This is a genomic window from Mesorhizobium sp. B283B1A (genome assembly GCF_020165735.1).
Taxonomy (GTDB): Bacteria; Pseudomonadota; Alphaproteobacteria; order Rhizobiales; family Rhizobiaceae; genus Mesorhizobium; species Mesorhizobium opportunistum.
Genome location: NZ_JAIUIQ010000001.1, coordinates 1 through 55,354, shown reverse-complemented (window position 1 = coordinate 55,354; position 55,354 = coordinate 1). Strand labels below are relative to the sequence as shown.

Genomic DNA, 55,354 nt, shown 5'->3' with positions numbered 1-55,354 from the left:
ACTTCCTGGAAGTACGAATATTCCAAATTTAATGAGTGCTAATTTAGCAAGGCGGCGCCACGAAGAAGAAGGCCGGCGCCGCTTGGGAGGTAGTCTGATAGCGCCGGCCAGGCGGATATCAGGTCCGCCGCGAAGGGAAGGCTAGCTGAGTCTTGCCGCTTCGTCATGCAGGATCGAGGATTTTGGCCTTTTCTGGGGGTTTTCCCCGACAAAGCGCGCCGAGGCGCCTTCTTTCAAACCCCAAGCCGTCGCCTGGCGATGGCGACATGGAAGTTGGCACCGAATAGCAACCCCTCATCATTGAAGTCATAGCTGGAATTATGAAGTGGCGCCGAGGCCTCGCCATTGCCGAGGAAGACGAAACAGCCCGGCACGTGGTCGAGGAAGCGGGCAAAATCCTCCGAGGCTGTCATCGGCTCACCCGCCACCGCGATGTTGCCGGGTTCGAAGACGTCCCTGGCGGCGGCGAAAGCCGCGTCGACCAGTTCGGCATCGTTGCACAGCGGCACGAATTCGCGGCTGTAGTTCACTTCGGCGGTGACGTTGTAAGCGGCGGCGGTGCCTTCGGCGATTATACGCATCTGGCGTTCGATCCCGGCGCTGACCTCGGGGCGGAAGCTGCGTGCGTCGCCAAGGATGCGGGCCAGGCCGGGCAGCGCATTGCGGGTGCCGTCGGTGATCAGTTCGGTCACCGAAACCACCGATATGTCGGCCGGGCTCAGCCTGCGCGAGACGATGGTCTGCAGATTGGTGACCAGCGCGCAGGCGGCGACCAGCGTTTCGTTGCCCGAATGCGGCCGCGCCGCGTGGCCGCCGAGCCCCTTGAGCACGATCTCGAAGATGTCTTCGGCCGACATGATCGGGCCGGCGCGGGTCTCGAAATGCCCGATGGGCAGGCCGGGCATGTTGTGCAGCCCAAATATCTCGTCGAAGGGGAAACGCCGCATCAGGCCATCGTCGAGCATGGCCAGCGCGCCCCTGCCCCATTCCTCCGCCGGCTGGAAGATGAAGCGCACGGTGCCGTCGAAACCGCCCTCCGCAGCCAGCCGCTTTGCCGCGCCGAGCAGCATTGCCGTGTGGCCATCATGGCCGCAGGCATGCATGAGTCCGGGATTGCCGGACCGGTACGAGGCGGTCGACTGCTCGGCGATGCGCAGCGCGTCCATGTCGGCCCTTAGCGCAATGGCACGGTTGCCGCTGCCGCGCTTCAGCGTGCCGACGACACCAGTCCCGCCGACGCCCTCGGTGACATCGTCCAAGCCGAATTCGCGCAGCTTGGCGGCGACGAAGGCCGCGGTGCGCTTCTCCTCAAAGCCGAATTCGGGATGCGCGTGCAGGTCACGCCGCCACCCGGTCATTTCCAGCTGCAGCGTTTCGGAATCGAGTTCAGCCATTCCCGCGCTCCCCCATCCCCGCAAGGTCGGCGACCACATCAAGCAGGATGTTGGCGCCGGCGACAAGCTCGGCATCTTCGGTGTGCTCGCGGGGACTGTGGCTGATGCCTCCGGCGCTCGGCACGAAAATCATCGCCGCCGGCGCGATGCGCGCGATCATCTGCGCGTCATGGCCGGCGCCCGAGGTCATGCGCCTCGAGACGAGCTCGCGCTTGCTGGCGGCGGCCTCGATCAGTTCGACGACCCGGCCGTCGAAAATGACGGGCTCGAAGCGCGCCAGCCTCTCGACCGTCACGGTGATGCCCTCGTTGGCGAGCCGTTCCAGAAAGGCGGCCAGCGCCGCCTCCTCCGCCTGCAAATGCTGTTCGTCGGGATCGCGCAGGTCTACTGTGAAAACGGCGCGCGATGGAATGACATTGATGGCGTTCGGCTCGAAGCGCATCGTGCCGACAGTGGCAACGGTTGGCGAATTGGAAGCCGCTGCCCGGTCATGCAGGAAGGTGACCACGCGCGCCGCCGCATATCCGGCGTCGCTGCGCATCGACATCGGCGTGGTGCCGGCGTGGTTGGCGACGCCGTCGATGGTGATGCGCTGCCAGGAGATGCCTTGCAGGCTCTCCACCGCACCGATCGGAATGCCCTCGCGCTCCAGGACCGGCCCTTGTTCGATATGCAGCTCGACATAGATGTGCGGCTTGAGAAAGCCGGATTCACGGTCACCAGCATAACCGATGCGGGCGAGTTCCTGGCCGAGCGTGCCGCCATCGGTCCCGACAGCGGCGAGCGCCGCCTCGACATCGACGCCGCCGGCATAGACCAGCGATCCCATCATGTCGGGAGAGAAGCGCACACCTTCCTCGTTGGTGAAGGCAGCGACGGCGAGCGGGCGCGATGGCGAAAGGCCCGACGTTTTCAACGTCTCGATCACCTCCAGCCCGGCAAGCACGCCGTAGCAGCCGTCATAAATGCCGGCGTCGATGACCGTATCAATATGCGAGCCGATGAGCACAGGCGCCTGCCCGTTATTGTCCGCGCCTTGCCAGATGCCGAAGATGTTGCCGATGCGGTCGACGGCGACATCGAGCCCGGCTTGCCGCAGCCAGCCGACGAAGAGGTCGCGGCCGAGCTTGTCGGTGTCGGAAGCGGCCAGCCGGGTCAGCCTGCCCTCGGCGTCGCGGCCAACAGCGCCGAGTTCACGGATGCGGCCCAGCAGGCGCTGTGCGTCGATCGCGATCATGGCATTGCCTCGACAGCAAGCTTGGCCTCGACAGCAAGCTTGCCGGCCAGCACCTCGGCGGGGCTCATGCCGACGAGCGCGGCATAACGGCTTGGATCGGTGGCGCCTTCGGTGTTGATCACCAGCACGCGGGATTTGCCGTCAAGCCCGAGTTCGGCCTTTGTTTCGGCGACTGCCCGGATCAGCCCGGCAAGGCCGACGCCGCCGCTTTCACCGGCCACGATCACAGGGTCGCCGCCGGCTGGTCGCGCCAGCCGCCGCATCACCGCGACGGCGTCATCCTCGTCCACGGTCATGAAGGCGTCGGCAACGCGCGCCAGCACGCGCCAGGCGACTGACGAGGCCTCGTAGCATTCAAGCATGGCCATCACCGTCGGCTCGTCATGCGGCACCTTGACCACGCGCCCTGCCCGGGCAGCTGCGACAACGCAGGCGGCACGGGCCGGCTCGACGACAATGAAGGTTGGCCTGGCATCGCCGAGCACAATAGCCAGATGGCCGGCCACCGCGGCGGCAACGCCGCCGACGCCTGCCTGGACGAAGACGTGGGTCGGCGGTTCGCGGAGCTGGCGCAACGCCTCGCGCACGATCGCGGTATAGCCTTGCATCACCAGGCCGGGAATACGCTCATAGCCCGGCCACGACGTATCCGACACCACGGTCCAGCCCTTCCCGGCGGCGACCTCTGCGGCTTGCCTGACCGAATCGTCATAATTGCCCTCGACACGAACCATCCGGGCACCATAGCGGGCTATTGCGGCGATCCGCTCATCGCTGACGCCGGCATGGACAAAGATCACGGCCTTGGCCCCGGCAAGCTCGGCACCTTGCGCAACGGAGCGGCCGTGATTGCCGTCGGTGGCGCAAGCGACCGTCATCGTCGCGGCAACCGAGCGGACATCGGGCCGGTCGAGATCACAGACATCGACAGGGCGGCCAAGCCGCTTTCCTGCCTCCTCCAGCACAAGGCGGAAGACCGCATAGGCGCCGCCCAGCGCCTTGAAGCTGCCGAGGCCGAGACGAAAGCCCTCGTCCTTGACATGAAGCGCAGCGAGGCCGAGTTCGCCCGCCAGCGCCGGCAGCGCGTGCAGCGGCGTCATCCTGTGATTGTCGCGATGGGCAAGAAAGCGCTCGACCGTGTCCGCCCCGGCAATCCCGAGGGTCTCGGCATCGGCCGCATCAAGCGGCTGGCGATGCAGGTCATTGCGGTTGGGCAGGAACACTGGCGGCCTCCTTGGCGATCGGCGAGAATATATTGCAACATTGGCGCAAAAAGCGCTGTATTTGGGCCCTTGAAATGCAAGTTTGTTTCGCTGGACATCGCCATTGCCTCAGTCGCCGCTCGACAGTTTCGATCTCGCCATCCTTGCCATCCTGCAGCGGGACAACACCACGCCGCAGCGGCTGATCGGCGAAGCGGTGAACCTGTCGGCGCCGGCGGTGCAGCGGCGCATCAAGCGCATGGAGCAGGCCGGCGTCATCGCGGGCAATGTCGCCGTGGTCGAACCCGCGGCCGTCGGCCAGCCCATCACCATCTTCGTCGAGGTGGAGCTGGAGAGCGAGCGCACGGAACTGATCGACGCGGCCAAGCGGCAATTCTCGGCGGCGCCCGAAGTGCAACAATGCTACTATGTCACCGGCGAGGCCGACTTCATTCTCGTCATCACCGTGGCCGACATGGGCGCCTATGAGGCGCTGACGCGAAAACTGTTTTTCGGCAGCAACAATGTCAGAAAATTCCGCACCTTCGTCGCCATGGACCGCGTCAAGGTCGGGCTGACGGTGCTGCTGCCGGATTGAACTTGCCGACAGGCAGGTTCGGTCGGGCCGCGCCATGCTTTTGACATTCTCCCGGGCCCGAATTGAGTGATGGAGGCACGCTTGGACGATACCACCCCAGTTACGATCATCGGCGCCGGGCCTGCGGGCCTGGCTGTTGCCGCTTGTCTGAGGCAGGCCGGCGTCGACTTCACCATCATCGAAAAAGAGCAGCAGGCCGCACCCGCCTGGCGGCGCCATTACGAACGGGTCCACCTGCACACCACCAAGCGCTATTCGTCCCTGCCCTTCCTGCCGTTTCCGAAGCACTATCCACGCTACGTGCCGCGCGCTCTCTTCGTCGACTATCTCGATGCCTATGCGCAACGCTTCGACCTGCGGCCTCGGTTCGGAGAAACGGTGAAAGCGGTCACTCGGGACGGTCGCGGCTGGCGTGTCGACGCGACATCCAGCCCGTTGCACGCCAAGCATGTGGTGATCGCGTCAGGCTACAATGCCGAGCCCTTGCGGCCCGGATTTGCGGGCATCGACACCTTCATGGGCAAGACGCTGCACAGCGCCGACTATCGCAATGCCACGCCTTTTGCCGGCCAGTCGGTGCTGGTCGTCGGCATGGGCAACACCGGCGCCGAGATCGCGCTCGATCTGGCCGAAAACAGCGCAAAACCGACGATTTCCGTGCGCGGCGGTGTTCATATCGTGCCGCGCGAACTGTTCGGCGTGCCGATCCAGATTGTCGGCATGGCGGCGCGGCTGGGGCCGCAACGCTTCAACGATGTTCTCTTCCCCATCATCCTCGACCTGGTGCTGGGCAGGCTAGAAAAATACGGGCTCAAACGGCCGGGACAGGGACTGCTGGAACAGATCGCGATTGCATCGCGCATTCCGGTGATCGACGTCGGCACCATCGGCAAGATCCGCGAAGGCGCGATCAAGGTTGCGCCCGATATCGCCGAGATCTCGGAACGCGGCGCCCGTTTTGCCGATGGCAAACACAGCGAATTCGACGCGATCATCTTCGCGACAGGTTACCGGCCGGGCTATGCCAAATTCCTGGAGCCCGGCATCCAGCCGGACCGCAGCGGCGTTACCGCGCAAGCTTCGGATCTCGGCCTCTACCTTGTTGGTTTCCACAACGCCGTGACCGGCTTGCTGCGCGAAATCGGGATCGAAGCCCAGGCGATCGCCGACGACATCCGGCACCGGCTGAACAGGAAGAAGGCGGCCGAAATCCTGCCGGTGTGATTGGGCGCGAGTGGAGCGAAGCTCCGTTCGGCCTCAACTTGCCTTGCGCAGCCACACCTTGTTGTCGTGGAAGGCAGCGCCGCCATAGGGCGCCGGCGCATCGGCGCCGGTCAGCACGTTGATGCCCTCGCCGCGCTCATGCGCGCTGTTCGGCCAGATGCCTTCGGCGATGACCACGCCGCGCTTGATGCCGTCGAACAGCTTGGCGTGCAGCACCACCTCGCCACGCTGGTTGCCGATCTCGACACGGTCGCCATCGGCCAGACCATGCGCGGCGGCATCGTCGGGATGGAGAAGCAGCTCCGGGCGGCCCTCCTTGGCCTTCGACACCGGCGTTTCGGAGAATGTCGAGTTGAGGAAATTGCGGGCCGGCGAGGTCGCCAGCCGGAACGGATGCGCCTCGTCGACCACCTCGATCAGGTCGACATGGTCGGGAAATTCCGGCAACCGGTCCACCGGGCCGAAGAGGCCCATGCTCTTCGGCGGCCGGTTGGGGGCCGCCTGCCCGGTCCAGTCGGCGCGGAAGCGGAATTTTCCATCCGCATGGCCAAACCCCTTGATGAAATGCGCGGTCTCGAAATCCGGCTGCAGATCGACCCATTTTTGCTCCTTCAGGCTGTCGAAGCTGCCCAGCTCGCGCTTGCCCAAGATGATGTCGATATGCTGCTGTTCGGTCAGGCCAAAGCCCGGGCGATCGGCGACCCCCAGGCGCACGGCCAATTGTTCGATGACGAAATGGTTGGTGAGCGGCCCTTCCGGCGGCTCGATCAGCTTCGGGCCGAGCGTGATGTGCTGGTTGCCGCCGCCCTTGTAGAGATCGTCGTGCTCGAGGAACATCGTTGCCGGCAGCACGACATCGGCGAGTTTTGCCGTGTCGGTCATGAACTGCTCGTGCACGCAAGTGAACAGGTCGTCGCGCAGAAAACCCTGCTTCACCAGCCGCTGCTCGGGCGCGACATTCACCGGATTGGTGTTCTGGATCAGCATCGCCGTCACCGGCGGTCCGCCATAGAGCGCATCCGCCGCGCCGGTCAGCACCGGGCCGATACGCGAATGGTCGAGATGGCGGATCGAGGGATCGCGCATCCTGGTGCCCTCCAGCACCTCCTGGTTGAGCTTGAAGATGCCGGAATTCGAATGGAAGGCGCCGCCGCCCTCATATTGCCAGCTGCCGGCGACCGCGGCGATGCAGGACGCGGCATGCATGTTGACGGCGCCATTGCGCTGGCGGGCAAAGCCATAGCCGAGGCGGAAATAGGTTTTCCTGGTCGTGCCGACGAGGCGGGCGAAGGCCTCGATCTCGCCAATGGTCAAGCCCGTGACGCCAGCCGCCCATTCCGGCGTGCGTGTCTTGAGATGCGCTTCGAGCCCGTTGGGGTCGTCGGTGTATTTTTCGAGATAGGCGCGGTCGGCCATGCCTTCCCTGAACAGCACATGCATGACCGCGCAAGCCAGCGCGCCGTCGGTGCCGGGCTTGAGCACAAGACCCATGTCGGCCTGCTTCATCGTAGCGTTTTCATAGACGTCTACGACGACGATCTTCGCCCCACGTTCCTTGCGCGCCTTGATGGCATGGGTCATCACATTGACCTGCGTGACCACGGCATTGGTGCCCCAGATCACCACGCAATCGGACTTCGCCATCTCGCGCGGGTCCGGCCCACGCAAGGCGCCCGCGCCCATCATCCAGCCGGTCCAGGCGAGATTGGTGCAGATCGATCCGAAGAAGCCGGAATACTTCTTCGCGTGCCGCAGCCGGTCGATGCCGTCGCGCTGCACCAGTCCCATCGTGCCGGCATAGAAATAGGGCCAGACCGTCTCCGAGCCGTATCTTGCCTCGGCCGCGATGAATTTTTCGGCGACGAGGTCGAGGGCTGCCTCCCAGCTCGCTTTCTTCCAGACGCCGTCGCCCTTGGCGCCGGCGCGGATCAGTGGCTTCAGCAAACGGTCCGGATGATGCACGCGGTCCGCATAGCGCGCGACCTTGGCGCAGACGACGCCGGCAGTATAGGTGTTGGACTTGGCGCCGTGGACGCGGCCGATGCGGTTGCCATCGAGCAGTTCGACCTCGAGCGCGCAGGTCGACGGGCAATCATGCGGACAGGCCGAATGGCCGATGCGGAGCTTCGCGTGCTGGTTCATGGGGTTTGTCTAGCGGGTTTTGGGGGCTGCGTGTAGGGCCAGATGACTAGCCAATCTCACCCATCGTGGGGAGATGTCCGGCAGGACAGAGGGGGGCGCGAAGGATCGCGACCCATCTATTCGTCCTCGGTTGCAAAAAGGCCGACAGGTTGGCGGGACAGCGCCCCCCCTCTGCCCTGCCGGGCATCTCCCCCACAAGGGGGGAGATTACGCACTCACTCCGCCGTGCCTTCCTCGTACTCCGCCGACATGGTCAGCCATCTTTCCTCATGACCGGCCAGCGTCTGGGCGAGTTGCGAGCGTTCCTTGGCCAGCCGCGTCGCGGTAGACGGGTCCTTTTCATAGATCGCCGGGTTGGCCAGTTCGTCCTCGATGCCGTCGATGCGCTTGCGGATGCGGTCCATCAGCGCCTCGGTGGCGCGGATTTCCTTGGCCAGCGGTTCGAAGGCGGCGCGACGCGCGGCCGCGTCGCGGCGGCGGTCGGCTTTCGACGCCTTGTCGGCCTCGCGCTTGCCGCGCCGGTCGCCGGACACGCCGGTGACCAGCGTCTTGTAGTCCTCCAAATCGCCATCATACGGGTTGACCGCGCCGTCCTTGACCAGCCACAGCCGGTCGGCGGTCGCTTCCAGCAGATGGCGGTCGTGCGAGATCAGGATGACGGCGCCAGGAAACTCGTTGAGCGCATGGATCAGCGATTCACGGCTGTCGATGTCGAGGTGGTTGGTCGGCTCGTCGAGGATGAACAGGTTCGGGCCCTCGAAGGCCGACAGGCCCATCAACAGCCGCGCCTTCTCGCCGCCGGATAGGTCCTTGGCGGGGGTGTTCATCTTCTCGGTGGTGAGGCCGAACTGGGCAACGCGGCCGCGCACCTTGGATTCCGGCGCTTCCGGCATTAGCCGGCGAACATGCTCATAGGCGTTTTCCTCCGGGCGCAGATCGTCGAGCTGGTGCTGGGCAAAGATCGCCACTTTCAGCCCAGGCGCCACCGTCATCGTGCCGCTCTCCTGCTTGAGCCGGCCGGAGAGCAATTTGGCGAAGGTCGACTTGCCGTTGCCGTTGGCGCCGAGCAGCGCGATGCGGTCGTCGGCGTCGATGCGCAGCGTCATCTTCTTCAGGATCGGCTGGCCCTCGGTGTAGCCGACATTGACGTTGTTCAAGGCAACGATCGGCGAGGCCACAGTCTTCACCGGTTCGGGAAAAGAGAACGGCCGCACCGAATCGTTTACGATGGCCGCGATCGGCTTCATCTTCTCCAGCGCCTTGATGCGCGACTGCGCCTGCCTGGCCTTCGAAGCCTTGGCGCGGAAGCGTTCGACGAAGGATTCCATATGCTTGCGGGCGGCTTCCTGCTTGACGCGGCCCTTCTCCTGCAATTCCTTCTGCTCGGTATACTGGCGCTCGAACTGGTCGTAGCCGCCGCGCCAGAAGGTCAGCTTCTTCTGGTCGAGATGGACGATCGAATTGACGGCGCGGTTTAGCAGGTCGCGATCGTGCGAGATCAGAAGCACGGTGTGCGGGTATTTCGAGACGTAGTTTTCCAGCCACAACGTGCCTTCGAGGTCGAGATAGTTCGTCGGCTCGTCGAGCAGCAGCAGATCCGGTTCCGAAAACAGCACGGCGGCAAGCGCCACGCGCATGCGCCAGCCGCCAGAGAAGGACGAGGCCGGCCGGCGCTGCGCTACATCGTCGAAGCCGAGGCCGGCCAGGATGGTGGCGGCGCGGGACTCGGCCGAATGCGCGTCGATGTCGGCCAGCCGCATGTGGATGTCGGCGATGCGGTGCGGATCGGTGGCGGTCTTTTCTTCTTCGAGCAGCGCCGTGCGTTCGAGGTCGGCCTTGAGCACGATCTCGATCAGCGGTTCCTCGGTGCCAGGCGCTTCCTGCGCCACCTGGCCGATGCGCGTGTTCTTCGGCAGGCTGATCGAGCCGGTCTCGGAGGGAAAATCGCCGGTGATGGTCTTGAACAGCGTCGTCTTGCCGGTGCCGTTGCGGCCGACAAGGCCGGCTTTGGTACCGGCCGGCAGGGTCAGGGAGGCATGGTCGAGAAGCAGGCGCCCCGCCATGCGCAGCGAGAGGTCATTGATGATAAGCATGGCCGCGCTTTTGCACGGGAGATCAATGCTTCGCAAGGCCTTGCGGACCAGTTGGTCGCGCAAGGCCTCAAAACGGGCACCCGCAAGTGCCCGTCAGTATCGCAGATCGGCGGCTTTGGTGCCGGTCGAGCCACCGCCCTCAGGCAGTGGCCTTGCCGCGCTTTGCCGTCTTGGCCACCGCGGCCGGCGCCACGGCCGGCTTACGGCCAAGTCCCGTCGACTTCGCCAGCGCCGACCGGGTCGCCGAGTAATTCGGAGCGACCATTGGATAGTCCGGCGGCAGGCTCCACTTGGCTCGATAGTCGTCCGGGCTCAAGCCATAGTCTGTCCTGAGGTGTCGCTTGAGCGACTTGAATTTCTTTCCATCCTCCAGGCAGACGATGTAGTCGGGAAATACCGACTTTTTCGGATTTACGGCAGGAACCAGGCTCGGGCTTTCAACGACAGCCGCACCGGCCAGCTTTCGAACCGAGGCGCTGACGCTGGCAATCAGGTCAGGCAGGCCGGAAGCTGGAAGTGGATTGTTGCCAACATAGGCCGAGACAATATCGGCCGTGAGCTCGATAACGGTCTTATCCTCGATATTTGACAATGCTTTCACCTTATTTGCGACAAAACCATCTACCCCAGTGAAGACTTTTGTCTATGTATCCTTCTAACCGCGCCCCCAACGGACTACCAAGCCCCAAAACGAATCAAGACTTGCCACCAACTATCTTTATGGAAAATGGGCGCCGCGCAAATTAGAAAATCTAATACTTGGTAGCGACAGACTTGGCTGTCCGGCTGTCGGCCAATATCTCAAGAATACGCTTCCAACGGGCACAACGCCCAAAATCCTTCTGTTCAATCGCCTTTTCGGCCTTCATCGCCGCGTATAAGGGCGCCTCGGCGCCGAATTCCTTAAGCAGCCAATGCGCTTCCCGCCTGGCGAGGCGCTCATTTTCATCAAACATAGTTTTCCGCCTCCGAGCGTTCCAGGCCGACCGCGACACAACTGCCGATGACAAGGACAGCTCCGGCAACGGCCGTCATCGTCAGTCGTTCGCCGGACAGGGTCAGCAGCAGCGTCGAAGCAATCGGCGTAAGATAGGCGACGACAGCAACCTTGCCGCTGCCTTCGAGTTTCAGGGCGCGCGACCAGAAATAGTAGCCCAGCCCCATCGGACCAGCGCCGAGATAGAGCCCGAGAGCAAGGTCCGTGCCGGTGGGCAAGGCAACGCCATCGCGCGCGCACCACGCAAGCGTCAGGGCGACGCCGATCAGCGACGACGGCAGCAAAAGGCGATCCGGCGAGGTGGCGACCCGTCCCACCATCACCGAATAGAATGCCATGCACAGCGCGGACCCGAATGCCGCGCAATAGCCGACGAGATCGCCCTGGAACCAGGTTCTGTCGCGCCCGCCTGAAATCACCAGCGCGACACCTATGAAGCCAAGGGTCGCGGCGAGGCCCAACAGGGCAGGACGACGCGGGTTTTCAAAGAGGATCACCACCGCGGCAACCATCAAAGGCCAGGTGTAGGCCACAAGGTTGGCCTCGATCACCGGCATCGAAGCGAAGGCGATGTATTGCAGCACCATGGTGCCGACCAGGCCGATGAAACCGACCGCGAGCGGAAGCAGCGCGGCCCTCGCGCCGACCGGCGAAGCGCTCTCCCGGCTCGTGAACCGGATCAGGGCAAAGACCAGTGCGGCCCCCGCGAATTGCAGGAACTGCACCTGCGACACCGAGTGGTTCGCCAGCAGGGATTTGCCGACAAGGGCATTGGTGGACCACAAAGCCACCGCGCCGGCGGCAAAGACCAGCGCGGATATCGAACCTGATGGAGCTCTATCTCTGTGCTCGACCATGATCTCGTCCGAGAACCGGTTCCCACTTTTCGGGATCAAGGTTCCCTACCATGATTCCCTGTTTCCACCCGGTACCGATGCTTCGGCGGGAGCCGGTGCCGGATGTTCCGCCTCGAACCGGCGATAGGCCGGCAGCTGGTTCGTCCAGACATCCTCGGCCAGTTCGTTGACCCATTCGCGGTCTTGGTCGTTGTCGGCGGCGAGATAGAACATGCGGTTGTCGTCGACATAGGGCTTGGCCACCGAGCGCTGGTTGAGCACCAGCGTCACGCGCTCGCCGAACCTGATCGGCGCCGTGCGATGCAGGACGCCCAGAAACTGCCCGAGCGTGGCGTAGTTCATCTTGTGATCGATACGCATGATGCGGTTGCGCGGGATCTCGTGGCCGGATTCGAGGATGGCACGGCCGGTTTCCGAGTCGTCGCAGTAGATTTCGAGGTGGCCGCCGACCAACGGATTGCTGATCGACAGCGGGATGAGCTCGGTGACCGGGACGCCGTCGCAATGCCAGTCCACGGCGCCATCCCTGGGATTCATGAAGGTAACGGTCGAGCCGACGATCGACAGCGGATAGGGCTCAAGCTTGGTGCCCATCATGTCGGACAGCCGCTCCAGCCGCAGCTTGTCGTGCAAAAGCTCCTTGATCTCCGGAATATAACGATCGGCGCCGGTGATGAAGGTCAGATCGAGGTGCTTGTGCACGGCATGGCTGGCCTTGAGTTTGAGCGCCGCCTCCTCGACCGCCGCAAGCAGTGCCGGGTCATAGCCGTGCAGATATTGCGCGACACCGAAGCTCGACACTTTCCAGGCGGTTTCGTGGCCGATGATGGCTTCTCGACTCATCGCATAACGCAGTTCGGGTATCGTATGGGCGTTCATTCTACTTCTCCAGGATGGGGGCAACACTTGGTAAATAGTCGATTAATTCACCCACCCCTGTAAAATTAGGAATGCTGGTGCTAGTGTAAGCCCAGCTTAAGGTCGAAACCGTGCGTCTGCTCAGTCAGGTCAACCTAAATTCGCTCAAGATTGTGGAGAGTGCTGCGAGGCACGGGAACTTCACGCGCGCTGGCGAAGAACAGTTTATCACCGCCTCGGCGGTCAGCCAGCGCGTCAAAAGCCTGGAGGATCAACTCCGCTTCAAGATTTTCCAGCGCGGCGGCAATGCGGTGTCACTGACGCCCGAAGGCGAGACCTATGTCTCGCGCGTTCGCGAAGCGCTGGAGCGTATCGTCGCCGCCAGCATGGAAGCGACCGGGCAGTCACAGGAGCATGTGCTGAAGATATCGGTGCTGCCGACCTTTGCCGCACGCTGGCTGTTTCCGCGCCTGCCGCTGTTCCAGCATCAACATCCCGATATCGTGATGCGGGTTTCGACCTCCTACGCGACACATGAGTTCACGACGTCCGATTTCGATCTCGAAATCCGCTATGGCGACGGCCACTTTCACGGGTTGCAGTCCGATCTGCTGTTCCGGGAGGACCTGACGCCCGTCTGCAGCCGCAAGCTGTTCCACGAGGTTCTCGGCAACAGGCCGCGGTCGACGGTGACGCCGGATGACCTCAAGCACTTCACGCTTCTGCATTCCGACACCTGCACCCAGAACTGGCAATCCTGGCTTGGTTTCGCGGGCGCCAGCTTCGTGCTCAGCGAGACCAAGGGCATCTATTTCGATTCCTGCATGATGTCCTACGAGGCGGCCAATGCCGGAATGGGTTTTGCCGTCGCCAACCGCGCCTATATGGCCAGCGATATCCGAGCCGCGAGGCTGATCGCTCCCTTTGCCGTGCATCATCCGAACACGGCCGGCTGGTATTTTGTTTCCCCCCACAAGAGCCTCGCCACACGCAAGGTGCTGCTGTTCAAACAATGGGTGATGGCGGAAGCAGCTCTGACGCAGAGCCAGTTGGACAGTGAAATCAGCGACTTGGCTTTTGAGACCGCCTGAAATTCAGATCAGCTTGTACTATTCCCGATGACCGCCGGCCAGAAATTCGGGACCATCGGTTAGTGGACGCCCAATCCAGGCAACCCGCGCTGGTCGGTGAAATTGTCGAGATCGAGCCCCTGAGCCGGAGCATTCCGAGTGGCCTGAAGTGAAGGCCATGCTGCAGCAAAAAATGCGTCGATAGCCGGCGCTTGCCGCTCGCCTTCGAATCCGGAACGATGTGGAAATCAGGCGAAGGCCCTGCCCTCCTCGGTGCGCTGGAAATGCGTCAGATCGAGCGATACGGAAGGGCGGCCCAGAACCGTCAGGATCATATGCGCCTGGCCGCGGTGATGGGTCTGGTGGTTGAAGACATGATCCAGCGCCGGCGCCAGACGCTGCGAGACGGTGCGCATGTCCGATACGGTCATGTAGGTGAAGCGGCCCGACAGCGCCTTGTCGCTCAAGCCGCCAACCCAGTCGACGATCCGCCGGTCTTCCGCCTCGCGCGCCGCCCGAAGGCCGGGCAAGGCCCGGTGAAGGATGACGTCGAGCGCCGTCGGAGCGTCGCCTTCGCCGGTGAAGCGCTTCATCCAGATGCGATCGGCGGCGAGCAAGTGGTTGAGCGTGCCCATCAGCGAGCGGAAGAAGGCGCCGACATCGCGATTGAATTCTTCCTCGTCGAGATCGGCGGCGGCATCATAGATGCGGCCATTGGCCCATTGATTGTATGCCGCAAACATCATGAAGTGTTGTTTCATCTCTTTTCCCGCCGGGCCTGTTTCGGGTATCGGGAGCGATACCTAGACCGCGAGGGAGCCGACGCCAATGACCATTCTGCTTTATGATCTCGTCGGGCATGATGAGAAGCGTCCGTTCAGCCCGCATTGCTGGAAGGCTACGATGGCGCTGGCCCACAAGGGGCTCGATATCTCGACCGCGCCGACGCGCTTTCTCGAGGTGCCCGCCGTCGAAGGCGGTGTTTCAAAGACCGTCCCGGTGATCCGTGACGGCGACAAGATCGTCGTCGATTCCTTCGCCATCGCGCTCTATCTCGATGAAGCCTACCCGGATCGGCCGACGCTGTTTGGTGGCGAAGGCGGCAAGGCGATGGCTCGCTTCATCGAGCGCTGGTCACAACTGACCATCCACCCCTATGTCACCACCGCGGCGATTGTCGACCTCCATGGCATGCAGGACGAGGAGAACGCCGCGTATTTCCGCCGGAGCCGAGAACAACGCTTCGGCAAGCGGCTGGAGGATGTGGTCGCCGCACGCGACGCCGGGCTGACGGCCTTCCGGGTCGCCCTGGAGCCGCTGCGCTCGATGTTGAGCTACCAGCCGTTCATCGGCGGGGTCTCGCCGCTGTTTGCCGACTATATCGTCTTTGGCGCGCTGCAATGGGCGCGCGTGGCCTCGCCCTATCGATTGCTCGAAAGCAGCGACGTGGTGGCGCATTGGTTCGACCGCTGCCTCGACCTGCATGGCGGTCTGGGACGAAAGGTTGAAGCCGCGGCGTGACGCCCTGTTGCCGGCGATGAATCATCACCCGCCCGCGATGACACGGCAGGCGATGAACAGCGGCCTACTTGGCCGTCAGCTTTTTGGCTTGCTGGGTTTCTTGGCCGCCTTCGCCTCCTTGGGCGCGGCTTTTGCCTTGTCGGCGCCAGCAGCCTTCTTGGCCGGCTTCTTGGCGACCGATGACGTGCCCGTGGCATGCTCGGCATCCACGTCGGCTGCCGCCTGGTGCCAATGGCGTTCGTGCTGACCGGCCGGTTGCCCTTCCTGCTGCCAGATCTGATGAGCCCGGTTGCGAATGCGTTCCTGACGATCGTCTGCCATGGTCATATTGTCTCCATGCGGGCCGACTTCAGCGCGGCGCCGACACGCGACTATAGCAAGCAAAGCGTTGCTGTGCAGCCATCCGATGTCATCCAGCGCCGCACGTTCGCGGTACCGGCCTGACGTAGAAACGCCCACTGGACCTTTCAATCCGCTCGAAGGCGGACCGGGCTTTCACCGTTCGTCACACGGAAAGCCAAGCAATTGGCTTTCCGTCCGCTTCGCGGACCGGGCCAGCCCTTCGCTGGCGATAAAACCGGACAACTCACGTGCTACCTAATCCGGACAACTCATGTGCTTACGACACACCGTTCCTCACCCCTTGGCAATGGGCCGGGCGGCTTGTATAGAGCCCGCCACTCTCAATTCCATTCTCAGACAAGGACGACCCATGGCGCTCGAACGCACCTTTTCCATGATCAAGCCGGACGCAACCCGGCGCAACCTCACCGGCGCCATCACCAAGATGCTCGAAGATGCCGGCCTTCGCGTCATTGCCTCGCGCCGTGTGTGGATGAGCCGCCGCGAGGCGGAAGGCTTCTATGCCGTCCACAAGGATCGCCCGTTCTTCGGCGAACTGGTCGAGTTCATGTCGTCGGCACCGACGATCGTCCAGGTGCTGGAAGGCGAGAACGCCATTGCCAAGAACCGCGAAGTGATGGGCGCCACCAACCCGGCCAATGCAGCCGAAGGCACCATCCGCAAGGTGCATGCGCTGTCGATCGGCGAAAATTCGGTGCACGGCTCGGACGCGCCCGAAACCGCCGCGCAGGAGATCAAGTACTGGTTCTCGGACACCGAGATCGTCGGCTGATCCGACACCCATCACCTTTCATGCGAAAAGGCCGGCGTTTTGCCGGCCTTTTTCATTGGGGAGCGGTCAGGTCTCGCGCGCGAAACGCAGCATATGCGTCCGTGCGGAACAATGACCGTCCAGGGCGCGCCTCGCGGACCGAAAACCGAATTGAGGCTGTCGCCGGAACAGACCTTAGCAGCCGCCGAAGCGGGTGGCCTCAGGTTTGCCGAATTGGTCGAGGTGCCGCCTTATCACTACGGCGCCTGTTCGAACGGACCAAGCCATGAGACGCCCGCCGCCCCCCGCGGCGGGTTCTGGTCACTTCGGCTGGCGATCTTTCACGTTCGCATGAGCGTTCGCTGCTGCCGTGTCGGTGGCCGGTGTCTGGGTATCGGCACCCGCAAACGGACTACCCTGTCCAGGCGCGAGGTCGCCGCTGTGGCCGGCCTTGTTGGTCTGGAACGGGTGGCCATCAGCGCTGAGGCCATGCTGAAGGGCATTGACCAGATGGTCGTCCGCCTTGGCAATGCCGGTGAGAGCAAAAAGCGATGCGCCTGTGGCAGCAAGGATAAGCGCGTGCGTTTTCATATCTGGACTCCTTGGAGTTAGGCCAGAACGAGCCGCAGCAGGTCTGGCGGCTTCAACCAAGGGATATTCGAGAATATCCCTTTTGCCTTACCCGCCACGTCTGGGAGAGAAACGCTTCCCCTGCCCGAATTATTCCCGCCGAAAAGCATTATTCCCGCTAAAAGCGTGGCGATCGAAATATGGGCTAGCTCGCGGCGCTGAAGCGCAGGATTTCGCGGCCGATCTTGTCTGATATGGTGAGTTTGCCGGCTTCGACATTGTATGACGCCGCCCTGGCCAGGGCGTCGAACAGTGCCTTTTCCTCTGCCATCACCTCCGGCGCACAGGCCTTGTAGGTCGAGCCGATGCCGCTGATCGCGATCGCCTCGCCCTCTATCTTGGCGGTGGCGAAATAGCTGTTGCAGGGGCCGCTGCCGCCTGCCTTGCCGGCCTCGCTGACCTGGAAGGTCGCTTGCGGCGCGGCGACGGCGCCGATGCCATCGACATAATCGACGACCCACAGCTGGCCAAAGACGGAAGCTTTCGGCTCGGCGCGCTGCGTGACCATCTTGAGCAGGATGGTTTGCGGCGCGTCGGTCAGCGGATCGAGTTGATGGCGCACATCGGAGATGAACATCAGCCTGTCGTCGACGGTAATCCGGGCCTGCAGCGCATAGGTCATCCGCGGCTGGATGACGGAGGGGTCGAATTTGATCTCGAAACTGATCGGCACCTGGCCGGCCGGCTTGATCTTCTGCTCGCCGACGATCCTGGCGGGCGCGTCGGCCAACGAGACATCGGCAAGCTGGACGGAGAGCACGGCATTGGGCGGTAAGGCGATGCGCTCGCGATAGATCACCTCGCCCCTCACCGCCTTCTCGGCGGCCACGCACAGCTCCGGCACCGCCAGGATGCCGACCACCAGAGGCACGAAACCGAAGACGAAGAATTCCGCGAGCCTGTCCAGCATGACCATCTCCCTTGCCCATGACTTCCGCCAATTGGCCGAAGGAATGCGGTCAATGCATGACTGCTGCGGGGCATGACTGCTGCGGGATTTATTCCGGCGACTTCCAGCGTCCCGCCGCCCGGGCGTCGGTTTCCTTGGCCTCGACCCAGCCGCCCTCGGAACCATCGGCGCGGTGCTCCTTCTTCCAGAAGGGTGCGCGCGACTTGAGATAGTCCATGAGGAAGTCCGCCGCCTCGAACGCGGCCTGGCGATGCGCCGACGCGGCCACCACCAGCACGATGTTCTCTCCCGGCGCGATCTTGCCATGGCGGTGGATGACGGTGAGGCCTTGCAGCGGCCAGCGTTCGGCAGCCTTGGCCGCGATACGTCCGATTTCGGCTTCCGCCATGCCGGGATAGTGCTCGAGCTCAAGCGCCGAGAGTGCACCTTGCTCGTCGCGGCAGAGACCAGAGAAGGTGACCACGGCGCCAATGTCGGCGCGGCCTTGTGTCAATGCGGCGATCTCGGCGGCAACGTCGAAATCCTGGCGCTGAATGCGCACCGTCGGCAACACGGCGGCAGACATGTGTCAGCCCCCGGTCATCGGCGGGAACAGCGCGATCTCACGCGCGCCGGATATCTTCTCGCGGTGATCCACATGCTCCTGGTTGATGGCAACGCGGATCACGTCGGGAAACTGCAGCGCCTGCTCGTAGCCCTCGCCGCGCGACTGCAGCCAGCGCAGGAGGTCGGCGACGGTGTCGATGCCGTCGGGCAATTCGACGTCTTCCTCCGATGTGCCGATCCGCTCGCGGACCCAGGCGAAATAGATGAGCCGCATCTCACTCGTCCATGATGTGTTTGAGGCCGGCACGGAAATAGTCATAGCCGGTGTAGAGCGTCACGAGTGCGGCGATCCACAACAGCACCAGGCCGGTCTGCGTGGTCAGCGGGAAGATCTTGTCGCCGGCCGGCCCCGCCAGCAGGAAGGCGATGGCGACCATCTGGATGGTGGTCTTCCACTTGGCAAGCTGCGTCACCGGCACCGAGACCTTGAGTGCCGCCAGATATTCGCGCAGGCCCGAAACCAGGATCTCGCGGCACAGGATGATGATCGCCGCCCACAGCGACCATCCGGCGATACCGGCATGGCGGTCGGTGTCGGCCGCCAAGAGCAGGAGACAGGTGGCGACCAGCAGTTTGTCGGCGATCGGATCTAGCATCTTGCCGATGTTGGAGGTCTGCTGCCAGGCGCGTGCGAAATAGCCGTCGAAATAATCGGTGATGGAGGCCAGCAGGAATATGACCAGAGCCGACCAGCGGGCGAAGTCGCTCGACTTCAGATGCCCCTCGAGAAAAAAGCACAGCACGACCAGCGGCACCGCGATGATGCGGGCGTAGGTGAGCATGTTGGGCAGGTTGAACGCGCGCTGGGCCATGTCTGGGAGACTCTTTCTGCCTGCGTACTCAAATCAGAAGCGAATGTAGGGGGTCAACAGGCCAGATTCGACTGGCCAGATGAAAGTGCCGAATTTTCAACTTTCATGGAAGTGATTGTAGACCAGTTTCGCCACCTGTTCGGAAATACCGTCGACCTTCCTCAGATCCTCGATGGCGGCACGGCTGACCGCCTTGGCGGTGCCGAAATGCAAAAGCAAGGCGCGCTTGCGGCCCGGGCCGATGCCGCTGATCTCGTCGAGCGGGCTCTTGACCATTTCCTTCTTGCGGCGGGCCCGGTGCGAACCGATGGCGAAGCGGTGGACCTCGTCGCGCAGGCGCTGGACGAAATAGAGCACGGGGTCGCGCACGGGCAGCGAAAACGAGTCCCTGCCCTTGACGAAGAAGCGCTCGCGCCCGGCATCGCGGTCCTGGCCCTTGGCGATGCCGATGGCCACGACGCGGTCCTCGATGCCGAGATCCGAGAGGATCTTGCGCACCGCCGTCATCTGGCCCTGACCGCCATCGATCAGGATGACGTCGGGCCATGCCGGGAAGCTGCCGGAGATATCGTCTTCGATATCGTCACCTGCTGTCGTAACGTCATCCGGTTTGACATCGCCATGTTCCTTGAGCAGCCGCGAAAAGCGCCGCTCCATCACTTCGCGCATCATGCCGAAATCGTCACCCGGCGTGATCTCGGTCGAGCGGATGTTGAATTTCCGGTACTGGTTTTTCACAAAGCCTTCCGGCCCTGCTACAACCATGGCGCCGACCGCATTCGTGCCCATGATATGCGAGTTGTCGTAGACCTCGATGCGCACGGGTGGTTTGACCAGGCCGAATGTCTCGGCGAAACCGGCAAGCAACCGGCCTTGCGTCGAGGTTTCGGCCAGCCGGCGGCCAAGCGCCTCGCGCGCATTCTGCAAGGCATTGTCGGTCAGATCCTTCTTCTCGCCGCGCTGCGGCACCGAGATCGCCACCTTGCGGCCGGCGCGGGTGGAGAGCGCCTCCGCCAACAATTCCTGGTCCTCGACAGTCTGCGACAGAAGAATGGCGCGTGGCGTCGGCTTGTCGTCATAGAACTGCGCCAGAAACGAGCCCAGCACTTCCGATCCTTCCAGCGCCGGATCGGCCTTCGGGAAATAGGCGCGGTTGCCCCAGTTCTGGCCGGTGCGGAAGAAGAACACCTGGATGCAGACCTGGCCGCCCTCCTGGTGGATGGCGAAGACGTCGGCCTCGTCGACCGTCGCCGGGTTGATGCCCTGATGGCTCTGCACGTGCGACAGCGCGGCCAGCCGGTCGCGATAGATGGCGGCGCGCTCGAAATCGAGATCTTCCGAAGCCTGCTGCATGGCGGCCGAAATCTCGGTCTTCACCTTCTGGCTGCGGCCCGAGAGAAAATCCTTCGCCTCCTCGACCAGTTCGGCATAGCCCTCATGCGAGATTTCTCCCGTACACGGACCGGCGCAGCGCTTGATCTGGTAGAGCAGGCAGGGCCGCGTTCGGTTCTCGTAGAAGGAGTTGGTGCAACTGCGCAGCAGGAAGGCGCGCTGCAGCGAATTGATGGTGCGGCCGACAGCGCCCGCCGAGGCAAAGGGCCCGAAATAGTCGCCCTTGCGCGAGCGCGCGCCGCGATGCTTGTAGATGCCCGGCGAGACATGGTCGCCAGTCAAAAGGATATAGGGAAACGACTTGTCGTCCCGCATCAGAACGTTGAATCGCGGCCGCAAGCGCTTGATAAGATTGGCTTCGAGCAGCAGCGCCTCGATCTCGGTGCGGGTGACGACGAACTCCATCGTCGACGTTTCGCGCACCATGCGGCCGATGCGGTTGGTGTGGAACCTGCCTTGCGCGTAGTTGGTGACGCGCTTCTTCAGGCTGCGCGCCTTGCCGACATAGAGCACGTCGCCGGCGGCGTTCATCATGCGATAAACGCCTGGCGCATTGGGCAACCGCTTGACCAGCGTCTGGATCACCTCGGCGCCGACCATACCTTCGGCGTCGCCGGCATGTGGCGTCCAGTCTATCGCCGTGAAGGCGACATCCGGGCCGGCGGGTTCGACGATCTCCTCGAGCGCTTCGTCCTCCATGTCGATTTCGGAAGGAATATCTTCGGCGCCGCCGCGCGCCTTGTTCTTGTGATCCAAAGGACTCATTCCGTCATGCCTGTCACATCGGGCGTCTGCCACGCAAGGTGCTGGCCGCCATCGAGCGCGATCATCTGGCCGGTGACCGAGCGCGCCTCCCAGAGATAGCGTATTGTGGCGCCAAATTCCGGCAATTCCGGGCCGCGCTTCAGGATCAGGCCGGCGACCTGCGCATCGAAATCGGAATCGTCCTGGCGCAGGTTCTTCAGCGTCGGGCCCGGACCGATCGCGTTGACACGGATGCGGGGGCCGAGCGCCTGTGCCAGCATCTGGGTCTGGGTCCATAGCGCCGCCTTCGACAGCGCATAGGAAAAATAGCGCGGGGTCGGCCGCCAGACACGCTGATCGATGATGTTGACGATCAGCCCCTCGCGCCCTTCCGGCAAGGCGCGGGCGAAATTCCGCGCCAGCAGCGCCGGGGTTTTCACGTGAATGGCGAAGTGGCCGTCCCAGGCCTGCCAGTCGAAATCCTCAACCGAATCGTCGACGAAGAGCGACGCGTTGTTGACCAGCAGCGAGATGGGGCCAAGCGCTGCTTCCGCCTGGCCGACGAGGTCGCTGACGGCGTCCATGTCGGTCAAGTCCGCCGCGACCACGGCGGCGCGGCCGCCAGACCGGTTAATCCCCGCGGCCAACGCGTCCGCCTCGTCGTGCGAGCGGTTGGAGTGGATGGCGACTGCAAAACCATGGCCGGCGAGATCCTCGACGATCGCCTTGCCGATCCGTTTCGCCCCGCCGGTCACCAGCGCCGCGGTGGCTTTGCTCATCTTCTGTCAATCCTCAATTTCGGCACGAAAAACGGTACTCGGCAAAATATGGCCTGCCATCCGTTAAACAGCATTTGGACCTGGGGCAGCATTGTGGCGAAACCGCCCGGCGGGTATTCCGACTCGCCGTGTCCCGAGGCCGGCAGCACCCCAATATAGGGCGCTGGACTCCTTGCACCAAGCGGTGTGCAGCGCAACATGACCGGGCTGCTGACATTTCGCTGTTGCGAAGATGCAACGTCAAGGTTCTGCCTCATTCGTGCCGGGGAATGACCCAAGTTCAGGTTCGGTTCAGCCGCATTTTGACACGACATTTGGAACCGACGAACGCCAGATCCGTTTCACCCCCCGGACGGGTTGATGGCGATCGTGTGAAACAAGCCTGTGTCCTGTGGCTTAAGGAGTAAAGAACAATGCAAGCCAATCTCAAATTCGCACGGCCGCTGGCCGTCGCGCTCGGGCTCTTCGCCCTCGGCGGAACTGCCTATGCCGCAGACGTCGTCCAGGAAGAGCCGCCGGCACCCGCCCCAGTTGCCGAACTGCCCGTCGCCTCCTGGGCCGGCCCCTATGCCGGTATCAATCTTGGTTATGGCTTCAGCGGCCGTACCAAGGAAAAGGATTTCGGCGTTTCGACCGACACCAAGGGCTTCGTCGGCAGCGTCTTCGGCGGCTATCAGTGGCAGCAGGAGAACTTCGTGTACGGCGGTGAAGCCGAACTCGGCTATAACGGCGTCAAGGGTGACGACAACGGCATCCACTCCAAGGGCGGCTTCGAAGGCTCGCTGCGTGCCCGTCTCGGCTACGCCGTGACCCCGGAAATCCTGCTCTATGGCACCGGCGGTCTCGCCGGCAGAAGCCTGAAGGTTGAGGACAGCGTCCTCGCCACCAGCGATACCGCCACCATGCTCGGCTGGACCGCCGGCGTCGGTACCGACATCAAGCTGACCGACAACGTGTTCGGCCGCGTCGAGTACCGTTACACCGACTTCGGCAGCAAGAGCTTCGACGGCGGTATTGGCAAGGTCAAGGCCACCGACAACCGCGTGACCTTCGGCCTCGGTATGAAGTTCTAAGTCGTTCAAGCCACGACACGAAAAAGCCGGGCCTCGTGCCCGGCTTTTTTATTGTCCACGCTGCGCCGCGCCAGCACCCCTCTGCCCTGCCGGGCATCTTCCCCGCAAGGGGGGAGATTGGTTCGTCGCCTCGGCTTCGCTAATCTCCATTGTCGACGACAAGCCCGCCCCGTCAGCCCGGAACCGCGGGTTTCAGTTCCGGGAATTTTTCGTCGAAGCGAGCGGCCCAGCGGGTGAGCCGGCCACGGCCCTTTTCCCACTTCCCGGCAAAGCGCAAGGAGAGATAGCCAAGGCAGGCCCGCAAGGCCATCTGCCCGGCGGTGATCTTCTTCGGCAGTTTGGGCGGGTTGGCATTGAGCTGATCGAGAGCAGCCGTGATCTTCGCCCACTGGCGGTCGAGCCAGGGCTGATAGACCATCTCCTCAGGCCGGGTGCGGCGCTCATAGACCATCGACAGCGCGCAGTCGCAAATGCCGTCGGCCAGCGCCTCCAGCACCTCGGCCTCCAACCGCTTGTCGGGATTGCGCGGGAACAGCACGTTCTTCGAAATCCGGTTGAGATGCTGGGTGATGGCGCGGCTATCGTGAATGGAACGGCCGTCGTCGAGCACCAGCACCGGAATCTTGCCAAGCGGATTGGCGCCGATCAGGTCGGCCGGCCGGTCCTCGGTCTTGACCGGAACCTGCTCGATCGCGATCCCGGCATAGGCCGCGGCCATCCTTACCTTGGAGCTGTAAGGAGAGGTGGATGCGTAGAGCAGTTTCGGCATGATCGGTTTCCTGTTTGCAGACGTCCACTGTCGACTGACAGGTTCTTGCGATCAACCGCCAGAACGCGAAAAGATAGCAGCCAGGAACCGATTGCGATTCCTGCCCCAAGCATCTCGACAAGCTACGGATTGGTACGTTGGAAAACACGGACGGACGTCGACGGCAGGCTGATGGGACTCATACCTGCGTTCGCGTTTCATAGGTCCCGAGCATTGCATCGGGACCCTCCGCCAAGCGCGGCAAGGAGACAATCAGGCAGGCGAGCGAGGCAGCCAACCGGCGCCTCGCTTTGCTTGCCCTCTGCCCTTCCCCGACGTTCAGCCACCGGGGCCGAAGCCGTTGCCGAGATAGTTCGATCCAGAGCGTCAGAGCGTCCTTGCCGAGTCCCGAAGGACGCGCGACGCCCCAACGGCCGGTCTACTTCTTGGCCGGAGCCTTCGCCTTCGCAGGCGCTGCCTTGGCCTTCGGCGCGGCTTTCTTCACCGCGGGCTTGGTCGAGGCTGCCGCGGCTTTCATAGCAGGCTTTGCCGCGGCCTTGGCCACAGGCTTCTTCGCCGGTGCCGGCTTCTTGGCCGCGGGTTTTGCCGCTGCCTTGGCCGCGGGTTTCGCCGCCGCCTTGGCCGCAGGCTTCTTCGCCGGTGCTGCCTTGGCTGCCGGCTTTGCCGCTGCCTTGGCCGGCGCTGCCTTCTTCACTGCCGGTTTCGCCGCAGCCTTGGCCACGGGCTTCTTCGCCGGTGCCTTCGCTGCGGGCTTTGCCGCCGCCTTCGCAGGCGCTGCTTTCTTCACTGCCGTTGCGGCCTTCGCCGCGACTGCTTTTGCGGGTGCTTTCTTTGCCGGTGCCTTGGATGCCGGCGCTTTAGATGACTGCTTAGCCATGTCATGCCCCTTCACGTTATGCCGATGGCCGTGAATGACCCCGGCGCGCAATGCATATCTGACTCGCGGCTCGCTAGCCAGCGAAGCAATGGTATGATTTTGTCAGCTTAAATTTTGGTTGAGATCGACACACGATCTCACTCGTCATCGCAAAAATTCGCCGCTGATCTTCAGACATCGCCAGCAATTTGATATCGGCATTCTTCGCATGCAGCGAGACCAGTCGTGGCGTGAAGCTTCGAAGATCAACAACCAGCCTCGCGCATCGATCGTCAGCCGCGAACATCAAGAGCCGCTGCTTCGTCGATACAATCATCCTTGGTGGCTGCACGATCTACGCGGACCGTGAGAGCAATGCGACGACCGATCTGTCCATCACCTTGTCAAGCTTGATTCCATCGCCCCACCTTTCGACTGATTGACAGATAACTCTGCATGACAGAGTATTCTGCGAAGAACAGAAGGCTGTTTCGATGCCGATCGCAGAAGAGGAAACGACGCCGTCGCTGCGGGGAAACGCGGGGGTGACGCTCCATGGCGACGGCATCGCCGTCGATGACCTGCGGCCTTGTCATGCCGGAGCCAATTCATGAACGCCGACGAGGTCATCCATCAAAGCACGCGGCTCAGGATCATGGCCATCCTGCACACGCTGGACAGGCGCGAAGCGCTTGAATTCACCCGGTTAAAGGACCTGGTCGAAGCCACGCACGGCAATCTCGGCGCGCACATCGAGACGCTTGCAAGGGCCGGCTACGTCGATGTCGAAAAGCTGTTCGTCGAGCGGCGGCCGCAAACGCGGGTCTGGGCAACGACGATGGGGCGGCGCGCCTTTCGCAGTCATGCCGCCTGGCTTCGGGCCGTCCTCGACGAGGCGGAGCCGGCGGCGGATCGCCCTCAGCGCAGAACGCGGCGGCGCTCGTCGTAGATCATTGGCGATCGGTCGCGGCCGGCGCTTTCAGCGTGTGGCGACCACGGCGACGCCGGCGCCAATCATCACGACGCCAGCCGCGCGGTTGACGCGAAGCACGATGCCTGGCGTGCGCAACAGTTTGCGGACGCGACCGGCAAGCATGACGTGTCCGCCAATCACCACGGCCTCGACGGTACTGCCAACCGAGTCACGACGGGAGCACCGGCACCGCGCCGGCCGACAGGGCGAACTGGTGCGCTAGGAGACCGAGCATCGCGACGGCGAGTATGGCATGCAATCCATTGTCGATCGTGACGCTGCTGCCGCCCGGTTCGACCGGCACGTCCCTTGTCGTCATGGTTGGTAGCCGGGGCAGACGGCGCCGAGCGCAACGATGGCGAGATGGATCGTATTGCCTGTCAACACAGTACGCAAAAGCGCCCGTAGCCGATCAGGCTGCGGGCGCGAAAAGGGATCGCGAAAGGAAGGCTGCGTTCAGCGCAGGACGCGGCAGCGGCCGTTGTAGACCATCCAGCGGTCGAAGCCCGAAACGCAGAATTCGACATTGTCGCCGATCGAAGCGAAGCCCTGGCCTTCCTCGATCAGGTACCAGATGGTCCGGTCGCGGCCGTCGGAGAGACTGACGGTGGCGCCGCAATAGCGGCGGCCGATCGGCCAGGTGTCGTTGGCGGGCAGATAACGGTGCTGGTGGATGCGCCGGAAATCGGTGATCTGCACATCCGGCAGGTGCGGCACGTGACGCACCTGGTAGGAGAAGCGGTGGGTAATCTTGTTCAGCACCCAGGGCTCCCCGCAGACACCGCCATCGTCATCGGGATAGACGCCGACAAGGTCGGCCGCCTGCACAGCCTGGGTAACACCGAGGGGCGCGGCGAGCGAAGTGCAGAGCGAAATCAGGGCAGCAAGTGCGGATTTGGCGAAGCGAGTCATGACAGCCTCTCAAGGTCGATTGCGCGCACTGTGCGGATTCGCTTGGCGTCGGTCAAGCGGTTGCCGAAACAATGGTTTCCCGGTTCGAAACCTCGACCTATTCCGCGGCCAGCCACTCCAGCGTCCAGTGCGCCGGCTTTGCCACGGCGAGCAATTTGTGCAGTGCCGGCAGCACGGCTCGCAATTCGGCTTCCAGCGTGAAGGGCGGGTTGACCACCACCATGCCGCTGCCGTCGAGACTGGGTTCCGATGAGGCCGGCCTGATCTCGAATTCTATGTCGAGGATTTTCGGGATGCCGGATTGCTTCAGCGCTTTCCTGAAGGCGATGATCGCCTTGCGGTCCTTGATCGGGTACCACAGCGCGTAGATGCCGCCAGGCCAGCGCTTGTGCGCCCTTACGAGCCCATCGACGAGGCGGGCGAACTCGCCCTCTTCCTCGAATGGCGGATCGATGAGCACGAGGCCGCGCTTTTCCTTCGGCGGTACATGCGCCCCGAGCGCCAGCCAGCCGTCGAGTTCCATCACCCTCACCTGGAAATCGCCGGCGAATTCCGCCTTCAGCCTCGCGGCGTCCTTGGGGTGGAGTTCGATCGCCGACAACCGGTCCTGCTTGCGCAGGAGATTGCGTGCGAGCAGCGGTGAGCCTGGATATTTCTTCACACCGCCCTCGGGATTGAGCGACCGCACCGTCTCCAGGTAGGGCGCCAGCAGCGCCGCCGCCCCGGCGTCGAACGAGGCGTCGATCAGCCGGCCGATGCCGCCCAGCCATTCGCCGGTCTTCTGGGCTTCGACTGACGACAGATCGTAGCGGCCAATCCCGGCATGGGTATCGACGACGCGAAACGCCTTGTCCTTCTGCTTCAGGTATTCGAGCAGGCGCGTCAGCACGACGTGCTTGACGACGTCGGCAAAATTTCCGGCGTGGTAGGCGTGACGGTAGTTCACGTGGCCCCCCTGCCCCAGCGCGGCGGTGGCGGCTGCGAGTTCGGATTGTCCGGCCGGCCGCCGCCGAAGCGCAGGGACAGCACGAGGCCGATCAAGCCGACCGCCATCAGGGAGAAGCCGACCGGCCGCGCACGGCTGTCGGTTTCGCCGACACCGGAGCGCAAGATCAGGTCGACCGCCCGCATCGGTATGTCCTCGGCATCGCCCGGGCCGACGGTGAAGAGGTAGGAACCGGTGCTGACCGCCGGAATCAGTCCGGCCTCGTCGCGAAAGATCTTGTCGGGCAGTTGCGGACTGGCCTGGCGCGGGTTGTCCACGTGGTTGAACTGCAGCGTCGAGGCGAGCACGGTGCGGCCATCGGTGGCCGCGGTCAGCGTCAGCACCGTACGCTGCTGCGAAACGATGCGTTCGGCCCTAACGGTCAGGTCGACAAGCACCCGCACCGGTGCATCGCGGCTCTTCAGTGGCACGGTCAGCGGTCTGAAGCGGCCCTGCTCATAGACCCGCCAGGTGCCGATCTCCCGGCCGGAAAAATTGGTCATCGCCCAGGGATAGATGACGCCGACGCCGGCGCCGGCCAGCAGGATCAGGACAAACAGAAAGCGCATTCGGACAGTCACCTTGTAATCGCACCTTGCCGGACAACTAGCTTGCGTTGGCGCCGTCGCGCAGGCGCTCGCCGCTTCGGCCCGCATCTTCTCGCTCGCCACGGCGCCAGTGTACGCCGACGACTATGATGTGACGATCAAGGATATCCAGTCGACCATGGGCGGCGTGCCCAGCTTCGTGAAGCAGTTTCCAAAAGCCGGTCTGCCCGGTGCCTGGGCCGAGGTCAAGGCCATCGAGCTCAGCGACAAGACGGCGCTGCCGCCAAAGATCAAGTCGCTGATCTCACTGGCGGTGGCGGCGCAGATTCCGTGCAACTACTGCAACTACTGCATATGGTCGGACACGCAGGACGCCAAGCGAGCCGGCGCCACCGAAGAAGAGATCCAGGAAGCGGTGGCGATGTCCGCGCTGACCCGCCACTGGAGCACCATCTTCAATGGCATGCAGGTCGATTTCGAGACATTCAAGAAGGAAATGGCAGGGCAATAGCCGCGGGGCTAAGCCTTGCGCTCCCAGCGCCGGTCTGGCGTCTGCTGCCAGTAGGTCACGGCGTGGCCCGCGTCCTTCATCGTCTTCCAATGCGCCCGGGCCGCATCGACCTGGGCGGCGTCATGGCCGTCGAACAGGAACACGGCACGCTCGTAACCGCTGAGGTCAGCCGGCGCCGCGCCATCGACCAGGAACCTTATTTTTGCTTCGTTGGGATTGCCGTCGCCGGTGGTCAACAGGATAGGCTGTTCGCCGGGATAGGCCTCACGATCGGTCGCGTGCGCCAGGAACGAATCGTCCCGGAAGGTCCACAGGTGCTGGTCTAGCGCGTCGCGCCGCTCCTCGGTGCCGGTCTGCACCACGGCGCGCCAGCCGCGATCGACGCTGCGCTCGAGCAGACCCGGCAGCGCATCCTCCAGCGTCGATTCGGTCAGATGGTAGAACAGCACTTCGGCCATGGATCGAGGTCAGCTCTCGTAATGATCGCGCACCAGGCGGTCGAGCAGCCGCACACCAAAGCCCGAGCCCCACGACTGGTTGATCTCGTTCGACGGCGCGCCCATCGCCGTGCCGGCGATGTCGAGATGCGCCCAGGGCGTGTCCTTGACGAAGCGCTGCAGGAACTGCGCGGCGATAATCGCGCCGCCGTAGCGGCCGCCGATGTTCTTCATGTCGGCGTTTTTGGAATCGATCAGCTTGTCGTATTCGGCGCCGAGCGGCATGCGCCACAGCCGCTCCTGCGTCGACTGGCCCGCCGCCGTCAGCCTTTGCGCCAACTCGTCATTGTTGGAGAACAGGCCGGCGTAATGCACGCCGAGCGCGACCATGATGGCGCCGGTCAGCGTCGCCAGATTGACCATGAATTTCGGCTGGAAGCGGTCGTTGCAGTACCACAGCGCGTCGGCCAGCACGAGGCGCCCTTCCGCGTCGGTGTTGAGCACCTCGATGGTCTGCCCCGACATGGACGTGACAATGTCGCCGGGGCGCTGGGCATGGCCGTCGACGGCGTTTTCCACCAGGCCGATGATGCCGACGACATTGGCCTTCGCCTTGCGGGCGGCCAGCGCATGCATCAGGCCGGTGACCGCCGCGGCACCGCCCATGTCGCCTTTCATGTCTTCCATGCCCGATGCGGGCTTGATTGAATTGCCGCCGGTGTCAAAGGTGACGCCCTTGCCGACGAAGGCGACAGGGCTGTCCTTGGGCTTGCCGCCGTTCCACTGCATGACGGCCATGCGAGCGCCGCGAGGCGAGCCTTGCGCGACGCCGAGCAGCGAGCCCATGCCGAGCTTCTTCATCTCCTTCTCGGCCAGGATCTCGACCTTGACGCCGAGCGCCTCGAGTTCCTTGGCGCGGGCAGCGAACTCGACCGGTCCCAGCACGTTTGCCGGCTCGTTGACCAGGTCGCGCGCCAGAAGCACGCCGTCGATCACCGCCTCGGCATCCGCGAAGGCCTTCTTGGCGCCTGCCGGGTCGGCGGTGTGGATGGTCACCTTGGCCGGCTTCCTGGGATCGGCCTTTGCGTCATCCTTGTCCTTCCTGGTCTTGTACTTGTCGAAGGAATAGCTGCGCAGGAGAATGCCCGCCGCGAGGCTGGCGGCATCCTTGCCATCGGGCGAGGCGCCGGCCAGGTCGAGCACCACGGCCACATCGGTTGCCTTGCGCAGCGACGCCGCAATGGTGCCGCCGAGTTTCAGCCAGGCATATTCGTCGAGCCCCGACGCTTTGCCGGCGCCGATCGCGACCAACCTATCGAGCGAGGATCCCTCCGGCGCCAGAATTTCGACGACGCCGGCGAACTTGCCGGTGAACTCGGCCACCGGGAAAGCGCGCTCCAGCGTCTTCCCGGGATCATAAGCCCTGGCCGCATCGGTCAAGCCGCCGTCATCCGCCGACAGCACGAGGACGGTGCCCTTCCTGCTCGCCGCCGTCTGGGGCGCGGCGAATTTTGCAAAGGCGATCGACGGTCTCGGGTTCATCATGTCCTGCTTTCGGGGAGTGTTTGACTGTGCGCGAAGCGGTTTGAAGCAATCCGCGACATTTGGTCGTTTTCCGGCATTTGGCAAGACTTTGCCAAAATGGCTACCCATATGACACATGGAATCGATGGCGATTCGTCGCGGCACGGCCCCGCTTCATGCCGCAACCTGTTGTTAACCATCGATGTTCGCCCTTTCTTATCCATTGCCGCCGACACTCCGGTCCACAGCGGCACGCGAGGTGGGACGGGAACCGGATCGCCTGCCTGATCGAGCCCATCGGAGCCAGTTGTGCGGTCGTCGCCGGACAGCTACCCTTAGTTTGGTGGCATGATGCCGTTCGAGAAAACCGAGTAAAGCCTTCATGACGGTCGTTGAACGCTACATCATGCGCCGCGCTTTCGTGGTCTTCATGGCGGCGCTGGTCTGGACGCTGGCCATCGTGTGGACGACGCAGGTGCTGGCCAAGATCGATCTGGTCACCGACAGCGGCCAGTCCGCCCTGACCTTCTTCGAGGTCGCATCCCTCATCCTGCCCTCGATCATCCCGATCGTCGTGCCTTTCGCGCTGGTGGTGGCTGTCGCCCAGACACTCAGCGTCATGAATTCGGATTCGGAGCTCGTGGTCGTCAACGCCTCGGGCGCCTCGCGGTGGACGATCGTGCGGCCGATCATGCTTCTGGCGCTGGCCGCAAGCGTCTTTTCCTTCGCGGTGGACAACGGCATCGACCCTTATGCGCGGCAGAAGAACCGCGCCCTGGTGGCGGAGTCGCGCTCCGACCTGTTGTCGCTGATCATCCAGGAAGGCACCTTCCGAAAGATCGAGGACGGGCTGTTCCTGCAGATCGGCGAGCGGCTTCCCGACAATAAGCTGGGTGGCATCTTCGTCGCCGATTCGCGCGAGGAAGGCGTCAATCTCGTCTATTATGCCAAGACCGGCAGCATCATCGAACGCGGCGGCGAAAAGGTGCTGATGATGAATGACGGCGTCATCCATCGCAAAACGCTGACCGGTGACCTCAGTGTCATCCGGTTCACCTCCTATGCCTTTGACATGTCGGCCTTCATGTCGGCGGCCAATCAAGTAACGCTGCTGCCGAAGGACCAGACCACCCAATACCTGCTCAATCCCAGCGCCAACGACAAGAACTATCAGCAAAATCCACAGGAGTACCGGGCCGAGATCGACCAGCGGTTTTCGGAGTGGACCTATTCCATGGTCTTCGCATTGATCGCACTGGCGGTCGCGGGCGACGCACGCTCGCACCGGGAGGCGCGCGTCAATCCGCTGATCACGGCCATTGCAATATCGCTGTTCGTGCGCTGGCTGGGCTTCTTTGCCGCAAGCAAGGCCGATGAGATCCCGCAATACGGCTATATGGTCTATGGCGTACCCATCGTGGCTTCGGCGGTGGCGATCTGGTTCATAGTCTCCAACCGGACCATGGAATTGCCGGTGGCCTGGGCGGACTGGATGACAAATCTGGCCAGCCGCATCGGTGACGGCTGGAATTCTCTGAAACTGCGTTTGTCGAGGCGCGACACTTCAGGTCAGAGGGTCGGCTGATGGGCTGGACGCTGGGCCGATATTTCTTCTTCCGCTACGTGGCGATCACGATCTGGTTCTTCCTCGGCCTGCTGGCGCTGGTGTTCCTGATCGATTTCACCGAGTTGTCCGGCCGTACCACCGGCTTGCCCGGCTTCACCTATGGGACGGCGATGGCCATTTCGGGCCTCCGGATGCCGATGATCATGCTGCAGACGGTGCCTTTCGTCGGCCTGTTCTCGGCGATGGCGACGCTGGTATCGCTCAACCGGCGCTATGAGCTGGTCATTGCGCGTTCGGCCGGCGTCTCCGCCTGGCAATTCCTTTTGCCGTGCTGCATCGGAGCGCTGCTGTTCGGCGTCGTATCGGTCGGGATCATCAACCCGCTCGCCGCGCACGCCTTCTCTTTGTCCGAACAGATCGAGACCCAGTTGCGCTCCGGAAAATCAAACACGGTTTCGGCCGACGCGGCGCCCTGGATACGCCAGAAAACCAGTTCCGGCGACACCATCATCGGCGCGCGGGCTATCCTCAACCAGGGCCTGGAGATGTCCGACGCCGTCTTTTTCATCCTCGACCAGCAAGGCAATATCGCCGAGCGCAAGGATGCGGCGCGTGCCTACCTGCGGGACGGTTATTGGGAATTGCAGGACGTCAAGACCTTCAGGAACGGCGTCATCCAGTCTGCGGCGAACGATCGCGTGCCGACCAATCTGAAGCCGGAATTCGTGCAGGAGCGGCTGGCGCGCCCGGAAACCATTCCTTTCTACGACCTGCCCGGAAAAATCGAGGTTGCCCGTTCCTTCGGCCTCAAGGCAAATGCCTTTGCCATGCAGTTTGATTCGCTGGTGGCGTTGCCGTTCCTCCTCGTCGCCATGACGCTGATTGCTGCAACAGTTTCAATGCGATTTGCGAGGATGGGACAATCGGCAACGATGATTCTGGGTGGCGTCGTTGCCGGCTTTCTGCTTTATGTCGTTTCGGTGCTGGTGAAGGCATTCGGCGTGGCGGGATTCGTGCCGACTGCCGTAGCCGCCTGGGTGCCGGTCGTGGTAGCTATGTTCTTCGGGGTGACTTTCCTGCTATACAAGGAAGACGGCTAGTGAGGGAAGCGGTTTTGCCCAGCAGCAGGCAGGCCCATTTGGCGCGCCTTTATGCGGCGAGCGCCTTGGCATGCTTGTTTGCCTGCGCCGTCCCGCTGCCTGCGGTCGCGCAGGAGGTCGGTGACGTTGCGGCCAAGGTTCCGTCCGGCTCGCAGATGCTGCTGGCCGCCGACACGCTGGTTTACAACAACGACAACCAGACCGTGACCGCCGTCGGCGGCGTGCAGATCGATTATGGCGGCAACCGCCTGGTTGCCCAGAAAGTCGTATACGACCGCAACACCAAGCGGATGGTCGCCAGCGGCAATGTCGAAGTCATCAACAGCGACGGCACCAAGATCAATTCGGATCATATCGACATAACCGACGACTTCGCCGACGGTTTCGTCAACGCGCTGCGCGTCGAGACCATCGACAAGGCCTATTTCGCCGCCGAGAGTGCCGAGCGCATGGGCGGCGTGCTAACCACGTTCCACAATGGCGTCTACACGGCCTGCGAGCCGTGCGAGGACAAACCCAACAAAGCGCCGACCTGGCGCGTGAAGGCCAGGAAGATCATCTGGAACGGCGAGAAGAAGACGGTTCGCTTCGAGAACGCGAATTTCGAGTTCTTTGGCTTCCCGCTCGCCTACCTGCCGGCGTTCGAGATTGCCGACCCGACGGTCAAGCGCAAGAGCGGCTTCCTGATCCCCAGCATCAGCTACAACAGCCACCTGGGTTACAGCGTCAAGGTTCCCTATTATTTCGCACTGTCGCCGACCTATGACCTGACGGTGTCGGGGAGCGGCTACACCAAGCAGGGCTTCCTCGGAGAGGCCGAGTGGCGCCAACGTTTCAACAACGGCGAATACAGTTTGAAGATCGCCGGGATCCAGCAGCAGGACCCGGATGCCTTCCTTGATAGCGCCGCTTTCCCTTCGACCGGCGGTCACAACATCGATTCGGGCGCGGCGGGCGATCCGAACAAGTTCCGCGGCATGATGGGCACGCAGGGCAAGTTCGCCATCAACGAACGCTGGAATTTCGGCTGGGACGTTCTGCTGCAGACCGACAAGAATTTCTCGAGCACCTACAACATCGACAAGTACAATGCATACGTGCACCAATCGTCGGTCTACCTGACGGGTCTCAACAACCGCAACTATTTCGATGTGCGCGCCATGCATTTCGAGGTTCAGGAAGACACGCCCAACAGCAACATCGCAGCGCGTGCCAACCAGCAGCCCTGGGTGCTGCCGTCGTTGGACTATGCCTACATCCCTGATGTCGCGGTCGCCGGCGGCCAGTTGTCGTTCAATGTCAACGCGCGGGTCCTCCGCCGCGATCAACTCGATGAGACCTATAACATCCCATACGACAACACCAAGCCTGTACAGCGCGTGCGCGGCATTGAAGGCGAATCCGGCCGCCTGACCGCCGAGACCGAGTGGAAGCGATCGTTCGTCACCGACGACGGACTGGTGCTGACACCGTTGCTGGCGCTGCAGGGCGACGTCGACTATCTCGACGCGTCATCCGGTTCGCTTGCCGCCGTCAACCAAATGGCCAACAATCCGTTGATAAATGCCAACGACGATATGCGCTCGTCATTTGCCCGTTACATGGCAACCGCCGGGCTGGAGATGCGCTGGCCGCTGCTGTTTTCGATGGCCAGCGGGTCCAGCCATGTCATCGAGCCGATGGCACAGCTCTTTGTGCGTCCGAACGAACAGTATGTCGGCGGCCTCGCCATTCCGAACGAAGACGCACAGAGCATGGTGTTCGATGCGACCACCCTGTTCGAACGCGACAAGTTCTCCGGCTACGACCGTGTGGAAGGCGGCTCGCGCGCCAATGTCGGCTTCCGCTATTCCGGCTCCTATATGAATGGCTGGGGCACCAACGCCATTTTCGGCCAGTCCTATCAGATTGGCGGCGAGAACTCCTTCGCGGCGCCGGATCTGGTCAATGTCGGCGCCTATTCGGGTCTTCAGGACACCAAGTCCGACTATGTCGGCCTGTTTGGCATCAACAGCCCCAACGGGTTCGCGGCCTCGGTCAGCGGTCGCTTCGACGAACAGACCTTCGAGATTCGCCGTGCCGAGTTCAAGGCCGCCTATTCGGGTCTGCCGGTATCGCTGAGCGCCAAATATGCCTTCATCCAGGCCCAGCCGCTCTATGGTTTCACGACCGACCGTCACGAAGTCACGCTGGGTGCCTCGACGCATCTTGCCGAGAACTGGCGCGTCTTCGGCACGGGAACCTACGACCTGCAGGAAAGCCTGTTGGTCAAGGATGGGGTGGGCTTTGCCTATAATGATTCCTGCTTCACCTATCTGATGACGTACTCGCAGTCGCGCGACCTGAACACCAGGGAGGTGACGCAGAGCGTCGGCTTCAACCTGTCGTTCCGTACGCTCGGCGACTTCGGCTCGTCGACCAGCGCCATCGACACCATCCAGTAGTCGGCGACATCGTTTCGCCGCATAGCGCTGGCACGGATTCGCGCACCCGGATGAGGTCGAAATTGGGCGGAGCCGGGATGATAAAATTGGGATGCCAACGATGAGGAAGTACCTCTTTTCAGCAGGGTTTGCGCTGCTTGTGGCGGCGACATCCGTGTCGATGACCGTCATGATGCCGCCGGCTTTCGCCAGTGAGATCAAATACGTCGTCAACAACGTACCGATCACCACTGGTGATATCGCGCATCGTGCCGCCTTCCTGAAACTGCAGCGCAAGAAGGGCGATGCCGCCCAGGAAATGATCGACCAGACGCTGCGCCTCGCGGAAGCCAGACGACTTGGTATCCGCATCAGCGACGCCCAGGTCGAAGCGGCCTATCAGCGCTTTGCAACCAGCAACAAGATGCAACTCAGCCAGCTTAACGGCGTCATGGAAAAATCCGGCGTCGGCAAGGACCACTTCAAGGAGTTCATCCGCGCCCAGATGGCCTGGAACCAGGCCTTGAGCGCGCGCTACCGTTCCGGTGAGGGCGGCAGCGTGACCGAGCAGGATGCGGTCAGGCGCATGCTCGACAAGGGTGGCGCCAAGCCAAGCGCCACCGAATACATGCTGCAGCAGGTCATCTTCGTCGTGCCGGCGTCCGAGCGCAGCGCCACGCTGGCCAAGCGCAAGCGCGAGGCCGACGCCATGCGCGCGCGTTTCAACGGCTGCACCACGACGCGCGAGTTCGCCAAGGGCTTGATCGACGTCACCGTTCGCGACCTGGGCCGGGTGCTGGCGCCGCAGCTGCCGCCGGACTGGGCCGAGCAGATCAAGGCGACCAAGGTCGGTGGTGCCACCGCCACGCGCGAGACCGAGCGCGGCGTCGAGTTCATCGGCATCTGCTCATCGCGTGAAGTGTCTGACGACAAGACCGCCCAGATGGTGTTCCAGAGCGAAGGCTCCAGCGACAAGAATGCCGACGAGCTCAGCAAGAAATATGTCGAAGAGTTGAAGGCGAAAGCCCACATCGTCAAGCGATGACGTGGTTGGCTCTGACGTGGATGATGCAGTGACCGCGCTGGCGTTGAGCGCCGGCGATCCATCCGGCATCGGCCCCGAAATCGCCATCGCCGCCTTCATGGCGCGTGAAGCTCTTGACGTGCCTGCCTTCTATCTGCTTGCCGATCCGGCACTGATCGCCTCGCGGGCGGGCCAGCTCGGCCTGTCGGTGCCGATCATCGAGACAACGCCCGCGCAATCGGCACGGGCATTCGCCCAGGCCCTGCCGATCGTTCCGCTGACGGCGCGCTGCGTCGACAGTCCGGGCCGGCCGGATCCGGCCAATGCAGCCGGCACCGTCGAGGCCATCGATCGCGCTGTCGCTGCCTGCCTTGCCGGTGACGCCGCAGCCATCGTCACGTGCCCCATCGCCAAGAAGCCGCTCTACGATGCCGGATTCCGCTTTCCCGGCCACACCGAGTATCTGGCGCATCTGGCGGCCCGGCACACCGGCGTCGAGGCGCTGCTGCCAGTGATGATGCTGGCGGGCCCTGACCTGCGCACGGTTCCCGTCACCATCCACATCGCCCTGGCCGAGGTGCCGAAGGCCCTGACCACCGAGTTGATCGTAGCCACCGCACGCATTGCCGCCGCCGACCTCGCCAGCCGGTTCGGCATCGCCAGGCCGAGGCTCGCTATCGCGGGCCTCAATCCGCATGCCGGCGAAGGCGGCTCCATGGGCCTGGAGGACGAGCGTATCGTGCGCCCGGCCGTCGATATCCTGCGCGCCGAGGGCATCGACGCTTTCGGCCCCCTGCCGGCCGACACATTGTTCCATCCCCGGGCGCGGGCGGGCTACGACGCGGCGCTGTGCATGTATCACGACCAGGCTTTGATTCCGGCCAAGGCATTGGCCTTCGACGAGGCGGTCAACGTCACGCTCGGCCTGCCCTTCATCCGCACCTCGCCCGACCATGGCACCGCCTTCGACATCGCCGGCAAGGGCATTGCGCGCCCCGACAGCCTGATCGCTGCGTTGAAGCTGGCCAGGAAGCTGGCTGACACCGACGCAAGGGCTGCGGCCGCATGAGTGCTCCCCCTTCTGGCTTTCCGGCATGAGCATCGACGGGTTGCCTCCGCTGCGCGACGTCATCGAGCGCCATGAGCTGCAGGCGAAAAAGGCGCTCGGCCAGAATTTCCTGCTCGACCTCAATCTAACCAGCAAGGTCGCGCGTGCCGCGGGCGACCTGACAAACACCACGATAATCGAGGTTGGGCCGGGGCCTGGCGGCCTGACAAGGGCGCTGCTTTTCAACGGCGCCCGACGGGTCATTGCCATCGAGCGCGACGAACGCTGCCTCGCGGCGTTGGCCGAGATTTCGGAACATTATCCGGGCCGGCTGGAGATTATTGCCGGCGACGCGCTGAAAACGGACTTTGCCGCGCTCGCCGCCGGCGCGCCGACGAAGATCGTGGCCAATCTGCCCTACAACATAGGCACCGAGTTGCTGATCCGCTGGCTGACGGTCACGGACTGGCCGCCCTTCTATGCCTCGATGACGCTGATGTTCCAGCGTGAGGTGGCCCAGCGCATCGTCGCCGCGCCCGGCAGCGATGCCTATGGCAGGCTTGGCGTGCTGGCCGGCTGGCGTACCCAGGCCAGGATCGCCTTCGACGTGCCGCCCCAGGCATTCACGCCGCCGCCCAAGGTCACCTCTTCGGTGGTGCATCTGGAGCCGCGCGCGGCACCGCTGCCCGCCGACGTGAAAAAACTCGGCCGCGTCACGGAAGCCGCTTTCGGCCAACGCCGGAAGATGTTGCGGCAGAGCGTGAAAAGTCTCGGCGGCGAGACCCTGCTCGAGCGCGCAGGCATCGATCCGACCCGCCGTGCCGAGACGCTCAGCGTCGAGGAGTTCGTGCGGCTGACCAATTTGGTATAGAGCAATTCCAGGAAAAGTGTGACACGGTTTTCCGTCCGGAATTGCGAAAAAACAAAGAGATAGAGCGGTTCGCCGTTTCCGTGAAACGGTGAAATGCTCTAGCACCAGCAGGCCTGGAAACGCCTCGCTCACGGCATAGATAATCTGGCAAACATGCTGGAGAACCAAATGCCCGCCTACATCATTTCCGATGTCACCATCCGCGACGAAGAGGCGATCGAGATCTATCGAACCCGTGCCGCTGCCTCCATCGCACAGCACGGCGGGCGCTATCTGGTGCGTGGCGGCCAGGTGGAGGCGCTGGAAGGCAAGTGGCATCCCGGGCCGCTGATCGTCGTCGAATTTCCTGACATGGAACGGGCCAGGCGTTGGTACGCTTCGGCTGAGTATGCGGCTGCACTGGACGTGCGCGACGCCGCGCTCAGCCGCAATCTGATCCTGGTCGACGGCGTGGCATCCTGAAACCGGTCAGCCGGTCTTTTCGTCCAACAGGCCAGAGACGAAATCGAACAGACCAGGCCGGCGATCGCGCCTTAGCCGCTCGGCGACGACGATGCCGCGCACTTCGGCGAAGGCGCGATCCAGATCGTCATTGACGATGACGAAATCATATTCCTTCCAGTGTTCGATCTCGTTGCGGGCGTTCTTGAGCCGCGTCTCGATCACCGCTTCCTGGTCCTCGGCGCGGCGCTTCAGGCGTGCCTTCAATTCCTTCATCGACGGCGGCAGGATGAAGATCGAGACGATATCGGCGCGCATCTTCTCCTTGAGCTGCTGGGCGCCTTGCCAATCGATGTCGAAGAGCATGTCGCGGCCTTGCGCCAGCGCCAGTTCGGCGGGTTCGCGCGGTGTCGCATAGCAGTTGCCATGCACCTCGGCCCACTCGAGCAGTGCATCGGAATCGCGCAACCGTTCGAAGTCGCGCATCGTGCGGAAATGGTAGTGAACACCCTCGATCTCGCTGCCGCGACGCGGCCTTGTGGTGACCGAGACCGACAGTTCGAGGCTGGAGTCGCTTTCCAGAAGGTTGCGCGCGATGGTCGACTTGCCGGCGCCGGATGGCGACGACAGGACGAGCATCAGCCCCCGGCGACGAATGCGGGAGCCCAAATCCCTGGCAACCATCGGTTCCTTGGCAACCATCGGCTACTCCAGATTCTGGACCTGTTCACGAAACTGGTCGACCACGGCCTTCAGTTCCAGCCCGATCGCGGTGACGGCCGCAGCGTTCGACTTCGAACACAGCGTATTCGATTCGCGGTTAAATTCCTGTGCCAGAAAATCGAGCTTGCGGCCGACGGCGCCGCCGCCCTCGATCAGCGCCCGGCCAGACGCGACATGCGTTTTCAACCGGTCGATCTCTTCGCGAATGTCGGCCTTGGTGGCAAGAAACGCCGCTTCCATGTGCAGCCGGCTCGCATCCAGATTGGCGGACGGGTCCATCAGCAGCCTGACCTGCTCGGCGATGCGTTCACGGATCGCCGCCGCATCGCGCGACGGATCCGCCTCGGCGCGCAACGTCAAGGCCTCGATGGCATCGATATGGCCGGACAAAAGCAGCGCCAGTGCAGCACCCTCGCCCTGCCGCGCCTTTTCGAGCCCCTTCAATGCCACGTCTAGCGCCGCCATGATGGCAGTATCGAGCGCGGCGCGCGCTTCTTCGGTTTCGATAGTTTCGGGAATATCGAGCACGCCACGCAGCGAAAGCAGGCCGTCGGCCGTCGCCGGAGCAACGCCGAATTGCTCCTGCAGCCGCTTGGCGAGGCCGGCAAGATCCTTCAGGAACGCCTCGTTGATAACTGGCTGCGCCTGCGTGCCGGCGGCACGGCCGATGGTCAGCGTCGCCTGGAAATTGCCACGGGCGAAACGCTTCTGCAGTGTTTGCCTGACCGCCGGCTCCAGCCGCTCGAATCCCTGCGGCAGCCGCAGCCGCACCTCGACGCTCTTGCCGTTGACGGACTTGACCTCCCAGGCGACCGAGGTCCCTTCATGCTCGGCGACGGAACGGGCAAATCCGGTCATGCTCTGCAAATTCATGTCGCCTGCACACCCCTGGCGCATTGCCCCGAAATCATTCCGGACAGGGCAAATGCTGCTTAAAAATGATCACGCCGCGGGACGTTGAAATCGGACGCGTGGCGTTGCTTCAAATGTTGGGGCTGTCGCCCTTCCAGCCTTTCGTCTTACTGGGCGGCGCCCGCATCGCCGCCGGCGTCGCCACCGTCGATGGTGTCAGCAGGTTTGTCGGTATCGCCGCTGGCACCAGGGGCCGCAGCGGCCTTGGCCGCCTCATCGGCCTGCTTCTTCTGCAACGCACGATAGCGGGCGACGTTTTCATTGTGCTCGTCCAGCGTTGCGGCAAAAACGTGACCGCCAGTGCCATCGGCAACGAAATAGAGATCGTCGGTCTTCGATGGATTGGCCACGGCCTCAAGTGCCGCACGCCCCGGATTGGCGATGGGCGTCGGCGGCAGGCCGCTGATCAGATAGGTGTTGTAAGGCGTCTGCTTCTGTATGTCGGACTGGTAGATCGGCCGGTCCACCGGCTTGCCCTTGCCGCCGAACAGACCATAGATGATGGTTGGATCGGATTGCAGGCGCATGCCCTTGGCCAGCCGGTTCAGGAAGACCGCGGCCACCCGTGAACGCTCGTCACCCTTGCCGGTTTCCTTCTCGACGATCGAGGCCAGGGTGACGAACTCGTCGACGTTCGACAGCGGCAGGTCCGGCGCGCGCCGCTGCCATACCTCGTCGACCAGCTTCTTCTGATCGCCCAGCAACTTGTCGATCATCTGCTGGCGCGTCGCACCCCGCGTGAAACGCAGCGTGTCGGTGGCCAGGCTGCCCTCGGGAGGCGTCTTGGCCGGCATGTCGCCGCTCAAGGCGGGCTCGCCGGCGATACGCTGCAGAGCCTGCTCGACCGTCAATCCTTCCGGAATCGTCAGTGAGTACATCACCGACTTGCCGCTCTTCAAAAGCTCCATGATGTCGCGCATGGATGCCCTGGGCTTGACCTCGTATTCACCGGCCTTGAGCGCGGAATCGTTGCCGAAGGCACGCACGCCAAGCCGGAAGATACGAGCGTCGCTGATCAGTCCGCGGCGCTCGAGCTGGTCGGCGATATCCTGGACGCCGGTGTTCGGCTTGACCAGGAAAGTGTCGCCATTGGCCGAGGGGCCGGGTTCGGTGAATTCCTGCTTGCCGAAGTAGACCGCCACGCCCGCCGCCAGCACCATCAGCATCACCGAGGAGATGACGAAGTTCATGAACACGACGACCTGGCTGCGAGAAGCGCGCGAGCGCTTCGGCGGCGGCGTTCCGGCTTCAGGCCGCAAGGCTTCGCTGGCTGTCTTCGGCACGATCGGCCCAGTGCTCGCCGGTCGTTGCCCGAATTCTCCGTTGCCTGCCGGATTTGTGTTCATTTCGCCCTACCGTTTGATCTCTCAACGAATCCCCTGCGGCAGAGTAGGGGCGAATATGGCAAAATTGACGACACGTCAAAGCATCGCCCGGCAGCCGGACGGTCAGCCATTGTAGCGTTGGAACACAAGCGATGCGTTGGTGCCGCCGAAGCCAAAGGAATTGGACAGCGCGACGTCGATCTGGCGGGAGCGAGGCTTGTTCGGCACCAGGTCGATCGCGGTTTCGCGTTCGGGGTTGTCGAGGTTGATGGTCGCCGGTGCGACATTGTCCCTGATCGCGAGGATCGAGAAGATCGCTTCGGCGGCGCCCGCCGCCCCCAGGAGATGGCCGATCGACGATTTGGTCGACGACATCGAAATCTTGGACGCGGCATTGCCGACAAGCCGCTCGACGGCGCCGAGCTCGATCGTGTCGGCCATGGTCGAGGTGCCGTGGGCGTTGATGTAGTCGACATCGGCAGGCGTCAGCTTGGCCCGGTTCAGGGCCGCCGTCATGCAACGGAAGGCGCCGTCACCGTCCTCGGCGGGCGCGGTGATGTGATGGGCATCGCCGGTCAGGCCATAGCCGGTAACCTCGGCATAGATCTTGGCGCCGCGCGCCTTGGCGTGCTCCAGCTCCTCCAGCACGACGACGCCGGCGCCCTCGCCCATGACGAAGCCGTCACGGTCGCGGTCGTAGGGGCGCGATGCAGTCTGTGGCGTATCATTGTGCTCGGTCGACAACGCCCGGCATGCGGCGAAGCCGGCGATCGACAGCCGCGTCACCGGCGCTTCGGCACCGCCGGCGACCATTACGTCGGCATCGCCCCACATGATCAGCCGGGCAGCGTCGCCGATGGCGTGCGCGCCGGTCGAGCAGGCAGTGACGACGGCATGGTTCGGGCCCTTCAGCCCGTGCCGGATCGAAACCTGGCCGGAGACCAGATTGATGATCTGGCCGGGGATGAAGAAAGGGCTGATGCGGCGCGGACCGCGCTCCTTGAGGATCATCGCGTTCTCGGCGATGCCCTCGATACCACCGATGCCGGAACCGATCAGAACGCCGGTGGCGCACTGCTCTTCATGGGTTTTGGGTTCCCAGCCGGAATCCTTCAGCGCCTCGTCGGCGGCGGCAATCCCGTACAGGATGAAGTCGCCGATCTTGCGCAGTTCCTTCGGCTCGAGCACGGCCTCGGGATTGAAGGTGGCATTGCTGCCGTCGCCACGCGGAACGACGTGGGCGATCTTGCAGGCAAGATCCTCCACCTCGAACTCGGTGATGCGCTTGGCGGCGCTGCGGCCGGTCAGGAGTTCCTTCCAGCTGTGCTCGAAGCCCATGCCGAACGGTGACAACAACCCAAGGCCGGTGACGACGACACGCCTCATCGCAGGTCCTCCCCGGTGGTGACTGCGGAAAGTGTCAGGCCGAAGCCTTGTCGATGTACTTCACCGCATCGCCGACGGTCAGGATGGTCTCGGCCGCGTCGTCGGGAATCTCGACGCCGAATTCTTCTTCGAACGCCATGACGAGTTCGACCGTGTCGAGGCTGTCGGCGCCCAGATCGTCGATGAAGCTCGCCTGCTCCGTCACTTTGTCGGCATCGACGCCAAGGTGTTCGATGACGATCTTCTTGACGCGCTCTGCGGTGTCACTCATTTGGGCATCCTCGTCTTTTGTTTGTCTGTCTTCGTTAGCGGGCAGAATGCCGCTAATCAAGCTGAAAGATGGTCCTGCCGGAAACGCAACGGCCACGGACCGGTTTTTGCCCGAACCGCCGGGTTGCGGGCCGCATTACACGAAAAATAGCTGAGGTCCAAGGCGAAATGGTCTCTTTTCACAACCCGGCAGCGTTGCCGCCGGGCCTCGTTCAGATCATCGCCATGCCGCCATTGACGTGGACGGTCTGGCCGGTGACGTAGGCGGCTTCGTTGGAGGCGAGATAGGCGACCGCGGACGCGACTTCAACGCTGGTGCCCATGCGGCGCGTCGGGATGGCCGCCATGATCGCCTCTTTCTGCTTGTCGTTGAGCTTGTCGGTCATTGCCGATTCGATGAAGCCGGGGGCCACACAGTTGACGGTGATGTTGCGGGTGGCGATCTCCTGCGCCAGCGACTTGGAGAAACCGATCATGCCGGCCTTCGAGGCGCAGTAATTGGTCTGGCCGGGATTGCCGGTTACGCCGACAACCGAGGTGATGTTGATGATGCGGCCATGGCGCCGGCGCATCATCGGATGGGTGAGTTCGCGGGTGAGCCGGAAAACCGCGGTCAGATTGATCTCGATCACGCTGTCCCAATCGGCGTCCGACATGCGCACGAACAGGCCGTCCTTGGTGATGCCGGCATTGTTGACCAGGATGTCGACACCTTCCAGATCGGCTTCCGCCTTCTGGCCGAGCGCCTTGATCTCGTCGCGGTTCGACAGATTGGCCGGAAACAGCTTGACCCGGTCGCCAAGTTCGTTGGCCAGCGTCTCCAGCTTCTCGATGCGCGTACCATGCAGGCCGACAATGGCGCCCTGCGCATGCAGTACCCTGGCGATCGCCTCGCCGATGCCTCCCGATGCCCCGGTGACGAGCGCCTTGCGGCCGGTCAATTCGAACATGTCTTGTCCTCTTCTCAAATGGGGCGGGCGATTATCTGTAGATGTCAGCACGGTGGCCGATGGTTACCACCAGAACGACCAGCCGGCTGTCCTGCACATCGCAGATAATGCGATAATCCCCAACCCGGTATCTCCATAAAGTCGCCAAAGGGCCCTTCAGCGCCTTGCCGGCTTCACATGGATTGTCGAGCACCGCGATACGGTTTTCAATGAAGTCCCGGATGCGATGCCGCGTTTTTGGATCCAGCTTTTCAACGAATTTGCGCGCTGAACGGGGGTATTCAAGCGTCCAGGCCACGCCAGAAGTCCTCGCCCTTCATGACATCCTCTTCGCCACGCCTGATCCGCTCCCGAACTTCAGCGGCGAGGTAATAGTCTTCCATTTCCTCGATACCGCGCTCGATGAGTTCGCGCAGATAGTAAGCCTTGCTGCGGCCGGTCCTGGCCGCCAGGAAATCCAGACGCTCCTCGATCTCGGGAGCCAGTCTTATAGAGGTCGGCATGGCAATCCCCATGAATACATGTATTCATGTACAGCCGCGCCGGGCGGAATTCAAGTCAGAGCGCGGCTAGCGCCGCCTCGACGTCAACCGCCGCACCGACCGACGCGGTGGCGATGTCGCGGTTGATGCGCCGCGCCAGCCCCGACAGCACCTTGCCGGCGCCGATCTCGTAGAGCGCGGTGACGCCGTTGGCGCCGAACCATTCGACCGTCTCGCGCCAGCGCACGCGGGCGACCACCTGCTCGACCAGGCGCCGCGAAATCTCGTCCGGGTCGCTCGTCGGGGTGACTGTGACGTTCGAGACGATCGGAACCACCGGTGCGGCCTTGGCCACTTCGGCGAGCGCGTCGCGCATGATCTCCGCGGCCGGCGTCATCAACGCCGAATGGAAAGGTGCCGAGACCTGCAGCATCAGCGCCCGCTTGGCGCCCTTTTCGGTGCAAAGCCTGGCGGCCAGCTCGACCGCAGCCTTGGCGCCGGAGATGACCAATTGGCCGCCGCCGTTGTCGTTGGCGACCTGGCAGACAGATCCTTTGGCCGCTTCAGCGCAGGCAGCTTCGACATCCGCCTGCTCCAGTCCGATGATCGCCGCCATGGCGCCCTCGCCGGGAGGTACCGCCGCCTGCATGGCATTGCCGCGAATGCGCAGCAGCCGCGCGGCATCGCCAACGGAAACGAAGCCCGCGGCGGCCAGCGCCGAATATTCGCCCAGCGAATGGCCGGCGACATAGGCGACCTTGTCCTTCAGCGAGAACCCACGCGATTCCAGCGCCCTGATGGCCGCCAGCGATACCGCCATCAGCGCCGGCTGTGCGTTGGCCGTCAACGTTAAGGCCTCTTCGGGACCTTCCCAGATCAGCTTCGACAGGTTTTCGCCGAGCGCGTCGTCGACTTCCTGGAAGACCCTGCGCGCCTCGGGAAAGCTATCGGCGAGATCCTTGCCCATGCCGACAGCCTGGCTGCCTTGTCCCGGAAAGGTGAATGCGACGGCCATGCGAGGGCTCCCAAGGGCTGGTTTTGCTTGCCTGATAGGCGGGTTTTTCTTGCCTGTGACGCAAGGCAGGCCGCCAAGTCAAGTCCAGTTCGCCCCTGCCGGGCGGCTTCGTCAACCGCCGAGTGCCTGTTCCCAAAGGCTTTTTGGCGATCACTCCTGATGAAAACCGCTCACGAATCGTTTGCTGGCTCTTCTTATTTCCGCCACAGGCGCTAGCTTTGCGTGACAATTATATGACAATCGAGTGACGTGTTTGTCGCTGGGTGGGGAAGTTGAAGTGACAAAGAGTTCGAAACGTAGCGGTAAAGCCGTGCCGCAATTCCTGGAAGACGATCCGTCCACCGGCTACCTGCCGGGCCGGAGATGGCCGGTTGTCCGGTACGGGCTGATCAGCCTGGCGATCGCGGCCATCCTGGTGTTCGCCATCGAACTGATCGTGCGCGGTGATTTCGCCGGCACCGTCTCTTTCTTCCTGCAGCCGCTCAAGCCGGGCTGGACCACGATCGTTGTCTTCGCGCTGATCCTGATCGGCCTCGACGCCGTGCTCGGCCGTAGCCACCAGAGCCTGATGATCGTGGCTCCGCTGACCCTGTCTTTAGCCTTTGTCGGCCATCAGAAGTCGCATTATCTCGGCGATCCGCTCTATCCGACGGATTTCCTCTACGCCCGCCAGATCGTCGCCCTGCTGCCATTGCTGGTGCGCGACCGGCCAATGACCGCGCTCGCCATGGTCGTCGGCATCGTCGCCGGCCTGTCGCTGCTCGTCTATGGCTGGCGGCTGTGGCGCCGCAAGGTCCTCGCACTCAGCCGCAAGGGCCGCCTCGCCCGGCTGACGCTGGCGGTTCCGCTGCTCGCCTTCTTTGTCTCGATCATGGACTACGCCACCTTCTCGTGGACCAGGGACCGGCTGCAGATCATCCCGATCATGTGGGATCAAAAGGAAAACTACGCCTCCAACGGCTTTGCGCTCGCCTTCGCGCTCAACGTGCCGATGGCGCATGTCTCGGCGCCGGCCGACTATTCCGACAAGGCGATCGCCGCGATCGAGAGGCCGGCGGTGACAGCCTCCGTGCCCGCCGAGAAGCCGGACATCATTGTCGTCATGAGCGAATCGTTCTGGGATCCGACCAAACTGCCCGGGGTAACCATCACGCCGGACCCCATTCCCAATGTGCGGGCGTTGCGCTCGGGCTATATGTTCTCGCCCGAATTCGGCGGCATGACCGCCAATATCGAGTTCGAAGCGCTGACCGGCTTCTCGAACGCCTTCCTGCCGGCCGGCAGCATCCCCTACCAGCAATATGTGCGCACCCCGACGCCGTCGATGGCAACCTTCCTGAAGAGCGAGGGTTACCAGGCGCGTGCCATACATCCAGGCACCAACTGGTTCTGGAACCGTGGCGCGGTGTACGCCGATTTCGGCTTCAACGACTTCAAGTCTGAAGAGACGCTGCCGCCGATGGAGAAGCGCGGACCGCTGGCATCGGATGCGGCGATGACCGACGAGATCATCCGCGAAGCCGACGCCAGCGAGCAGCCGGTGTTCTTCTTCGCGGTCAGCCTGCAGAACCATGGTCCCTACGAGCCGAACCGCTACTACAACCCGACCCACAAGGTGCAGGCGCCGATCAGCCAGTGGGCGCGTGAATCGCTGCTGAGCTATGCGGAGGGATCCGCGGATGCCGATCGCGGTCTCGAGCGCCTCGTCGAATGGGCAAAGAAGCGCTCCCGTCCCACGGTGATCGCCTTCTTCGGCGACCATCTGCCGCCGCTGGGCCCGGTTTACGTCGAAACCGGCTTCCTCAAGGACAATGTCGCGCCGCGCAAGGAGGCGTCACCGCAGGACGCCCTTCAGCATCACGAGACGCCGCTGGTCATCTGGTCGAACCGCACCGGCCCGGCCGAGGATCTGGGCGCGGTCAGCCCCGCCTTCCTGCCTTATCATATCCTGAAGACGGCCGGCATCACCCATCCCTACTACACGGGCTTCCTGGGCGAGATGCGCGAACGCTACCGCGTCGTCGACCGCAACCTGTTGCTGACACCGGCCGGGGAAGCCACGCCCGACTGGGCGCGGCAGAAGGACATCGATCCGGCCATCCGCGACTTTCGTCTGCTGCAATATGACATGATGTTCGGCAAGCGGCACGCGGCGCCGGACTTCTTTCCCGAAACGGTCGACAAGGTCGTAGCCCACATGAGTTGAGCCTGCAGTCCCTCTGAGGGGATCGAACACTCAATTCGTTAGTTGCAGCTTCGAGAACTTGTTGGCGATCTGCTCTTGAGAAGCATCTCATCCCCGGAAATGCTTGCCGCTGCGGGGAAGTCGCAAAGTCTTGCGGTTGTCGCCATTTGATCTTCCCTCCGACATCGCCCCCTTGCGCCACAGGCTCCCCTGCGACATCGCGAACGCCGCACGCCCTTGCCTTCCCTGCGGATTGCTATATAGACGCCCGCAATCTGCCGGTCCTAGCTGGGGGCTGAACGGAGGGCCGGAGGCTTTCTCAAAAACCTTCGCGTGAAGCCAGAAGTGCTTCCGCCTCCCGTGTCTCCGCTCTCGACCGTCTCGTCATGCTCCTTTCTTCCCCGCCCCTCAAGGGATCCGGGTCAGAGAAGTTGCAGAGGCTTTTGCCGCCGGGAACCGGGAGAGAAACGAAGAAAGGCGAAGACATAATGGCTCTTTACGAACATGTGTTTCTTGCCCGGCAGGACCTCTCGCAGCAGCAGGTCGATGCGCTTGTCGAACAGTACAAGGGCGTCATCGCAGCAAATGGCGGGTCGGTCGGCCGGGTCGAGAACTGGGGACTGAAGTCCCTCACCTACCGGGTCAACAAGAACCGGAAGGCATACTACACGCTGATGGACCTCACCTGCCCGCCGGCAGCGCTCAACGAGATGGAGCGTCAGATGGGCCTGTCCGAGGACGTGCTGCGCTTCCTGACCATCAAGGTCGAGGCGCATGAGGAAGGCCCCTCGGCGATGATGCAGAAGCGCGAAGAGCGCTCGGAGCGCGGTGGCTTCGGCGACCGCGACCGTGGTGACCGTGGCCCGCGTTCGTTCGGCGACCGCGATCGCGGCGACCGTCCGCCGCGCAGCTTCGGCGATGCCGGTGGCGAGCGTGGTCCGCGCCGTCCGCGCGAAAGCCTTGAAGGGGGTGCAGAATAATGGTCGACATCAACCAGATCCCGACCCGGCGCCCGTTCCACCGTCGCCGCAAGACCTGCCCGTTCTCCGGCGCCAACGCGCCCAAGATCGACTACAAGGACGTGCGTCTCCTGCAGCGCTACATTTCCGAGCGCGGCAAGATCGTGCCGTCGCGCATCACCGCGGTCAGCCAGAAGAAGCAGCGTGAGCTCGCCAAGGCGATCAAGCGCGCCCGCTTCCTCGGCCTGCTGCCTTACGTGGTCCGCTAAAATTTCTCCGAGCGGGCGGCTTTGTCGCCCGCTTTTCTCCACGGCGACGGGCGCCGCTGGAGTGTCTTGACGATGCATGTCGTGGTCCCAAAACCGGGAAACCACTTTTGGGCGACATGCAGGAAATCCCGGGTTGAGGCCAAAGCCTCTAACTGCCGACAGGCAGGACAGCGACACCGGCGGCAACGCCCCTTTGCTTCCTGACCTGTTCCCAAGAATCGGCAACGATTCCGAGATCGATGCCAAACTGAAAGGAACAAAACCATGGAAGTCATTCTTCTCGAACGCGTTTCCCGCCTCGGCCAGATGGGTGATACCGTCAAGGTCAAGGACGGCTTTGCCCGCAATTTCCTCTTGCCGCAGGGCAAGGCGCTGCGCGCCAACGAGGCCAACAAGAAGAAGTTCGAAGGCCAGCGCGCCCAGCTCGAGGCCCGCAACCTCGAGCGTAAGTCGGAAGCCGCCCAGATTGCCGAAAAGCTCGACGGCAAGAGCTTCATCGCCGTCCGCTCGGCCGGCGAGACCGGCCAGCTTTACGGTTCGGTGTCGACGCGCGACATCGCCGACCTGCTGACGGCCGAAGGTTTCACGGTCAACCGCAACCAGATCCAGCTCAACCAGCCGATCAAGACCATCGGCGTCACCAATGTGGCGATCGCGCTGCATCCGGAAGTCGAAGTCACGATCACGCTCAACATCGCCCGCACGGCCGACGAAGCCGAACGCCAGGCCAAGGGCGAGACGCTGACCACCGCCGAAGCCATTTATGGCGACGACATCAACGACAACGCCCGGCCGGAAAACTTCTTCGATCCGAATGCCGAGTTCGAAGGCGGCGAAGACAACGCCTGATCTTACCCCGCAGGGATTGGAGCCAAGCTCCGATCACATTGCCGTTATCCGTCCTTTGTGGACCAACGCCCGGGCCTCTCGCCCGGGCTTTTTTGTGCCAAAAGGAACTTTCCGGGTCCCCATATATTGTTGCAGACTAGATCGTCGCGCGTCCTTTGGACGCGCAAAGGACGTTGTGGAATTGGAGTTCGGCGCATAATCCTGTCCGAAAGTCGATTGCGGTTTTCGGGCCATGCGTAAGGCACCCTGGGGACATTAGGTCATGAATATTCTCTTGAAGCGCGTTCTCGATCGCCTGGTTCGCACCGGCAGTCTCAAAGTGACCGGGCCACAGGGCTCGACATTCGTATTCGGCGACGGCAGCGGCGAGCCGGTGCATCTGCACATCAAGACCCGACATGCCGAACGCGCCATCACGTTCGATCCGATGCTGGCGGTGCCTGAATCCTACATGGACGGCGAACTCGACATTCTCGAAGGCGGCGTGCTCGGGCTGATGCGCATTGCCTTCCAGAACATGGGCAGTGGCGGCATCGACGCGACCTGGTCGAAAGCCATCGAGGGCCTGCGTCACGCCTTCCGCCGCCTGCAGCAGATCAACACCGCCTCGCGCTCGCGCCGCAACGTGCAGCGCCATTACGATCTGTCGGGCGATCTCTACCGGCTCTTCCTCGACGAGGACATGCAGTATTCCTGCGCCTATTTCGAACAGCCGGACATGACGCTGGACGAGGCGCAGGCCGCCAAGAAGCGCCATATCGCCGCCAAGCTCAGGCTGAAGGCCGGCCAGACGGTGCTCGACATCGGCTCCGGCTGGGGCGGGCTTGGGCTCTATCTCGCCAAGGCTTTCGACGTCGACGTGCAGGGCGTGACGCTGTCGACCGAACAGCATGGCGTGGCCACCGACCGGGCGCACGCGCAGGGGCTGGAAAACCACGTCCATTTCGAGCTGAAGGACTATCGCGAGCTCAACGAGCGTTTCGACCGCATCGTTTCGGTCGGCATGTTCGAACATGTCGGCGTCAACCACTACCGCACCTTCTTCGACAAGTCCGCGACACTGCTGAAGCCTGATGGCGTCATGCTGCTGCACACGATCGGCCGTTCCGGTGTGCCGTGGGCGACCAGTGCCTTCATCCGCAAGTACATTTTCCCGGGCGGCTACATCCCGGCAATGTCGGAGGTACTGCCGGCGATCGAGAAATCCGGCCTCGTGGTCACCGACGTCGAGATCCTGCGGCTCCACTACGCCGATACGCTGAAGCACTGGGGTCAGCGCTTCGCCGCCAACCGCGACAAGGCCAAGGCGATCTACGACGAACGCTTCTGCCGCATGTGGGAATTCTATCTGGCCGCCTCGGAAGCTGCCTTCCGCTGGCAGGACCTGGTCATCTTTCAGTTCCAGATCACCAAGAAGAACGACACGCTGCCGATGGCCCGCGACTATATGGCCAAATGCGAAAAGGCGCTGGAAATGCGCGACCTGGGCCGCCGCGAGGCGGCTCCCATCGAGAAGCCCGCCAAGCCTGCCCGTCGCCGCAAGGTGGCGGAATAGAAACGGGAACGTTCGTACGCTTTCGCTGTTGGCGCTTGCCTTCGCGCGCCCCTGCCCTGAAAAAGGCCTCGTGATCGTCGCGAGGCCTTTTTCATGAGCTATCTCCTTTATGTTGCCGCGGCCCTGGCCGAGATCGCCGGCTGCTTTTCGGTATGGGCATGGTGGCGGCTGGAAAGGTCGCCGCTCTGGCTGGCGCCGGGCTTCGTCTCGCTCGTCCTGTTCGCCTGGCTCCTGGCACTGGTCGACATCAATGCGGCGGGCCGTGCCTATGCCGCCTATGGCGGCATCTACATCATCGCGTCGCTCGCCTGGCTGTGGCTGGTGGAAGGCGTGCGGCCCGACCGCTGGGATCTTGCCGGCGCGGTCCTCTGCATGGCCGGAGCCTCGGTCATCCTGCTCGCACCGCGCGGAGCCTGACCATGGAATTGCCAGCGCCACTTCGCCAAGGGGTCGAGCGCCTGCTTGAAAACATCCCGCTCGCGACCCTGAAGCAAGCGGCGAAAACGCTTTCCGACCGCTACCGTGCCGAGCTGCGCGACGGCCGCCTGCACATGGCGCAGGATTTGGCCGTGCACGCTTATCTCGCGACGCGGCTGCCAGCGACCTATGCCGCGGTCCGCGCCAGCCTCGATGCGCTGAATGAAGCCCGGCCTGATTTCGTTCCAAAATCCCTGCTCGATATCGGAGCCGGGCCTGGTACGGTGCTTTGGGCCACGATGGACCTCTGCCCCGACCTCGAACAGGCGGTGCTCCTCGAAGCCAGTGCGGCGGCACGCAAGGTCGGCGAGACGCTCGCCGCCGGCGCAGTCGCTGCCCGGACCCAATGGCTGGCCGGCGACGCCACCATCGACCTCGCCGATCTCGAGCCGGCCGAGCTGGTGACGTGTACCTATGTGCTGGACGAGATCATTCCGGCATCCCTGCCGAAGCTTGTCGACCGGCTTTGGCACCTCACGGCCGACACGCTGCTCGTTGTCGAGCCGGGCACGCCTGCCGGCTGGCAGAGAATCCTGGCGGTGCGCGCGCGGTTGATCGCGGCCGGCGCGCATCTGCTGGCGCCTTGTCCGCATGAGGCGCCTTGCCCGCTCGCCCCGCCCGACTGGTGCCACTTTTCCCGCCGCGTCGCCCGCTCGCGCCTGCACCGGCTGGCCAAGGAGGCGGAAGTGCCGTGGGAAGACGAGAAGTTCATTTTTGTCGCCGCCTCGCGCCAACCGGCCGCCGCGCGTGGCGCGCGGGTGATCGCACCGCCAAAGTCCGGCTCAGGCAAGGTTCTGCTCAAGCTTTGCGGAACGGACGGCAGCGCCGGCGAAAAACTGCTGACCAAACGCGACGGTGATCTGTTCAAGGCGGCACGGCGCCTGGACTGGGGCGATACGCTGGACGAAGGAGGCGCCTGATCGCCAAGATTGTTCTTGATCTGTTCCAACGACTCGGGTAGGGACTGCGCCTTTCCGAGTCAATCGGAATCGGGGCTTGGAAGCACTCTCCTGTGGACGGTTCGCCGCGCCTGTGAACAACGGGCATCAAGGCTGGTTGGTCATGCGATGATGCAGAAAGGTCAGCATCGATTCGTCTCGTTCTGATATCGAGAAGCCGGGATCGACATCGGGGATATCATGGCAGAGGCAGCACGAAAATTCGGCGTGGCGGAGCAACCGCTCTATCGCGAATCGCCCAACAACATCGAAGCCGAGCAGGCGCTGCTTGGTGCGATCCTCGTCAACAACGATGCCTTCTATCGTGTCTCCGACTTCCTGAAGTCCGGCCATTTCTACGAACCCTTGCACCGCAAGATCTTCGATGTCGCGGCCGAGCTCATCCGCATGGGCAAGGTGGCGACGCCGATCACCTTGAAGACCTTCCTGCCGGCCGACGAGAAGGTCGGCGACATGACGGTGGCGCAATATGTCGTGCGGCTGGCGGTCGAGGCCGTCACCGTCGTCAACGCCACGGACTATGGCCGCGCCATCTACGATCTGGCCACGCGCCGGGCGTTGATCACCGTCGGCGAGGACATGGTCAACATCGCCTATGACGCGCCGGTCGACATGTCGCCATCCGAGCAGATCGAGGATGCCGAGCGCCGCCTTTTCGAACTGGCCGAAACCGGACGCTACGATGGCGGCTTCGAGAGCTTCACAGACGCGGTCAAGACCGCGGTCGACATGGCCAACGCCGCCTATATGCGCGACGGCCATCTGTCGGGCCTTGCCACCGGCATGCGCGATCTCGACCGCCGCATGGGCGGCCTGCAGGCGTCCGATCTGATCATTATCGCCGGCCGTCCAGGCATGGGTAAGACGTCGCTCGCCACCAACATCGCCTTCAACATCGCCGAGATGTATGAGCCGGCGCAGCAGGCCGATGGCTCGTTCAAGGCGGCCAATGGCGGCGTCGTCGGCTTCTTCTCGCTCGAAATGTCGTCAGAACAGCTCGCCACCCGCATCATTTCCGAACAGACGGAAATCTCCTCCTCGAAGATCCGCCGCGGTGAAATCACCGAAATGGACTTCGAGAAGCTGGTCGCCTGTTCGCAGACCATGCAGAAGATCCCGCTGTTCATCGACCAGACCGGTGGTATCTCGATCGCCCAGCTCTCGGCCCGTGCCCGGCGGCTGAAACGCCAGCGCGGCCTTGACCTGATCGTCATCGACTATATTCAGCTGATGCAGGGTTCGAGCGCCAAGTCTTCGCAGAACCGCGTGCAGGAAATCACCGAGATCACCACCGGCCTGAAGGCACTGGCCAAGGAACTGGCCGTGCCGATCATCGCGCTGTCGCAGCTCTCGCGCCAGGTCGAAAGCCGTGACGACAAGCGCCCGCAGCTTTCGGACTTGCGTGAATCGGGTTCGATCGAGCAGGACGCCGACGTCGTGATTTTCGTCTATCGCGAGGAGTATTACCTCAAGAACCGCGAGCCGAAGCTCGGCACGGAAGAATACGTCAAGTGGGAAAACGAGATGAACGAAATGCGCGGCAAGGCCGAGGTGATCGTGGCCAAGCAGCGCCACGGCCCGACGGGCTCGGTGACGCTCGCCTTCCACGGCGAATTCACCCGCTTCTCCGACCTTGCCGAGGAACACCATATCGCGGAGAGGTTTGAGTAGCCTCTTGCCAGCGGTCGCAACAGAAATAGGGAACCAAGGCGCTCTACGGCGCCCCCCTCTGGCCTGCCGGCCATCTCCCCCACGAGGGGGGAGATCGAATTGCGTGTCGGATTTCGCCAGCTTTC

59 protein-coding genes and 1 pseudogene are annotated in these 55,354 nt (G+C 63.1%); 24 read left to right on the top strand and 36 right to left on the bottom strand.

The window, feature by feature from the left end; genetic code table 11:
- Positions 1-233: 233 nt before the first annotated feature.
- Genes LB577_RS00295 through LB577_RS00285 form a run of 3 tightly spaced genes read right to left on the bottom strand, consistent with a single transcriptional unit; the run spans position 234 to position 3,854 of the window.
- On the bottom strand, positions 234-1,394 hold the full coding sequence (locus LB577_RS00295) for a M20 aminoacylase family protein (protein ID WP_224685084.1): 1,161 nt from the start codon (positions 1,392-1,394) through the stop codon (positions 234-236).
- Positions 1,387-2,631 carry a Zn-dependent hydrolase gene (locus LB577_RS00290; protein WP_224685083.1) on the bottom strand — a complete coding sequence of 415 codons (1,245 nt, stop codon included), beginning with the start codon at positions 2,629-2,631 and terminating at the stop codon, positions 1,387-1,389. Before LB577_RS00290 ends, LB577_RS00295 begins: the two co-directional genes overlap by 8 nt.
- Positions 2,628-3,854, bottom strand: a complete 1,227-nt coding sequence (locus LB577_RS00285) for a diaminopropionate ammonia-lyase (RefSeq protein ID WP_224685082.1) — start codon at positions 3,852-3,854, stop codon at positions 2,628-2,630. The genes LB577_RS00290 and LB577_RS00285 overlap by 4 nt, the downstream gene beginning before the upstream one ends.
- Positions 3,855-3,957: 103 nt before the next feature.
- On the opposite strand from LB577_RS00285, the gene LB577_RS00280 reads away from it, so the two are divergent.
- Positions 3,958-4,431: an Lrp/AsnC family transcriptional regulator gene (locus tag LB577_RS00280; protein ID WP_224685081.1), complete on the top strand. Its 474-nt coding sequence runs from the start codon at positions 3,958-3,960 to the stop codon at positions 4,429-4,431.
- An 81-nt stretch (positions 4,432-4,512) separates the two neighbouring features.
- Positions 4,513-5,655, top strand: coding sequence for a flavin-containing monooxygenase (locus LB577_RS00275; RefSeq protein WP_224685080.1), 1,143 nt, complete (start codon positions 4,513-4,515; stop codon positions 5,653-5,655).
- A 33-nt stretch (positions 5,656-5,688) separates the two neighbouring features.
- Here the strand turns inward: LB577_RS00275 and LB577_RS00270 are convergent, their stop codons facing one another.
- From LB577_RS00270 to LB577_RS00245, 6 genes are all read right to left on the bottom strand, one after another.
- Entirely contained in the window at positions 5,689-7,797 is a 2,109-nt protein-coding gene (locus LB577_RS00270) for a molybdopterin-dependent oxidoreductase (protein WP_224685079.1), read from the bottom strand.
- Positions 7,798-8,012: 215 nt separating this feature from the next.
- A complete protein-coding gene (locus LB577_RS00265) occupies positions 8,013-9,890 on the bottom strand; it encodes an ABC-F family ATP-binding cassette domain-containing protein (protein WP_224685078.1) in 1,878 nt (625 codons plus the stop codon).
- A gap of 139 nt (positions 9,891-10,029) precedes the next feature.
- Entirely contained in the window at positions 10,030-10,482 is a 453-nt protein-coding gene (locus LB577_RS00260; protein ID WP_013896252.1) for a MucR family transcriptional regulator, read from the bottom strand.
- A 160-nt stretch (positions 10,483-10,642) separates the two neighbouring features.
- Positions 10,643-10,846 (bottom strand): hypothetical protein, encoded by a 204-nt coding sequence (locus LB577_RS00255; protein ID WP_013896253.1) that lies wholly within the window; start codon positions 10,844-10,846, stop codon positions 10,643-10,645.
- Complete coding sequence (locus tag LB577_RS00250; protein ID WP_224685077.1) at positions 10,839-11,744, bottom strand: DMT family transporter; 906 nt, start codon at positions 11,742-11,744, stop codon at positions 10,839-10,841. The genes LB577_RS00255 and LB577_RS00250 overlap by 8 nt, the downstream gene beginning before the upstream one ends.
- 45 nt (positions 11,745-11,789) lie before the next feature.
- Positions 11,790-12,623 (bottom strand): hypothetical protein, encoded by an 834-nt coding sequence (locus LB577_RS00245; protein WP_224685076.1) that lies wholly within the window; start codon positions 12,621-12,623, stop codon positions 11,790-11,792.
- Positions 12,624-12,733: 110 nt separating this feature from the next.
- Between LB577_RS00245 and LB577_RS00240 the strand changes: the two genes are divergently transcribed.
- Entirely contained in the window at positions 12,734-13,693 is a 960-nt protein-coding gene (locus tag LB577_RS00240) for a LysR substrate-binding domain-containing protein (protein ID WP_224685075.1), read from the top strand.
- A gap of 227 nt (positions 13,694-13,920) precedes the next feature.
- On the opposite strand, the gene LB577_RS00235 is transcribed toward LB577_RS00240, so the two are convergent.
- The gene (locus tag LB577_RS00235; RefSeq protein ID WP_013896257.1) at positions 13,921-14,433 is read right to left on the bottom strand and encodes a DinB family protein; all 513 of its coding nucleotides are present in this window, start codon (positions 14,431-14,433) and stop codon (positions 13,921-13,923) included.
- A 67-nt stretch (positions 14,434-14,500) separates the two neighbouring features.
- Between LB577_RS00235 and LB577_RS00230 the strand changes: the two genes are divergently transcribed.
- Positions 14,501-15,193, top strand: a complete 693-nt coding sequence (locus tag LB577_RS00230; protein ID WP_224685074.1) for a glutathione S-transferase family protein — start codon at positions 14,501-14,503, stop codon at positions 15,191-15,193.
- A gap of 75 nt (positions 15,194-15,268) precedes the next feature.
- Here LB577_RS00230 and LB577_RS33230 read toward each other — a convergent pair whose 3' ends face one another.
- On the bottom strand, positions 15,269-15,652 hold the full coding sequence (locus tag LB577_RS33230; RefSeq protein ID WP_224685073.1) for a DUF2934 domain-containing protein: 384 nt from the start codon (positions 15,650-15,652) through the stop codon (positions 15,269-15,271).
- 253 nt (positions 15,653-15,905) lie between these two features.
- Between LB577_RS33230 and ndk the strand changes: the two genes are divergently transcribed.
- Complete coding sequence (gene ndk, locus LB577_RS00220; RefSeq protein WP_008875017.1) at positions 15,906-16,328, top strand: nucleoside-diphosphate kinase; 423 nt, start codon at positions 15,906-15,908, stop codon at positions 16,326-16,328.
- Positions 16,329-16,628: 300 nt separating this feature from the next.
- Here the strand turns inward: ndk and LB577_RS00215 are convergent, their stop codons facing one another.
- From LB577_RS00215 to LB577_RS00185, 7 genes are all read right to left on the bottom strand, one after another.
- Positions 16,629-16,898: a hypothetical protein gene (locus tag LB577_RS00215; RefSeq protein ID WP_023768523.1), complete on the bottom strand. Its 270-nt coding sequence runs from the start codon at positions 16,896-16,898 to the stop codon at positions 16,629-16,631.
- A gap of 184 nt (positions 16,899-17,082) precedes the next feature.
- On the bottom strand, positions 17,083-17,847 hold the full coding sequence (locus LB577_RS00210; RefSeq protein ID WP_224685072.1) for a YbaY family lipoprotein: 765 nt from the start codon (positions 17,845-17,847) through the stop codon (positions 17,083-17,085).
- Positions 17,848-17,935: 88 nt separating this feature from the next.
- The gene (locus tag LB577_RS00205) at positions 17,936-18,412 is read right to left on the bottom strand and encodes a molybdenum cofactor biosynthesis protein MoaE (RefSeq protein WP_224685071.1); all 477 of its coding nucleotides are present in this window, start codon (positions 18,410-18,412) and stop codon (positions 17,936-17,938) included.
- Positions 18,413-18,415: 3 nt separating this feature from the next.
- Positions 18,416-18,667 carry a molybdopterin converting factor subunit 1 gene (moaD, locus tag LB577_RS00200; protein WP_013896262.1) on the bottom strand — a complete coding sequence of 84 codons (252 nt, stop codon included), beginning with the start codon at positions 18,665-18,667 and terminating at the stop codon, positions 18,416-18,418.
- Position 18,668: 1 nt separating this feature from the next.
- On the bottom strand, positions 18,669-19,265 hold the full coding sequence (gene pgsA / locus LB577_RS00195; protein ID WP_013896263.1) for a CDP-diacylglycerol--glycerol-3-phosphate 3-phosphatidyltransferase: 597 nt from the start codon (positions 19,263-19,265) through the stop codon (positions 18,669-18,671).
- Between the two features lie 96 nt (positions 19,266-19,361).
- Positions 19,362-21,422 carry an excinuclease ABC subunit UvrC gene (gene uvrC, locus LB577_RS00190; protein WP_224685070.1) on the bottom strand — a complete coding sequence of 687 codons (2,061 nt, stop codon included), beginning with the start codon at positions 21,420-21,422 and terminating at the stop codon, positions 19,362-19,364.
- Positions 21,419-22,180 (bottom strand): SDR family oxidoreductase, encoded by a 762-nt coding sequence (locus LB577_RS00185; protein WP_224685069.1) that lies wholly within the window; start codon positions 22,178-22,180, stop codon positions 21,419-21,421. The genes uvrC and LB577_RS00185 overlap by 4 nt, the downstream gene beginning before the upstream one ends.
- Before the next feature lie 413 nt (positions 22,181-22,593).
- Between LB577_RS00185 and LB577_RS00180 the strand changes: the two genes are divergently transcribed.
- Positions 22,594-23,253, top strand: coding sequence for an outer membrane protein (locus tag LB577_RS00180; RefSeq protein WP_023768528.1), 660 nt, complete (start codon positions 22,594-22,596; stop codon positions 23,251-23,253).
- Positions 23,254-23,425: 172 nt separating this feature from the next.
- On the opposite strand, the gene LB577_RS00175 is transcribed toward LB577_RS00180, so the two are convergent.
- Positions 23,426-24,022 carry a glutathione S-transferase gene (locus LB577_RS00175; RefSeq protein WP_031258539.1) on the bottom strand — a complete coding sequence of 199 codons (597 nt, stop codon included), beginning with the start codon at positions 24,020-24,022 and terminating at the stop codon, positions 23,426-23,428.
- A 418-nt stretch (positions 24,023-24,440) separates the two neighbouring features.
- Positions 24,441-24,899, bottom strand: coding sequence for a hypothetical protein (locus LB577_RS00170; RefSeq protein WP_032923463.1), 459 nt, complete (start codon positions 24,897-24,899; stop codon positions 24,441-24,443).
- Between the two features lie 589 nt (positions 24,900-25,488).
- Here LB577_RS00170 and LB577_RS00165 point away from each other — a divergent pair.
- Positions 25,489-25,827, top strand: coding sequence for a transcriptional regulator (locus LB577_RS00165; RefSeq protein WP_224685068.1), 339 nt, complete (start codon positions 25,489-25,491; stop codon positions 25,825-25,827).
- A gap of 30 nt (positions 25,828-25,857) precedes the next feature.
- On the opposite strand, the pseudogene LB577_RS33225 reads toward LB577_RS00165, so the two are convergent.
- The 5 genes and pseudogenes from LB577_RS33225 to LB577_RS00145 form a co-directional block, all read right to left on the bottom strand.
- A pseudogene (locus LB577_RS33225) lies at positions 25,858-26,004 on the bottom strand (LysE family translocator); the annotation flags it as partial.
- Between the two features lie 16 nt (positions 26,005-26,020).
- Entirely contained in the window at positions 26,021-26,170 is a 150-nt protein-coding gene (locus LB577_RS00160) for a hypothetical protein (RefSeq protein ID WP_224685067.1), read from the bottom strand.
- 137 nt (positions 26,171-26,307) lie between these two features.
- Positions 26,308-26,763, bottom strand: coding sequence for a hypothetical protein (locus LB577_RS00155; protein ID WP_023779671.1), 456 nt, complete (start codon positions 26,761-26,763; stop codon positions 26,308-26,310).
- A 97-nt stretch (positions 26,764-26,860) separates the two neighbouring features.
- The gene (locus LB577_RS00150; RefSeq protein ID WP_224685066.1) at positions 26,861-27,709 is read right to left on the bottom strand and encodes a 23S rRNA (adenine(2030)-N(6))-methyltransferase RlmJ; all 849 of its coding nucleotides are present in this window, start codon (positions 27,707-27,709) and stop codon (positions 26,861-26,863) included.
- Entirely contained in the window at positions 27,706-28,317 is a 612-nt protein-coding gene (locus tag LB577_RS00145) for a hypothetical protein (RefSeq protein ID WP_224685065.1), read from the bottom strand. The genes LB577_RS00150 and LB577_RS00145 overlap by 4 nt, the downstream gene beginning before the upstream one ends.
- Before the next feature lie 109 nt (positions 28,318-28,426).
- Here LB577_RS00145 and LB577_RS00140 point away from each other — a divergent pair, with 109 nt between their 5' ends.
- Positions 28,427-28,807 (top strand): carboxymuconolactone decarboxylase family protein, encoded by a 381-nt coding sequence (locus LB577_RS00140; protein WP_224685064.1) that lies wholly within the window; start codon positions 28,427-28,429, stop codon positions 28,805-28,807.
- Positions 28,808-28,815: 8 nt separating this feature from the next.
- Here the strand turns inward: LB577_RS00140 and LB577_RS00135 are convergent, their stop codons facing one another.
- Positions 28,816-29,265 (bottom strand): DNA polymerase III subunit chi, encoded by a 450-nt coding sequence (locus LB577_RS00135; protein ID WP_224685063.1) that lies wholly within the window; start codon positions 29,263-29,265, stop codon positions 28,816-28,818.
- A gap of 9 nt (positions 29,266-29,274) precedes the next feature.
- Positions 29,275-30,786 (bottom strand): leucyl aminopeptidase, encoded by a 1,512-nt coding sequence (locus LB577_RS00130; protein ID WP_224685062.1) that lies wholly within the window; start codon positions 30,784-30,786, stop codon positions 29,275-29,277.
- A gap of 364 nt (positions 30,787-31,150) precedes the next feature.
- Between LB577_RS00130 and lptF the strand changes: the two genes are divergently transcribed.
- The 7 genes from lptF (at position 31,151) to LB577_RS00095 (ending at position 39,263) form a co-directional block, all read left to right on the top strand.
- Complete coding sequence (gene lptF, locus LB577_RS00125) at positions 31,151-32,353, top strand: LPS export ABC transporter permease LptF (RefSeq protein WP_224685061.1); 1,203 nt, start codon at positions 31,151-31,153, stop codon at positions 32,351-32,353.
- On the top strand, positions 32,350-33,435 hold the full coding sequence (gene lptG / locus LB577_RS00120) for an LPS export ABC transporter permease LptG (protein ID WP_031258544.1): 1,086 nt from the start codon (positions 32,350-32,352) through the stop codon (positions 33,433-33,435). The genes lptF and lptG overlap by 4 nt, the downstream gene beginning before the upstream one ends.
- Positions 33,435-35,879: an LPS-assembly protein LptD gene (locus LB577_RS00115; protein ID WP_224685060.1), complete on the top strand. Its 2,445-nt coding sequence runs from the start codon at positions 33,435-33,437 to the stop codon at positions 35,877-35,879. The genes lptG and LB577_RS00115 overlap by 1 nt, the downstream gene beginning before the upstream one ends.
- Positions 35,880-35,970: 91 nt before the next feature.
- Entirely contained in the window at positions 35,971-36,903 is a 933-nt protein-coding gene (locus LB577_RS00110) for a SurA N-terminal domain-containing protein (RefSeq protein ID WP_224685059.1), read from the top strand.
- Between the two features lie 16 nt (positions 36,904-36,919).
- Positions 36,920-37,951, top strand: coding sequence for a 4-hydroxythreonine-4-phosphate dehydrogenase PdxA (pdxA, locus tag LB577_RS00105; protein WP_224685058.1), 1,032 nt, complete (start codon positions 36,920-36,922; stop codon positions 37,949-37,951).
- Between the two features lie 25 nt (positions 37,952-37,976).
- Positions 37,977-38,801: a 16S rRNA (adenine(1518)-N(6)/adenine(1519)-N(6))-dimethyltransferase RsmA gene (gene rsmA / locus LB577_RS00100; protein WP_224685057.1), complete on the top strand. Its 825-nt coding sequence runs from the start codon at positions 37,977-37,979 to the stop codon at positions 38,799-38,801.
- 168 nt (positions 38,802-38,969) lie between these two features.
- Complete coding sequence (locus LB577_RS00095) at positions 38,970-39,263, top strand: DUF1330 domain-containing protein (RefSeq protein WP_224685056.1); 294 nt, start codon at positions 38,970-38,972, stop codon at positions 39,261-39,263.
- Between the two features lie 6 nt (positions 39,264-39,269).
- Here LB577_RS00095 and gmk read toward each other — a convergent pair whose 3' ends face one another.
- The 3 genes from gmk to mltG form a co-directional block, all read right to left on the bottom strand.
- Complete coding sequence (gene gmk / locus LB577_RS00090; RefSeq protein WP_049802478.1) at positions 39,270-39,926, bottom strand: guanylate kinase; 657 nt, start codon at positions 39,924-39,926, stop codon at positions 39,270-39,272.
- A gap of 21 nt (positions 39,927-39,947) precedes the next feature.
- Complete coding sequence (locus tag LB577_RS00085) at positions 39,948-40,838, bottom strand: YicC/YloC family endoribonuclease (RefSeq protein WP_224685055.1); 891 nt, start codon at positions 40,836-40,838, stop codon at positions 39,948-39,950.
- A gap of 146 nt (positions 40,839-40,984) precedes the next feature.
- Positions 40,985-42,067 carry an endolytic transglycosylase MltG gene (mltG, locus tag LB577_RS00080; RefSeq protein WP_224685054.1) on the bottom strand — a complete coding sequence of 361 codons (1,083 nt, stop codon included), beginning with the start codon at positions 42,065-42,067 and terminating at the stop codon, positions 40,985-40,987.
- Here mltG and LB577_RS00075 point away from each other — a divergent pair.
- Complete coding sequence (locus LB577_RS00075) at positions 42,066-42,338, top strand: hypothetical protein (protein WP_224685053.1); 273 nt, start codon at positions 42,066-42,068, stop codon at positions 42,336-42,338. The two genes, mltG and LB577_RS00075, sit on opposite strands and share 2 nt — an antisense overlap.
- On the opposite strand, the gene fabF is transcribed toward LB577_RS00075, so the two are convergent.
- From fabF to fabD, 6 genes are all read right to left on the bottom strand, one after another.
- Positions 42,326-43,588: a beta-ketoacyl-ACP synthase II gene (gene fabF / locus LB577_RS00070; RefSeq protein WP_013896299.1), complete on the bottom strand. Its 1,263-nt coding sequence runs from the start codon at positions 43,586-43,588 to the stop codon at positions 42,326-42,328. The two genes, LB577_RS00075 and fabF, sit on opposite strands and share 13 nt — an antisense overlap.
- 34 nt (positions 43,589-43,622) lie before the next feature.
- Positions 43,623-43,859, bottom strand: coding sequence for an acyl carrier protein (locus LB577_RS00065; protein ID WP_006203723.1), 237 nt, complete (start codon positions 43,857-43,859; stop codon positions 43,623-43,625).
- A 211-nt stretch (positions 43,860-44,070) separates the two neighbouring features.
- Positions 44,071-44,808: a 3-oxoacyl-[acyl-carrier-protein] reductase gene (gene fabG, locus LB577_RS00060; RefSeq protein WP_224685052.1), complete on the bottom strand. Its 738-nt coding sequence runs from the start codon at positions 44,806-44,808 to the stop codon at positions 44,071-44,073.
- Positions 44,809-44,839: 31 nt separating this feature from the next.
- Positions 44,840-45,106, bottom strand: coding sequence for a type II toxin-antitoxin system RelE family toxin (locus LB577_RS00055; protein ID WP_224685051.1), 267 nt, complete (start codon positions 45,104-45,106; stop codon positions 44,840-44,842).
- A complete protein-coding gene (locus tag LB577_RS00050; RefSeq protein WP_031258550.1) occupies positions 45,090-45,311 on the bottom strand; it encodes a ribbon-helix-helix protein, CopG family in 222 nt (73 codons plus the stop codon). The genes LB577_RS00055 and LB577_RS00050 overlap by 17 nt, the downstream gene beginning before the upstream one ends.
- A 55-nt stretch (positions 45,312-45,366) precedes the next feature.
- The gene (gene fabD, locus LB577_RS00045; protein WP_224685050.1) at positions 45,367-46,305 is read right to left on the bottom strand and encodes an ACP S-malonyltransferase; all 939 of its coding nucleotides are present in this window, start codon (positions 46,303-46,305) and stop codon (positions 45,367-45,369) included.
- Positions 46,306-46,558: 253 nt separating this feature from the next.
- Between fabD and LB577_RS00040 the strand changes: the two genes are divergently transcribed.
- From LB577_RS00040 to LB577_RS00005, 8 genes are all read left to right on the top strand, one after another.
- Positions 46,559-48,511: an LTA synthase family protein gene (locus tag LB577_RS00040; RefSeq protein WP_263495765.1), complete on the top strand. Its 1,953-nt coding sequence runs from the start codon at positions 46,559-46,561 to the stop codon at positions 48,509-48,511.
- A 467-nt stretch (positions 48,512-48,978) separates the two neighbouring features.
- Positions 48,979-49,470 carry a 30S ribosomal protein S6 gene (rpsF, locus tag LB577_RS00035; RefSeq protein ID WP_224685048.1) on the top strand — a complete coding sequence of 164 codons (492 nt, stop codon included), beginning with the start codon at positions 48,979-48,981 and terminating at the stop codon, positions 49,468-49,470.
- Positions 49,470-49,718 carry a 30S ribosomal protein S18 gene (rpsR, locus tag LB577_RS00030; protein WP_006203718.1) on the top strand — a complete coding sequence of 83 codons (249 nt, stop codon included), beginning with the start codon at positions 49,470-49,472 and terminating at the stop codon, positions 49,716-49,718. The genes rpsF and rpsR overlap by 1 nt, the downstream gene beginning before the upstream one ends.
- Positions 49,719-49,982: 264 nt before the next feature.
- Entirely contained in the window at positions 49,983-50,567 is a 585-nt protein-coding gene (rplI, locus tag LB577_RS00025) for a 50S ribosomal protein L9 (protein WP_224685047.1), read from the top strand.
- 262 nt (positions 50,568-50,829) lie between these two features.
- On the top strand, positions 50,830-52,122 hold the full coding sequence (locus tag LB577_RS00020) for an SAM-dependent methyltransferase (RefSeq protein ID WP_224685046.1): 1,293 nt from the start codon (positions 50,830-50,832) through the stop codon (positions 52,120-52,122).
- 93 nt (positions 52,123-52,215) lie between these two features.
- Positions 52,216-52,539, top strand: a complete 324-nt coding sequence (locus LB577_RS00015) for a YnfA family protein (RefSeq protein WP_224685045.1) — start codon at positions 52,216-52,218, stop codon at positions 52,537-52,539.
- 2 nt (positions 52,540-52,541) lie between these two features.
- Entirely contained in the window at positions 52,542-53,519 is a 978-nt protein-coding gene (locus tag LB577_RS00010) for a small ribosomal subunit Rsm22 family protein (RefSeq protein WP_224685044.1), read from the top strand.
- Between the two features lie 219 nt (positions 53,520-53,738).
- Positions 53,739-55,229, top strand: a complete 1,491-nt coding sequence (locus LB577_RS00005; protein ID WP_013896310.1) for a replicative DNA helicase — start codon at positions 53,739-53,741, stop codon at positions 55,227-55,229.
- Positions 55,230-55,354: the final 125 nt, after the last annotated feature.

Bases quoted from the DNA above. Each gene is read 5' to 3' on its own strand.
- rsmA (WP_224685057.1), top strand. From the start codon at position 37,977: ATGAGCATCGACGGGTTGCCTCCGCTGCGCGACGTCATCGAGCGCCAT.
- ndk (WP_008875017.1), top strand. From the start codon at position 15,906: ATGGCGCTCGAACGCACCTTTTCCATGATCAAGCCGGACGCAACCCGG.
- LB577_RS00145 (WP_224685065.1), bottom strand. From the start codon at position 28,317: ATGCGCTTTCTGTTTGTCCTGATCCTGCTGGCCGGCGCCGGCGTCGGC.
- fabD (WP_224685050.1), bottom strand. From the start codon at position 46,305: ATGGCCGTCGCATTCACCTTTCCGGGACAAGGCAGCCAGGCTGTCGGC.
- LB577_RS00215 (WP_023768523.1), bottom strand. From the start codon at position 16,898: ATGAAAACGCACGCGCTTATCCTTGCTGCCACAGGCGCATCGCTTTTT.
- LB577_RS00160 (WP_224685067.1), bottom strand. From the start codon at position 26,170: ATGACGACAAGGGACGTGCCGGTCGAACCGGGCGGCAGCAGCGTCACG.
- LB577_RS00110 (WP_224685059.1), top strand. From the start codon at position 35,971: ATGCCAACGATGAGGAAGTACCTCTTTTCAGCAGGGTTTGCGCTGCTT.
- LB577_RS00235 (WP_013896257.1), bottom strand. From the start codon at position 14,433: ATGAAACAACACTTCATGATGTTTGCGGCATACAATCAATGGGCCAAT.
- LB577_RS00270 (WP_224685079.1), bottom strand. From the start codon at position 7,797: ATGAACCAGCACGCGAAGCTCCGCATCGGCCATTCGGCCTGTCCGCAT.
- LB577_RS00085 (WP_224685055.1), bottom strand. From the start codon at position 40,838: ATGAATTTGCAGAGCATGACCGGATTTGCCCGTTCCGTCGCCGAGCAT.
- moaD (WP_013896262.1), bottom strand. From the start codon at position 18,667: ATGCGGCTCATCTATTTCGCCTGGGTCCGCGAGCGGATCGGCACATCG.
- fabG (WP_224685052.1), bottom strand. From the start codon at position 44,808: ATGTTCGAATTGACCGGCCGCAAGGCGCTCGTCACCGGGGCATCGGGA.
- fabF (WP_013896299.1), bottom strand. From the start codon at position 43,588: ATGAGGCGTGTCGTCGTCACCGGCCTTGGGTTGTTGTCACCGTTCGGC.
- pgsA (WP_013896263.1), bottom strand. From the start codon at position 19,265: ATGGCCCAGCGCGCGTTCAACCTGCCCAACATGCTCACCTACGCCCGC.
- uvrC (WP_224685070.1), bottom strand. From the start codon at position 21,422: ATGAGTCCTTTGGATCACAAGAACAAGGCGCGCGGCGGCGCCGAAGAT.
- LB577_RS00135 (WP_224685063.1), bottom strand. From the start codon at position 29,265: ATGGCCGAAGTGCTGTTCTACCATCTGACCGAATCGACGCTGGAGGAT.
- LB577_RS00010 (WP_224685044.1), top strand. From the start codon at position 52,542: ATGGAATTGCCAGCGCCACTTCGCCAAGGGGTCGAGCGCCTGCTTGAA.
- LB577_RS00075 (WP_224685053.1), top strand. From the start codon at position 42,066: ATGAACACGACGACCTGGCTGCGAGAAGCGCGCGAGCGCTTCGGCGGC.
- LB577_RS00020 (WP_224685046.1), top strand. From the start codon at position 50,830: ATGAATATTCTCTTGAAGCGCGTTCTCGATCGCCTGGTTCGCACCGGC.
- LB577_RS00095 (WP_224685056.1), top strand. From the start codon at position 38,970: ATGCCCGCCTACATCATTTCCGATGTCACCATCCGCGACGAAGAGGCG.
- LB577_RS00165 (WP_224685068.1), top strand. From the start codon at position 25,489: ATGAACGCCGACGAGGTCATCCATCAAAGCACGCGGCTCAGGATCATG.
- mltG (WP_224685054.1), bottom strand. From the start codon at position 42,067: ATGAACTTCGTCATCTCCTCGGTGATGCTGATGGTGCTGGCGGCGGGC.
- LB577_RS00295 (WP_224685084.1), bottom strand. From the start codon at position 1,394: ATGGCTGAACTCGATTCCGAAACGCTGCAGCTGGAAATGACCGGGTGG.
- LB577_RS00015 (WP_224685045.1), top strand. From the start codon at position 52,216: ATGAGCTATCTCCTTTATGTTGCCGCGGCCCTGGCCGAGATCGCCGGC.
- rplI (WP_224685047.1), top strand. From the start codon at position 49,983: ATGGAAGTCATTCTTCTCGAACGCGTTTCCCGCCTCGGCCAGATGGGT.
- gmk (WP_049802478.1), bottom strand. From the start codon at position 39,926: ATGGTTGCCAGGGATTTGGGCTCCCGCATTCGTCGCCGGGGGCTGATG.
- LB577_RS00065 (WP_006203723.1), bottom strand. From the start codon at position 43,859: ATGAGTGACACCGCAGAGCGCGTCAAGAAGATCGTCATCGAACACCTT.
- LB577_RS00175 (WP_031258539.1), bottom strand. From the start codon at position 24,022: ATGCCGAAACTGCTCTACGCATCCACCTCTCCTTACAGCTCCAAGGTA.
- LB577_RS00265 (WP_224685078.1), bottom strand. From the start codon at position 9,890: ATGCTTATCATCAATGACCTCTCGCTGCGCATGGCGGGGCGCCTGCTT.
- LB577_RS00205 (WP_224685071.1), bottom strand. From the start codon at position 18,412: ATGTCTGCCGCCGTGTTGCCGACGGTGCGCATTCAGCGCCAGGATTTC.
- LB577_RS00130 (WP_224685062.1), bottom strand. From the start codon at position 30,786: ATGAACCCGAGACCGTCGATCGCCTTTGCAAAATTCGCCGCGCCCCAG.
- LB577_RS00250 (WP_224685077.1), bottom strand. From the start codon at position 11,744: ATGGTCGAGCACAGAGATAGAGCTCCATCAGGTTCGATATCCGCGCTG.
- LB577_RS00245 (WP_224685076.1), bottom strand. From the start codon at position 12,623: ATGAACGCCCATACGATACCCGAACTGCGTTATGCGATGAGTCGAGAA.
- rpsF (WP_224685048.1), top strand. From the start codon at position 48,979: ATGGCTCTTTACGAACATGTGTTTCTTGCCCGGCAGGACCTCTCGCAG.
- LB577_RS00155 (WP_023779671.1), bottom strand. From the start codon at position 26,763: ATGACTCGCTTCGCCAAATCCGCACTTGCTGCCCTGATTTCGCTCTGC.
- LB577_RS00290 (WP_224685083.1), bottom strand. From the start codon at position 2,631: ATGATCGCGATCGACGCACAGCGCCTGCTGGGCCGCATCCGTGAACTC.
- LB577_RS00005 (WP_013896310.1), top strand. From the start codon at position 53,739: ATGGCAGAGGCAGCACGAAAATTCGGCGTGGCGGAGCAACCGCTCTAT.
- LB577_RS00050 (WP_031258550.1), bottom strand. From the start codon at position 45,311: ATGCCGACCTCTATAAGACTGGCTCCCGAGATCGAGGAGCGTCTGGAT.
- lptF (WP_224685061.1), top strand. From the start codon at position 31,151: ATGACGGTCGTTGAACGCTACATCATGCGCCGCGCTTTCGTGGTCTTC.
- LB577_RS00185 (WP_224685069.1), bottom strand. From the start codon at position 22,180: ATGAGCAAAGCCACCGCGGCGCTGGTGACCGGCGGGGCGAAACGGATC.
- LB577_RS00230 (WP_224685074.1), top strand. From the start codon at position 14,501: ATGACCATTCTGCTTTATGATCTCGTCGGGCATGATGAGAAGCGTCCG.
- LB577_RS00180 (WP_023768528.1), top strand. From the start codon at position 22,594: ATGCAAGCCAATCTCAAATTCGCACGGCCGCTGGCCGTCGCGCTCGGG.
- LB577_RS00170 (WP_032923463.1), bottom strand. From the start codon at position 24,899: ATGGCTAAGCAGTCATCTAAAGCGCCGGCATCCAAGGCACCGGCAAAG.
- LB577_RS00255 (WP_013896253.1), bottom strand. From the start codon at position 10,846: ATGTTTGATGAAAATGAGCGCCTCGCCAGGCGGGAAGCGCATTGGCTG.
- rpsR (WP_006203718.1), top strand. From the start codon at position 49,470: ATGGTCGACATCAACCAGATCCCGACCCGGCGCCCGTTCCACCGTCGC.
- LB577_RS00210 (WP_224685072.1), bottom strand. From the start codon at position 17,847: ATGCTGGACAGGCTCGCGGAATTCTTCGTCTTCGGTTTCGTGCCTCTG.